The 57,671-nt window shown below is 40.9% G+C and carries 52 protein-coding genes, 2 tRNA genes and 1 other annotated feature (1 of these 55 running past the window's edge); of the genes, 34 read left to right on the forward strand and 20 right to left on the reverse strand.

Going from position 1 to position 57,671, the window contains the following annotated elements:
• The first annotated feature begins 349 nt into the window (after nucleotides 1–349).
• From IEW93_RS10460 to IEW93_RS10470, 3 genes are all read left to right on the forward strand, one after another.
• Nucleotides 350–1,441, forward strand: coding sequence for a 3-deoxy-7-phosphoheptulonate synthase (locus IEW93_RS10460; RefSeq protein WP_283104399.1), 1,092 nt, complete (start codon nucleotides 350–352; stop codon nucleotides 1,439–1,441).
• An 11-nt stretch (nucleotides 1,442–1,452) separates the two neighbouring features.
• On the forward strand, nucleotides 1,453–2,592 hold the full coding sequence (tyrA, locus tag IEW93_RS10465) for a bifunctional chorismate mutase/prephenate dehydrogenase (RefSeq protein WP_188739282.1): 1,140 nt from the start codon (nucleotides 1,453–1,455) through the stop codon (nucleotides 2,590–2,592).
• Nucleotides 2,593–2,719: 127 nt separating this feature from the next.
• Nucleotides 2,720–3,064, forward strand: coding sequence for a hypothetical protein (locus tag IEW93_RS10470; RefSeq protein WP_188739283.1), 345 nt, complete (start codon nucleotides 2,720–2,722; stop codon nucleotides 3,062–3,064).
• A gap of 77 nt (nucleotides 3,065–3,141) precedes the next feature.
• On the opposite strand, the gene IEW93_RS10475 is transcribed toward IEW93_RS10470, so the two are convergent.
• Both IEW93_RS10475 and hpf read right to left on the reverse strand, forming a co-directional pair.
• Nucleotides 3,142–5,094, reverse strand: a complete 1,953-nt coding sequence (locus IEW93_RS10475; protein ID WP_188739284.1) for a chorismate mutase — start codon at nucleotides 5,092–5,094, stop codon at nucleotides 3,142–3,144.
• 57 nt (nucleotides 5,095–5,151) lie between these two features.
• Nucleotides 5,152–5,273 (reverse strand) — a sequence feature (Phe leader region).
• A 115-nt stretch (nucleotides 5,274–5,388) separates the two neighbouring features.
• Nucleotides 5,389–5,742, reverse strand: a complete 354-nt coding sequence (gene hpf / locus IEW93_RS10480; protein WP_188739285.1) for a ribosome hibernation-promoting factor, HPF/YfiA family — start codon at nucleotides 5,740–5,742, stop codon at nucleotides 5,389–5,391.
• Between the two features lie 494 nt (nucleotides 5,743–6,236).
• Between hpf and IEW93_RS10485 the strand changes: the two genes are divergently transcribed.
• The gene (locus IEW93_RS10485; RefSeq protein ID WP_188739286.1) at nucleotides 6,237–6,902 is read left to right on the forward strand and encodes a cytochrome b/b6 domain-containing protein; all 666 of its coding nucleotides are present in this window, start codon (nucleotides 6,237–6,239) and stop codon (nucleotides 6,900–6,902) included.
• A gap of 70 nt (nucleotides 6,903–6,972) precedes the next feature.
• Here IEW93_RS10485 and IEW93_RS10490 read toward each other — a convergent pair whose 3' ends face one another.
• Nucleotides 6,973–7,422 (reverse strand): c-type cytochrome, encoded by a 450-nt coding sequence (locus IEW93_RS10490; RefSeq protein WP_188739372.1) that lies wholly within the window; start codon nucleotides 7,420–7,422, stop codon nucleotides 6,973–6,975.
• A gap of 234 nt (nucleotides 7,423–7,656) precedes the next feature.
• Here IEW93_RS10490 and trpR point away from each other — a divergent pair, with 234 nt between their 5' ends.
• Nucleotides 7,657–7,935, forward strand: coding sequence for a trp operon repressor (trpR, locus tag IEW93_RS10495; protein WP_188739287.1), 279 nt, complete (start codon nucleotides 7,657–7,659; stop codon nucleotides 7,933–7,935).
• Between the two features lie 28 nt (nucleotides 7,936–7,963).
• Here the strand turns inward: trpR and IEW93_RS10500 are convergent, their stop codons facing one another.
• Nucleotides 7,964–8,341 carry a hypothetical protein gene (locus IEW93_RS10500; protein WP_188739288.1) on the reverse strand — a complete coding sequence of 126 codons (378 nt, stop codon included), beginning with the start codon at nucleotides 8,339–8,341 and terminating at the stop codon, nucleotides 7,964–7,966.
• 220 nt (nucleotides 8,342–8,561) lie between these two features.
• The gene (gene slyD / locus IEW93_RS10505; protein WP_188739289.1) at nucleotides 8,562–9,128 is read right to left on the reverse strand and encodes a peptidylprolyl isomerase; all 567 of its coding nucleotides are present in this window, start codon (nucleotides 9,126–9,128) and stop codon (nucleotides 8,562–8,564) included.
• 710 nt (nucleotides 9,129–9,838) lie between these two features.
• Here slyD and thrA point away from each other — a divergent pair.
• The 4 genes from thrA to IEW93_RS10525 all read left to right on the forward strand — a co-directional run bounded on the left by thrA (nucleotide 9,839) and on the right by IEW93_RS10525 (nucleotide 15,312).
• Nucleotides 9,839–12,307 carry a bifunctional aspartate kinase/homoserine dehydrogenase I gene (gene thrA, locus IEW93_RS10510; RefSeq protein ID WP_188739290.1) on the forward strand — a complete coding sequence of 823 codons (2,469 nt, stop codon included), beginning with the start codon at nucleotides 9,839–9,841 and terminating at the stop codon, nucleotides 12,305–12,307.
• The gene (gene thrB / locus IEW93_RS10515; RefSeq protein ID WP_188739291.1) at nucleotides 12,304–13,263 is read left to right on the forward strand and encodes a homoserine kinase; all 960 of its coding nucleotides are present in this window, start codon (nucleotides 12,304–12,306) and stop codon (nucleotides 13,261–13,263) included. The genes thrA and thrB overlap by 4 nt, the downstream gene beginning before the upstream one ends.
• Before the next feature lie 42 nt (nucleotides 13,264–13,305).
• Nucleotides 13,306–14,589, forward strand: coding sequence for a threonine synthase (thrC, locus tag IEW93_RS10520; RefSeq protein ID WP_188739292.1), 1,284 nt, complete (start codon nucleotides 13,306–13,308; stop codon nucleotides 14,587–14,589).
• A gap of 177 nt (nucleotides 14,590–14,766) precedes the next feature.
• Nucleotides 14,767–15,312 (forward strand): hemerythrin domain-containing protein, encoded by a 546-nt coding sequence (locus IEW93_RS10525; RefSeq protein WP_188739293.1) that lies wholly within the window; start codon nucleotides 14,767–14,769, stop codon nucleotides 15,310–15,312.
• A gap of 90 nt (nucleotides 15,313–15,402) precedes the next feature.
• Here IEW93_RS10525 and IEW93_RS10530 read toward each other — a convergent pair whose 3' ends face one another.
• The 5 genes from IEW93_RS10530 to IEW93_RS10550 all read right to left on the reverse strand — a co-directional run bounded on the left by IEW93_RS10530 (nucleotide 15,403) and on the right by IEW93_RS10550 (nucleotide 22,568).
• On the reverse strand, nucleotides 15,403–15,588 hold the full coding sequence (locus tag IEW93_RS10530; RefSeq protein ID WP_160053078.1) for a DUF3545 family protein: 186 nt from the start codon (nucleotides 15,586–15,588) through the stop codon (nucleotides 15,403–15,405).
• Nucleotides 15,589–15,785: 197 nt separating this feature from the next.
• A complete protein-coding gene (gene pgi, locus IEW93_RS10535; RefSeq protein WP_188739294.1) occupies nucleotides 15,786–17,423 on the reverse strand; it encodes a glucose-6-phosphate isomerase in 1,638 nt (545 codons plus the stop codon).
• A gap of 19 nt (nucleotides 17,424–17,442) precedes the next feature.
• Nucleotides 17,443–18,396 (reverse strand): transaldolase, encoded by a 954-nt coding sequence (gene tal, locus IEW93_RS10540; RefSeq protein ID WP_188739295.1) that lies wholly within the window; start codon nucleotides 18,394–18,396, stop codon nucleotides 17,443–17,445.
• A gap of 295 nt (nucleotides 18,397–18,691) precedes the next feature.
• Nucleotides 18,692–19,804 carry an OmpA family protein gene (locus tag IEW93_RS10545; RefSeq protein WP_188739296.1) on the reverse strand — a complete coding sequence of 371 codons (1,113 nt, stop codon included), beginning with the start codon at nucleotides 19,802–19,804 and terminating at the stop codon, nucleotides 18,692–18,694.
• 397 nt (nucleotides 19,805–20,201) lie between these two features.
• Entirely contained in the window at nucleotides 20,202–22,568 is a 2,367-nt protein-coding gene (locus IEW93_RS10550; RefSeq protein ID WP_188739297.1) for a phosphoketolase family protein, read from the reverse strand.
• A 515-nt stretch (nucleotides 22,569–23,083) separates the two neighbouring features.
• On the opposite strand from IEW93_RS10550, the gene IEW93_RS10555 reads away from it, so the two are divergent.
• Both IEW93_RS10555 and yaaA read left to right on the forward strand, forming a co-directional pair.
• Nucleotides 23,084–24,520: an alanine/glycine:cation symporter family protein gene (locus tag IEW93_RS10555; protein ID WP_188739373.1), complete on the forward strand. Its 1,437-nt coding sequence runs from the start codon at nucleotides 23,084–23,086 to the stop codon at nucleotides 24,518–24,520.
• A 101-nt stretch (nucleotides 24,521–24,621) separates the two neighbouring features.
• Nucleotides 24,622–25,398 carry a peroxide stress protein YaaA gene (yaaA, locus tag IEW93_RS10560; RefSeq protein WP_188739298.1) on the forward strand — a complete coding sequence of 259 codons (777 nt, stop codon included), beginning with the start codon at nucleotides 24,622–24,624 and terminating at the stop codon, nucleotides 25,396–25,398.
• Nucleotides 25,399–25,478: 80 nt separating this feature from the next.
• Here yaaA and IEW93_RS10565 read toward each other — a convergent pair whose 3' ends face one another.
• Complete coding sequence (locus IEW93_RS10565) at nucleotides 25,479–26,924, reverse strand: M20/M25/M40 family metallo-hydrolase (protein WP_188739299.1); 1,446 nt, start codon at nucleotides 26,922–26,924, stop codon at nucleotides 25,479–25,481.
• Nucleotides 26,925–27,057: 133 nt separating this feature from the next.
• Here IEW93_RS10565 and IEW93_RS10570 point away from each other — a divergent pair, with 133 nt between their 5' ends.
• On the forward strand, nucleotides 27,058–27,354 hold the full coding sequence (locus IEW93_RS10570; protein WP_188739374.1) for an ArsR/SmtB family transcription factor: 297 nt from the start codon (nucleotides 27,058–27,060) through the stop codon (nucleotides 27,352–27,354).
• 458 nt (nucleotides 27,355–27,812) lie between these two features.
• Here IEW93_RS10570 and rpsT read toward each other — a convergent pair whose 3' ends face one another.
• Complete coding sequence (gene rpsT, locus IEW93_RS10575; protein ID WP_160053085.1) at nucleotides 27,813–28,079, reverse strand: 30S ribosomal protein S20; 267 nt, start codon at nucleotides 28,077–28,079, stop codon at nucleotides 27,813–27,815.
• Between the two features lie 259 nt (nucleotides 28,080–28,338).
• Here rpsT and murJ point away from each other — a divergent pair, with 259 nt between their 5' ends.
• The 12 genes from murJ (at nucleotide 28,339) to IEW93_RS10635 (ending at nucleotide 42,270) form a co-directional block, all read left to right on the forward strand.
• Complete coding sequence (murJ, locus tag IEW93_RS10580; RefSeq protein WP_188739300.1) at nucleotides 28,339–29,898, forward strand: murein biosynthesis integral membrane protein MurJ; 1,560 nt, start codon at nucleotides 28,339–28,341, stop codon at nucleotides 29,896–29,898.
• A 148-nt stretch (nucleotides 29,899–30,046) separates the two neighbouring features.
• Nucleotides 30,047–30,982 carry a bifunctional riboflavin kinase/FAD synthetase gene (ribF, locus tag IEW93_RS10585; protein WP_188739301.1) on the forward strand — a complete coding sequence of 312 codons (936 nt, stop codon included), beginning with the start codon at nucleotides 30,047–30,049 and terminating at the stop codon, nucleotides 30,980–30,982.
• Nucleotides 30,983–31,014: 32 nt separating this feature from the next.
• Nucleotides 31,015–33,837, forward strand: coding sequence for an isoleucine--tRNA ligase (ileS, locus tag IEW93_RS10590; protein ID WP_188739302.1), 2,823 nt, complete (start codon nucleotides 31,015–31,017; stop codon nucleotides 33,835–33,837).
• A gap of 19 nt (nucleotides 33,838–33,856) precedes the next feature.
• The gene (gene lspA / locus IEW93_RS10595; protein WP_188739375.1) at nucleotides 33,857–34,369 is read left to right on the forward strand and encodes a signal peptidase II; all 513 of its coding nucleotides are present in this window, start codon (nucleotides 33,857–33,859) and stop codon (nucleotides 34,367–34,369) included.
• On the forward strand, nucleotides 34,332–34,805 hold the full coding sequence (fkpB, locus tag IEW93_RS10600) for an FKBP-type peptidyl-prolyl cis-trans isomerase (RefSeq protein ID WP_188739303.1): 474 nt from the start codon (nucleotides 34,332–34,334) through the stop codon (nucleotides 34,803–34,805). The genes lspA and fkpB overlap by 38 nt, the downstream gene beginning before the upstream one ends.
• A gap of 9 nt (nucleotides 34,806–34,814) precedes the next feature.
• Nucleotides 34,815–35,774, forward strand: a complete 960-nt coding sequence (gene ispH, locus IEW93_RS10605; protein ID WP_188739304.1) for a 4-hydroxy-3-methylbut-2-enyl diphosphate reductase — start codon at nucleotides 34,815–34,817, stop codon at nucleotides 35,772–35,774.
• A 249-nt stretch (nucleotides 35,775–36,023) separates the two neighbouring features.
• The gene (pilV, locus tag IEW93_RS10610; protein ID WP_188739305.1) at nucleotides 36,024–36,578 is read left to right on the forward strand and encodes a type IV pilus modification protein PilV; all 555 of its coding nucleotides are present in this window, start codon (nucleotides 36,024–36,026) and stop codon (nucleotides 36,576–36,578) included.
• Nucleotides 36,575–37,543 (forward strand): PilW family protein, encoded by a 969-nt coding sequence (locus IEW93_RS10615; protein WP_373284913.1) that lies wholly within the window; start codon nucleotides 36,575–36,577, stop codon nucleotides 37,541–37,543. Before pilV ends, IEW93_RS10615 begins: the two co-directional genes overlap by 4 nt.
• A 60-nt stretch (nucleotides 37,544–37,603) precedes the next feature.
• A complete protein-coding gene (locus tag IEW93_RS10620; RefSeq protein WP_188739306.1) occupies nucleotides 37,604–38,047 on the forward strand; it encodes a pilus assembly PilX family protein in 444 nt (147 codons plus the stop codon).
• Nucleotides 38,048–38,049: 2 nt separating this feature from the next.
• The gene (locus tag IEW93_RS10625) at nucleotides 38,050–41,556 is read left to right on the forward strand and encodes a pilus assembly protein (RefSeq protein ID WP_188739307.1); all 3,507 of its coding nucleotides are present in this window, start codon (nucleotides 38,050–38,052) and stop codon (nucleotides 41,554–41,556) included.
• A gap of 16 nt (nucleotides 41,557–41,572) precedes the next feature.
• Nucleotides 41,573–41,968 (forward strand): type IV pilin protein, encoded by a 396-nt coding sequence (locus IEW93_RS10630; RefSeq protein WP_223418583.1) that lies wholly within the window; start codon nucleotides 41,573–41,575, stop codon nucleotides 41,966–41,968.
• A gap of 2 nt (nucleotides 41,969–41,970) precedes the next feature.
• Nucleotides 41,971–42,270 (forward strand): TapY2 family type IVa secretion system protein, encoded by a 300-nt coding sequence (locus tag IEW93_RS10635; protein WP_229706669.1) that lies wholly within the window; start codon nucleotides 41,971–41,973, stop codon nucleotides 42,268–42,270.
• A gap of 51 nt (nucleotides 42,271–42,321) precedes the next feature.
• Here IEW93_RS10635 and IEW93_RS10640 read toward each other — a convergent pair whose 3' ends face one another.
• On the reverse strand, nucleotides 42,322–42,846 hold the full coding sequence (locus IEW93_RS10640; protein WP_188739310.1) for a GspH/FimT family pseudopilin: 525 nt from the start codon (nucleotides 42,844–42,846) through the stop codon (nucleotides 42,322–42,324).
• Between the two features lie 123 nt (nucleotides 42,847–42,969).
• Nucleotides 42,970–43,494: a GspH/FimT family pseudopilin gene (locus tag IEW93_RS10645; protein ID WP_188739311.1), complete on the reverse strand. Its 525-nt coding sequence runs from the start codon at nucleotides 43,492–43,494 to the stop codon at nucleotides 42,970–42,972.
• A 218-nt stretch (nucleotides 43,495–43,712) separates the two neighbouring features.
• Between IEW93_RS10645 and glnB the strand changes: the two genes are divergently transcribed.
• The 3 genes from glnB to IEW93_RS10660 all read left to right on the forward strand — a co-directional run bounded on the left by glnB (nucleotide 43,713) and on the right by IEW93_RS10660 (nucleotide 46,327).
• The gene (gene glnB, locus IEW93_RS10650) at nucleotides 43,713–44,051 is read left to right on the forward strand and encodes a nitrogen regulatory protein P-II (RefSeq protein WP_124017158.1); all 339 of its coding nucleotides are present in this window, start codon (nucleotides 43,713–43,715) and stop codon (nucleotides 44,049–44,051) included.
• A 70-nt stretch (nucleotides 44,052–44,121) separates the two neighbouring features.
• Nucleotides 44,122–45,411, forward strand: coding sequence for an NAD(P)/FAD-dependent oxidoreductase (locus IEW93_RS10655; protein ID WP_188739377.1), 1,290 nt, complete (start codon nucleotides 44,122–44,124; stop codon nucleotides 45,409–45,411).
• Between the two features lie 214 nt (nucleotides 45,412–45,625).
• Entirely contained in the window at nucleotides 45,626–46,327 is a 702-nt protein-coding gene (locus tag IEW93_RS10660; RefSeq protein ID WP_188739312.1) for a SapC family protein, read from the forward strand.
• Between the two features lie 400 nt (nucleotides 46,328–46,727).
• Here the strand turns inward: IEW93_RS10660 and IEW93_RS10665 are convergent.
• Together IEW93_RS10665 and IEW93_RS10670 are read right to left on the reverse strand one after the other, a co-directional pair.
• Nucleotides 46,728–46,803: transfer RNA gene (locus tag IEW93_RS10665), tRNA-Thr, on the reverse strand.
• A 7-nt stretch (nucleotides 46,804–46,810) separates the two neighbouring features.
• A tRNA-Phe gene (locus IEW93_RS10670) sits at nucleotides 46,811–46,886 on the reverse strand.
• A 559-nt stretch (nucleotides 46,887–47,445) separates the two neighbouring features.
• Between IEW93_RS10670 and IEW93_RS10675 the strand changes: the two genes are divergently transcribed.
• Nucleotides 47,446–47,997 carry a cytochrome b gene (locus IEW93_RS10675; protein WP_188739313.1) on the forward strand — a complete coding sequence of 184 codons (552 nt, stop codon included), beginning with the start codon at nucleotides 47,446–47,448 and terminating at the stop codon, nucleotides 47,995–47,997.
• 54 nt (nucleotides 47,998–48,051) lie between these two features.
• Nucleotides 48,052–48,627: a YceI family protein gene (locus IEW93_RS10680; protein ID WP_188739314.1), complete on the forward strand. Its 576-nt coding sequence runs from the start codon at nucleotides 48,052–48,054 to the stop codon at nucleotides 48,625–48,627.
• A 68-nt stretch (nucleotides 48,628–48,695) separates the two neighbouring features.
• Here the strand turns inward: IEW93_RS10680 and IEW93_RS10685 are convergent, their stop codons facing one another.
• Together IEW93_RS10685 and mutY are read right to left on the reverse strand one after the other, a co-directional pair.
• Nucleotides 48,696–48,974, reverse strand: a complete 279-nt coding sequence (locus IEW93_RS10685; protein ID WP_188739315.1) for an oxidative damage protection protein — start codon at nucleotides 48,972–48,974, stop codon at nucleotides 48,696–48,698.
• 33 nt (nucleotides 48,975–49,007) lie between these two features.
• Nucleotides 49,008–50,081 carry an A/G-specific adenine glycosylase gene (mutY, locus tag IEW93_RS10690; protein WP_188739316.1) on the reverse strand — a complete coding sequence of 358 codons (1,074 nt, stop codon included), beginning with the start codon at nucleotides 50,079–50,081 and terminating at the stop codon, nucleotides 49,008–49,010.
• 215 nt (nucleotides 50,082–50,296) lie between these two features.
• Here mutY and trmB point away from each other — a divergent pair, with 215 nt between their 5' ends.
• The 5 genes from trmB to IEW93_RS10715 all read left to right on the forward strand — a co-directional run bounded on the left by trmB (nucleotide 50,297) and on the right by IEW93_RS10715 (nucleotide 54,662).
• Nucleotides 50,297–51,013, forward strand: coding sequence for a tRNA (guanosine(46)-N7)-methyltransferase TrmB (trmB, locus tag IEW93_RS10695; protein WP_188739317.1), 717 nt, complete (start codon nucleotides 50,297–50,299; stop codon nucleotides 51,011–51,013).
• A gap of 23 nt (nucleotides 51,014–51,036) precedes the next feature.
• Nucleotides 51,037–51,363, forward strand: coding sequence for a YggL family protein (locus tag IEW93_RS10700; protein ID WP_188739318.1), 327 nt, complete (start codon nucleotides 51,037–51,039; stop codon nucleotides 51,361–51,363).
• A 6-nt stretch (nucleotides 51,364–51,369) separates the two neighbouring features.
• Nucleotides 51,370–52,284, forward strand: coding sequence for a glutaminase B (gene glsB, locus IEW93_RS10705; protein WP_188739319.1), 915 nt, complete (start codon nucleotides 51,370–51,372; stop codon nucleotides 52,282–52,284).
• 283 nt (nucleotides 52,285–52,567) lie between these two features.
• A complete protein-coding gene (locus IEW93_RS10710) occupies nucleotides 52,568–53,380 on the forward strand; it encodes a YggN family protein (RefSeq protein ID WP_188739320.1) in 813 nt (270 codons plus the stop codon).
• 340 nt (nucleotides 53,381–53,720) lie between these two features.
• Nucleotides 53,721–54,662, forward strand: a complete 942-nt coding sequence (locus tag IEW93_RS10715; protein WP_188739321.1) for a LysR family transcriptional regulator — start codon at nucleotides 53,721–53,723, stop codon at nucleotides 54,660–54,662.
• 743 nt (nucleotides 54,663–55,405) lie between these two features.
• On the opposite strand, the gene IEW93_RS10720 is transcribed toward IEW93_RS10715, so the two are convergent.
• Complete coding sequence (locus tag IEW93_RS10720) at nucleotides 55,406–57,250, reverse strand: DUF885 domain-containing protein (protein ID WP_188739322.1); 1,845 nt, start codon at nucleotides 57,248–57,250, stop codon at nucleotides 55,406–55,408.
• Between the two features lie 171 nt (nucleotides 57,251–57,421).
• A protein-coding gene (gene hemW / locus IEW93_RS10725; protein WP_188739323.1) for a radical SAM family heme chaperone HemW crosses the window boundary here: on the reverse strand, nucleotides 57,422–57,671 show its end. Its footprint extends 890 nt past the window's final position; 250 of the gene's 1,140 nt are visible here — the last part of the coding sequence; its start codon lies off the right edge, out of view; its stop codon occupies nucleotides 57,422–57,424.

The raw sequence follows: 57,671 nt of genomic DNA on the forward strand, positions 1-57,671 counted from the left end.
TTTCTGTGCCTTCTATGCTGCTTAATAGTATTTTGACGTAGAGCAACTATGCCTACAATCCTATTACTTGCCTAGAAGGCACAGAATTCCCGCTGAATGACCAGATAATTAGTGGAATTGGTATTACTCTTGCTTACAACCAAAATGAGGCATATCTCATTCACTTCTATTTAACATTATCTGCATTTTAATTAATTTTAATCATTTACTTAAATAAGCCTTGATCTCTGATGTGAGCGCAGGCATAGTTGCTTAAAAGGTGTAATGGTGTAGCGTTACAAAAATACATCAATAACAAAATAACAGTTTACGTGTGGTCTAGGCCAGCAGTCATAAGAGAGTAATGAGTATGCAACAAGATACGATTAACAATGTGCACATTAGTTCAGAACAAGTATTAGTAACGCCAGCAGAATTAAAGCAAGAATTACCCTTATCGAGTCATGCTTATCAGTATATTCTCAATGCGCGTAAACAAGTGGCAGATATTGTTCATAAACGTGATAACCGAGTGTTAGTCGTTACCGGTCCGTGCTCTATTCATGACATTGATGCCGCGAAAGAATATGCATTAAAGCTAAAAAAACTTCATGATGAACTCAGTGATGATTTCTATATTTTAATGCGTGTTTATTTTGAAAAGCCACGCACAACAGTTGGCTGGAAAGGCTTGATTAATGACCCAGATATGGACGAGTCATTTGATGTTGAAAAGGGTTTAAGGATGGCGCGCGAGCTGATGATTTGGTTAGCTGAACTTGAGCTTCCAATTGCTACAGAAGCATTAGATCCTATTAGCCCGCAGTATCTTTCAGAGCTCGTGACCTGGTCTGCTATCGGCGCGCGTACAACTGAGTCGCAAACCCACCGTGAAATGGCCTCAGGTTTATCGATGCCTGTAGGTTTTAAAAATGGCACGGATGGTAAATTAGATGTAGCAATTAATGCATTAAAGTCAGCTGCGAGCAGCCATCGTTTTATGGGAATAAACCAAGAAGGCCAAGTGTCATTATTGCAAACTGCAGGTAATCCAGATGGTCATATTATTTTACGTGGTGGCTCTGTACCCAATTATGACGCAGCTAGCGTGGCAGAATGTGAAGCACAAATTCACAAGGCCAAACTTAATGCTCGTTTAGTCGTTGATTGCAGTCACGGTAATTCCTCTAAAGACCATTTACGTCAAAAAAATGTTTGTGAAGATGTATTTAACCAAATTGAAGCAGGCAATAAATCGATCATTGGTGTTATGCTTGAGAGCAATATCAATGAAGGCAATCAAAGTTCAGATAAGCCATTATCAGAGCTTAAATACGGTGTTTCTGTAACCGATGCCTGTATTGATTGGGAAACAACTGAAACGATTTTACGACAAGGCGCTAACCAGTTGTCTGCAGTTTTACCGACGCGATTCGATATGCTACAGGTCGCCAATGGTTAATGGATAAGAATATGAACGAAAAGACTACTGCTGATCTTGAGAATTTACGTGATCTAATAGACGGTGTAGATCAGCAATTGTTACATTTACTTCGAAAACGTTTAGATTTAGTGGCTCAAGTTGGAGCCGTTAAGCACTCAGCTGGTGTGCCAATTTATGCTCCACAACGTGAAGCATCTATGCTAGCTAAGCGTCGCGCCGAAGCTGAAAACATGAATGTTTCGCCGCAATTAATTGAAGATATTTTGCGTCGATTAATGCGTGAATCGTATCTTAATGAAAAGGATGTCGGCTTTAAGCAAATTAAGCAAGATTTAGGGCATGTTGTGATTGTGGGCGGTGAAGGCAAGTTAGGACAACTTTTTAGCCAGATGCTGAAGTTATCTGGCTATAAGGTTAAAAGCCTGGACAAAAATGATTGGCAACATGCTGATGCAATTTTTGATGGTGCTGGCCTAGTCATTGTTACTGTACCGATTAATGTCACCTGTGAAGTTATCCGCGAAAAGTTAACCCATTTGCCTGAACAGTGTATTTTAGCGGATTTAACCTCCATAAAAGAGAAACCACTGGCTGCCATGCTTGACGCTCATAAAGGGCCGGTAGTGGGGTTACACCCAATGTTTGGCCCAGATGTAGGCAGCCTAGCTAAACAAGTTGTGGTGGTGTGCCATGGGCGTCAATCAGATGCCTATCAATGGCTATTACAGCAAATTGAAATCTGGGGGGCGCGTATTGTTGAAGCACAAGCCGAACGTCATGATAATGCAATGCAACTTGTTCAAGCAATGCGCCATTTTTCGACATTTGTTTATGGTTTAAACCTCTGTAAAGAGGAAGCCGATATTGATAATTTGTTGCAGTTTAGTTCTCCTATTTATCGCTTAGAGCTTGCTATGGTTGGCCGACTATTTGCTCAAGATCCTGAACTTTATGCCGATATTATTTTTGCCCAAGAAGGTAGTTTGCACGCAATTAGTGATTATTTAGATAACTATCGTGATGCGCTTGCCATGCTAAAGTCGGGTAACAGACAAGAGTTTGTAGAGCAATTTCAACGTGTTGCAAAATGGTTTGGCGATTTCGCACCGCAGTTTCAACATGAAAGCCGTGCCATGTTACAGTCTGTTAATGATATGAAAGCAGGTTAATGATTTTTAATCGTTCAAATTATTGCTAAACCGTGACACAAGGCTTATGTTTAGCTAATAAGATATACTGAACTTGTTGGTTTATTTATTTTAGCTTGCATCAAAAATTTGCCTTTGGAGGAGAACCATGTCGATGACGCCATCGAATATGTTGCCTATACAACAGGTTGAAGATAATTCCCTTGGGCATTTTCTTTACGGCTTAATGAGTGCTTTCCCATTATTTTTTGTGCCTGTTTTATTGAGCCTATGGGTTAATTTAATTCAAAAAAATGTTAATCCAGACTCAGTGCTAGCCAGCCATTTACGTTGGCAACGTATAAGTATAATTGGTTTATGCCCATTTTTTATTGCGGGTTATTGGACCAGCCCATTGTGGTTAAGCGTACCTATGTATTTGCTTGGCGTTAGCTGGTTTAGTTACCGAATATTTAAAGGCTGGATAAGCCTTAATGATGGAATAGCTGTTTAAATTTTTTAATCCCCAAATAAAAAAGCCGAAAGTCATTTCGGCTTTTTTTATGGCGTTTTACTTTATGTTCAAGTGGGTTAAGTACTCAGATTATGATACAAGGCATGAATAATGTCTGCTTGAGAACTCTCATCATGATGCAGTAGCACAATACCATCAGCTTTGAGTTGTTTAATGGCATTGGCATGATTAGGTAATAATGCTTCGTTGATACAAAAACTGGTATTCACAATCACGGGCAAATGACTGCGCGATTTCACTTCAACAATACCCGCTAGGTCCAGGTTGAGCTGTTCAGGATGAGTGAAACTTCTAACCCCCGACTCGCACAATCCAAGTTGTTGATTGCCGTGGCTAAGAACCGTATCAGCGGCGCTTAACCAATCATCAATACTCGCCATTGTATTTCGCTCTAATATTACCGGCAAATTCACCGAACCAATTAACGCTAGCATGTCCGGATTATACATTTGTTTACCCGCCAGTATTAACATGTCAGCTAATGGACTCGCTAAAACGAACTCTTGCTCTTGCTCAATTTGCATTACGCAAAGAAGACCGGCTTGTTCAATGACTTGAACGTGTTGCTTTAGCTGTTGCTCATTTAATTGATTTTTTAAGTCATTAAGCAGTATTGCTTGAAAACCCGATTCTTTAATCAGTTTTGCCTGGGTTGCCAGTACGGTATTGTCTATTGGTAAATTAATTTGTTGCAGTGCACTAAATTGACCAGCACCTAGTTGAAAATGCTGACAAATTAACTGTGTATCCTGGGCTTTATAAGCTCTAGCATGTTTTGCTTGATTGTTAGGTTGAGTTTTTACGGGCTCTTGTTTAGAACTGTCTGGCTCTATCAGCAATTGTGCTTGAGATAATTGAGTGGGTTTAACCGTTTCACAAGGGTAACATCCTAACACCTTAATAAAGCGTGTTAATCGCTCAAGCTCTTTAATTGCCTGCTGTACTTCGCGAGTAGCTAAGTTGCCATCAATGTCCAAATAAAACATCTCTTCCCATGGAGTACCTGGAATAGGGCGAGATTCCAGTTTGCTCATGTTTAAGTTATGTGCCTTTAATACCAATAGCGCTTCAACGAGCGCACCTGGCTTTTGACCTGTTGCCATAATCAATGTAGTTTTTGCCGGCAGCTGCGATGGAACAGCAGATGCTTTTCTGGCAACCACGATAAAACGGCTTTGATTTATTTTTTGATTAGCCAATCCTTTTTCTAACGCTACTAATTGATAAAGTGCTCCACCTTCAGCACTACCAATGGCGGCCACAGTGTTATTATCAGCTTCAATTACTTTTGTCATCGCTTCTGCACTACTGGAGCAATACTCAAGTTTAATATGAGGGTACTGACTTAAATAACGACTACATTGGCTAATAGGCTGCGGATGAGCGTAAATGGTTTTGATATCACTTATCTTGCTATCAGGTTTTGTCAGTAAACAGTGGCCAACTTCGATGGTGGTTTCACCCACAATGGATAATGTGGTGTGTTGAAGTACGTCATACACTTCATTGATTGAACCTGACGAGGTATTTTCTATGGGTAAAAAACCGTAATCAGCATGGCCTGATTCTACTGCGTTGACGATGTCATCAAAACTTTGGCAACCAAAGTCAATCATGTCTACTTGACGGCGTGAACAATAGCGAGTGGCTGCTAAATAGGAGTAAGAACCTCGCGCGCCTAAATAGGCAACGGTATATTGTTGTTTTTGAGTATCAGGATTAGCCCGGCCATGCAGGTAGGTTTGTTGAAATAAAACTGAATCTTCAATGATATTTTGATATAGAGACAGAACAAAGTGTGCGTCAAGCCCTTGCTCCCGCCCCTGCTGCACTAAGCGTTCTAGGAGTTCTTTTTCTCTTTGGGTGTCTCGTATTGGTCTGACATCGATTTCTTTACTGCGCGCCACATTTAAGCTCAATTGACGACGTTTAGACAGCAACTCTAATAACGATTTATCTAAGGCTGTTATTTGTTCACGAGTTTGACTTAACTCTGGTGGTTTTTGCATATTAACCTCAATGTGACGCAACAGACTGATGTAGGTTGGATACAACAGTATTTATAATACAAAAAAGCCTCCCAATTGGGAGGCTTTGGAATTTTCATTTTCGTTTTTACACAGAAAATCCGCCTCCATGGGTGGGCTGAGTAAAAAAGAAAATAAAAAGGCTGAATATTTTTGTGTTCATGGATTAAAACTAAAGCTACTGGGTTAACCTGTCAATGTAATTTTACTCAACAAGGATGAATTGCTGACAAAATAAAGCGCACCCGAAGGTGCGCTGGTTAATAGTAAATAACATCAAGCTGCGTTTTCCTCCTTATAGACATACTCAAACTCGTCATCTGTGTCATTGGGTAATGACACATGTCGTTGAGCATGGGGTTTGTGAGTCAGGCGGTTTAGCTGTTTTTCCAGCTTTTGTCCCATTGCAGTAATCGCTGCGTATAGGTTTTCACTTTTCGCCTGGGCAAATAAATCTCCACTAGGTAATCCAACCGAAGCCTCAATTTTAAACAGTTGCTTTTCTTGTGTGATAATAACGTGCGGATTAATTAATTGAATATCGTGTCGAGATAGTTTTTCTAATCTTCCTTCAATGCGTTCGCGGATAAGGGCAGTGACTTCAAGTTGTTTGCTAGTGATTTTCAGCATATTTAGAACCTTCTTGTTGTTTGCTTGACTTCAGGTTACCAAGGTTGAACATAAAAATCGTGATCTAAATCACATTTTTGCCTGTGTTTATTTTTGACTGCTGCATATTTGATCTCTTAGGCATTTTTAACTAAAAAATGGCAAAATGTGCTTGTATTACGCAGCAGAACAGCTCATATTTGAATGAATAAGTTGATACTCTATTAACTTTTTTGTGTATTTATTGCACTATTTACAACGTCGGGTAAGCTACTAAAATCTGCATTGTTACTGCGTTTGTTTTACTCCTCTTGTTACTCCACTCTTATAAAACATAGTTAGCTTATAAAACAGAGTTAGCTTATAAAACAGAGTTAGCTGTTCGTTTATCCACCATTGTGTGAGCACGATAAATCAGCGCTTGACACTGCCTGAGTCTTTTTTCCTAAAGCAGCAAAATCTGACACAGATTTGGATTATAATCTCCGTAAGCAAATGGTTATAGGCAGTTATCAATGAGTATAGAACAGCAAAAAATAAAGGTGTGGGATTTTCCAATTCGATTATTCCATTGGTCTATGGTTGGCTTACTGGCTGGCTTGTGGTGGACCGCCGAAATTGGTGAAATGCAATGGCATCAAGTATTGGCCTATGTGTTAATGACGCTGATTTTATTTAGGCTGGTTTGGGGATTTATAGGCAGTGAAACGGCTAAGTTTAGCCATTTTTTTGTTGGGCCTAAAAAAGTCATTCAATATGCACTGACCAAGCCTAAACCCCGTTCTTTAGGGCATAACCCTTTGGGTGCCTATATGGTATTTGCCTTACTTGGATTGATAATGTTGCAATTAACAACGGGCTTATTTGCCACAGATGAGATTTTTACAGAAGGCCCGTTAATTCATCTAGTGTCTTCTGATACTGCCAATTGGCTAACTTGGTTGCATAAAACAAATTTTAATGTGATTTTAGGTTTAGTTGTATTGCACGTGGCTGCTGTGATTGTGCACGTGGTTAAAGGCGAAAATCTAGTTAAGGCGATGTTTAGTGGTTATAAATATGTGAGTGGTCAAGTAACTGCGCCTGCATTACGCTCACCTTGGTTAGCATTGGTGATAGTGGCGTTGTTGTTTGCTGGTATTTGGTTGCTACTGTTAGGGCCTGTGGTGAGCTTTTTGTAGATCAGCATTTTTGCGATGATAAAAATAAAGCCCATAACGGGCTTTATTTTTTAGATTGTTCTAGTACTTATTAATCTTTTTTGTAAACGTCATGACAACCTTTACAGCTTTTACCCGTGTTAGCAAAAGCTTGTTTGATTTGGTTTTGGTCACTTGATTTAGCGGCAACGGCCAATGCTGCAGCGTTATCTTTAAATGCTGTCATTTTGCTATCGAAGTCTGCTTTGTCTTGCCAAATTTTAGCTAACGCTTCAGTGTCACCTGTATCGGTTCCATCAATAAAGCCTTCATGAGGGAGCTTAGAAAGTGCTGCTACATTGTCTGCACGAGCACTAAATACACCTGCGTCAAATGGCTTTTTGCCTTTGAGCATGGCGCCCATATCACCAAAGTTGTATGCAATTAGGCTAAACGCAGATTGACGATATTCAATGGCATCAGTCGGCTTTTCAAAGTTGTTAGCGATTGCAGCAGGGATGATTATTGCAGTTGCTACAATGGCAAGTAATGTCTTTTTCATCATATTCCTTCTCATCTTTCTAGTAATAGTAAGGGTTCCATAAGCACTTGGTTTCGTCTGATCTACATATCGTTATTAGTATAAATGTGCAATCAGTCACGGTTTATTCTACACAATTTTTATATCTAGATGCGATAAGTTTTCTTACTACTTATCAACGGAGTACTTTTGCAAAGTACTGAGAATAATTGATACACTTGTACTGTTTCGGCATTACTACAAAGAGAAAAAATTATGCGTGCCAACTGGAATTTAGTTGTAGATAAAATATTGACCCATACAAACGAAGAAGACTTGTCAGTGTTATTTCAATTATTATTAACAGAAGAAGAGCGCAGTGCGGTGTCAGGGCGATTACAGGTATTTCAAACATTGTTAGCAGGTGAAATGAGCCAGCGACAAATTGCATCAGAACATCAAGTGAGTATCGCAACCATTACTCGATGTTCAAACTATTTAAAAAATATGTCTGCAAGCCAACGAGCTAAGGTCAGAAAGTTAATTCTTGACTAGAGCCTGTTGGCTTAATTGTTATGCTCGTTTATTGCCGTATCCCTTTAGGGTATTTATGGTGTCGGTAGCTTGACCGTCGCATAAACAAGTAAGCGCCATAGGTGGCTAAACACAAAGCAAATAGCGTGCTCGAATCTTTGGGGTAAAAACGATAAAGACTGAGCGCCGAAAATACATAGATAAAAGGCATTAAACCGTACAAGGTCTCAGGTAATGCTCCTGCTTTACGTTTGCGCTTGGGATCCGTGCGACGATTTTTAGAGCGTAAGTTATAGATGTGAGCACCGTATAAATACACCACTATTGAAGCCGCAAGGGCGTAACTTGGTTCTAGCAAAAATATGCTAGCTGTGCCAACAATCATGTAGCTGTATGGCAATAGTTCGTATATTGGTTTGATTAACATAAGCACTCCGTCGCTATGTATTAATTTTTATATGAGTAGGCAATTAGTAAAGGATCATCATGGTTTTGTTGTCCATTTCCACCATGGGGATAAGTCTAACTAATTGTTGTTTTCTGATTAAAGTATAACGTAAATAGAAAGGCACTGCCTAGAACTTAGACAATGCCTTGTTGTTTTTTCAATCTTTCTGATGACGCAGAGTGAGTTTTACTCAGCGTTATTAGTGACAGCCACAGCCACCATTACCATCACACCCTGGTTTTTCTGAGCCACACGAACCGTGTTCATGGTCATGATCGTGTCCGTGACTCCCACAACCACCTTGCGCATGAATATGGCCATGTGCAAGCTCTTCTGCACTCGCTTCACGTACAGCAATCACTTCAACGCTAAAGTTTAATGACTGGCCAGCTAGAGGATGATTACCATCAACTACAATGACGTCATCTTTTACTTCAGTAACCTGAACAGGGCGTTGACCTAATTCTGTTTCGGCAATAAAACGCATGCCAGGAATAATATCTTCGATGTCACCAAAAGCACTGATAGGGACTTCTTGCTTTAGGCCAGGGTGGTACTCACCATAACCTTGAGCTGCGGGGATATTGGCTTCTACTTTTTCGCCAGCGGATTTGCCTTCTAAGACTGATTCGAGACCAGGGATTAAGTTTTCTGTCCCATGTAAGTAAACCATTGGTTCACCTTCAAAAGAACTTTCGATCAATTCACCTTGCTCATCAGATAAGCGGTAATGAATCGTGACCGCTGCATGTTTTGTAATTTTCATATCGCCTCCAATTCGTGATTTGCGCATCATACCGTATTTTACGAGTCGCCTGCGACGATAAACATCAGTTTTTGCTTATTCAATCACAGCTTTTTTTATTTTGTAGCCAGTTAAATGTCAAAATTGAGGTTATGTTGAAAATAAATCACTTTATGCGGCACATTGTCACTATGCTGTTTCAGTTTGTGTTTATCTCGCGTTCCTCTTTGTGATAATTGTTAGATACGTATTTTTGAATATTTTAAAAAATCATTATAAACAGATGTTTAAATTTTATAGCGCCGTGTTAAGTGTGATTTTTAGCCGATTTAGGGAGAAAAAAACTGACCGAATGTCGTTATTGCTAAACTGTGAAGTTTGAAAATAATATAAATCAACTTATTTTTAAAAATAACTAACAAATAAACTGTAAGCAGGGGTTGACAAGTCTAGGTAAAAAAAGCAATTCTGTTACCCAATGTGTATCAGCTGATTTAGCGGCAACTCTGTATTTGCCGCTAAAATAAAAATGAGATTGTTAATGTTGACCATCATGCTCGTTGTAATTACTACCATTACAACCACCACTATCACCATAGTGGGGGCGGGCTGATTACACCCTAAAAGATTTGTACAACAAGCCCGCTTCCCACAATAGAAGCGGGCTTTTTTGTTTTTAATTCAATAATATTAAATTATGGTCACCATGCTTTGGTGGCAGGGAGAAGTAAATGAAAGTAATGAAATTTGGCGGAACTTCGCTGGCAAATTGGTCTCGTTTTTCAATGGCAGCAGATATTATTGCAGACTCTTCAGTTACAGAATCTGTTGCTACGGTACTTTCTGCCCCTGCTACAGTGACTAACGCATTGCTTGAAATGGTCGATTTGGCCGTTAGCCAACAAGATTATCAAGCTGTTTTAGACCACATCAACCAAGTATTTAGCAGTTTGTTTACCGAAGCATCTGTTTCACTTCTTAATGCGCAACAATTTGAACAATTATCAGCAAAACTTGCGGCGCAAATGTTGGTTTGGCAAGACAAACTCCATGGTATTAAGTTGCTTGGTGAATGTCCTGACAGCGTACGAGCGCAAATTGTGGTGACGGGTGAGCGCTTATCCGCAGCATTAATGGAACAGGTTATGCTGGCTAAAGGGCTGTCGTCTTCACAATTAGACCCCGTTGCTATGTTTTTAGGTCAAGGCCAACCATTAGAGTCTGTGGTTGATATCAGCGTGAGTAAACCTCGATTTGCAAACCTGCCTTTAGATAAATATCGTGTTTGGGTGATGCCTGGTTTTACCGCTGCCGATGCCCACGGAAATGTGGTGACGTTAGGGCGTAATGGTTCTGATTATTCAGCAGCTGTATTAGCAGCATGTTTAGATGCATCAAGCTGTGAGATTTGGACAGACGTAGACGGCGTGTACAACACTGATCCTCGTGTTGTAGCGGATGCTAAACTTTTGTCGCAATTAAGTTATCAGGAGGCGATGGAGCTGTCTTATTTCGGTGCAAAGGTATTGCATCCTAAAACAATTGCGCCTATTGCTCAGTATCACATTCCTTGCTACATCAAAAATAGCTTCAATCCTTCGGCTCCCGGTACTTTAGTGTCCAATGAGGCAGATAAAACAGGGTTGCAAGTTAAGGCGATTTCTAATTTAGATAACCAAACCATGTTTAACGTTTCAGGTCCAGGAATGAAAGGCATGGTGGGGATGGCAAGTCGTACTTTAGCGGCCATTTCTCGCAGTGGTATTTCTGTGTCGCTTATTACACAGAGCTCATCTGAGTATAGCATCAGTTTTTGTGTGGCGACTCATGAGGCAAACAAAGCCAAATCTGCGTTAGAACAAGAGTTTGAGCTTGAAATAAAAAATGAGTTGTTAGAGCCAATTGAGCAGCGTCAAGACCTGTCGATAGTGTCATTGATTGGCGATGGAATGAAAACCCACAAAGGCGTAGCCGCTAAGTTTTTTAGTGCATTAGCTAAAGCGAGTGTGAACATTGTTGCTATTGCTCAAGGATCATCAGAACGCTCGATTTCAACCGTTATTCAGCAAAAAAAGACAAAGCACGCTATAGGTGCCTGTCATCAAGCCTTTTTTGATGTGCAGCAATATGTTGATGTCTTTTTAGTGGGCAGCGGCAATGTAGGGGCTGGATTGTTGGATCAAATTAAGCAACAAACAGCCATGTTAAAAGAACAACATATCAGTATTCGCGTATGTGGTATCGCCAATTCTCGCCAAATGCTGCTCAATAGCCAGGGGATAGATCTTAATGAATGGCAATCATTATTAGCAGAAAAGGGCCAAGATTACGATTTAACTAAGTTACTCGAATGGGGTCAAGAACAGCAATTGTTAAACCCAGTTCTCGTTGATTGTACCTCTAGCGAACTGGTTTCTGATTGTTATATTGAAGTCATGAATGCAGGCTTCCATGTGGTGACTCCTAATAAAAAGTCGAACACTCGTGATTATGCTTATTATCAAGCACTACGCCAAACGGCATTGGCCCAGCGTCGACAGTTTTTATATGAAACCACTGTCGGGGCAGGTTTGCCTGTTATTGATAACTTGAAAAAACTGCTTTATGCCGGCGATAAGTTGCACAAGTTTAACGGCATTCTTTCTGGTTCGTTGTCGTATATTTTTGGCATGTTAGATGAGGGCATGAGTTTGTCTCAAGCAACTGCTATTGCGCGCGAAAAGTGCTTTACAGAGCCAGATCCTCGTGATGATTTAAGCGGTATGGATGTTGCCCGTAAAGTACTTATTCTTGCTCGTGAAGTAGGGTTGCCGCTTGAGCTCTCAGATATTAATGTTGAGTCAGTTCTGCCTGCATCATTTGATGATTCAGGTGATGTTGAGCAGTTTATGGCTAACCTAGCATCTCTTGATGTGGCGATTTCAGAAAGAGTCGCCGCGGCTAAAGCCCAAGGTAAAGTGCTACGTTATGTTGGCCAAATCGATGAGGGGCAATGCCATGTAAGAATCGTTGAGGTTGATGCCACAAATCCATTATACAGCGTTAAAGGTGGTGAGAATGCGCTTGCGTTTTACAGCCGTTATTATCAACCTATTCCTTTTGTGCTTAGAGGTTATGGTGCCGGTACTGATGTTACCGCAGCAGGTGCTTTTGCTGACGTGTTAAGAACCCTAAACTGGACTCGTGAGGTTGGGCTATGAATCAAGCGGTAAAGGTAAGCCAAGAGATGCTTACTGTGTATGCGCCAGCGTCAATGGGCAATGTAGGTGTAGGTTTTGATTTACTGGGCGCAGCGCTAGCGCCCATCGATGGCTCATTACTTGGCGATAGAGTGATGATCAGTGCGGCTAGCAGTGGGGTTCATTTTAGCCAAGTAGGCCAGTGGGCTCATAAATTACCCGCTGAAGGTAAAGACAATATTGTTTACCAATGTGCTGAATTTTTTTTACAGAAGCTGGAACGCCAAGATGGCGTTAAGATTAGTTTAGAAAAAAATCTTCCGGTTGGGAGTGGTTTAGGATCGAGTGCGAGCTCGGTCGTTGCTGCGCTTTATGCGTTAAATGAGCATTTTGGTAAACCGTTTGATGAGCAAGCTTTGCTAGGGCTAATGGGTGAGTTTGAAGGTAAGATTTCAGGCAGTGTGCATTATGACAATGTTGCGCCATGTTATTTAGGTGGCATGCAATTAATGCTTAATGCAAGCAATAAAGCTTGTGCCGCTATTCCCAGTTTTGATAACTGGTACTGGGTAGTAGCCTATCCTGGTATTTCATTGTCTACGGCAAAAATGCGTGAATTACTGCCAGCACAATATGACAAATCAGTCGCCATTGATTTTGGTCGTTACTTAAGTGCTTTTGTTCATGCCAGTTACCAACAAGATGCCCCATTGGCCATTGAGATGCTTAAAGATGTATTAGCTGAGCCATATCGTGCCGCAGCGATCCCAGGTTATACCGATGCACGAGCTGCATTAGCTGAGCTGGGTATGTTAACCACGGGGATTTCAGGCAGCGGCCCGACATTATTTAGTGTTACCGATGATCTCGCCACCGCAGAAAAAGCAAAAGCCTGGTTGATTGAGCATTATATTTCTGAATCTGGTGGGTTTGCACATGTGTGTAAACTTGATGAGTTAGGCACTCGCTGCGTTTAACTCGACATTATTTATTTTTTGAATTTAAAAAAGGCAGTCGTAATGGAATTATACAATTTAAAACATCCATCACAGGTAGTTAATTTCAGTCAAGCGGTACAGCTGGGATTAGGCAAAGACAGAGGGTTGTTTTTTCCAAAATCGATCCCTGTGTTAACTGATATTGATGCATTGTTGGCATTACCTTTTGCTGAGCGAAGCAAAAAGGTTTTAGGGGCTTGGTTGGCCGATGAGCTTGGTCAAGATAGTGTTGATAAGCTTGTTGATAATGCTTTTACCTTTGATGTGCCTCTAGTCAACGTTGATGAAAAGCGCGCTTGTTTAGAGTTGTTTCACGGGCCTACATTAGCCTTTAAAGACTTTGGCGCCCGCTTTATGGCTCAGTGCGTTAACTTACTTGCAGGTGATAAAAAGCTGACTATTTTAACTGCAACCTCAGGCGATACGGGGGCTGCGGTAGCTGATGCATTTTATGGCTTAGATAAAGTGAATGTGATGGTGCTGTATCCCAAGGGGAAAATCAGCGAGCTACAAGAAAAGATGTTTACTACGTTAGGTAAAAATATCCATACCGTCGCTGTGACTTCAGATTTTGATGCTTGTCAGCACCTTGTTAAGCAAGCATTTGACGACAGTGATGTGCGTGATGGTTTAGCATTAAACTCTGCTAACTCAATTAATATCAGCCGATTGTTAGCCCAAATTTGTTATTACTTTGAGGCAGTTGCTCAGTCGAAAAAAGCGGGTAATGATGACATTGTTGTTTCAGTGCCAAGCGGTAACTTTGGTAATTTAACCGCGGGATTGTTTGCAAAAGCAATGGGTTTACCTATTAAACGTTTTATTGCTGCAACTAATAGCAATGATACTGTACCGCGTTATTTGCACGATGGCGCTTGGCAGCCACATAAAACAGTGGCGACTATGTCTAATGCAATGGATGTTTCTGAGCCAAGTAACTGGCCAAGAGTTGAAGCCATTTGTGAGCAAATGGGCTGGCCTTTATCGTTAGTGACAGGCGTTGCTTTGTCCGAATCAGAAACGGCTTTGGCATTAGCCGAGCTTTATCAATTGGGCTATCAGTCTGAGCCACATGCTGCTATTGCGGCTCAAGCATTAACGTTGGGGTTAACAGGGAGTGAAAGAGGGATTTTCCTTGGCACCGCTCACCCTGCTAAATTTAAAGATGTGGTCGATCAACAATTATCGACGGATTTGCCTTTACCTCCTGAATTAGCCGCAGTTGCACAAAAGCCCATATTATCTGCAGAATTAGACGCCGATTTTGAGCAGCTAAAAGCTCATATGTTTTCTGTATTAAAGTAACGTCTTGGTTTTGCTCTAACACCTAACACGCAACAGGGTTGTGGTTAGGTGTTTTTTTATATTCCAATATTATGATCTTGGTCATACCTCATTTTGCATATCATGGTGTAGATTAGAAAAAGCACCAATATTGGCTATTATTTATACATGGCTGTTACGAAATGACGGGAGAAGGTTATGTTGCAACGTTTAATGCGCGATCATAAGCATATTGCCATTTTGTTGAATATACTTTCCAATAAATTGGCTCGATTAGCTGAGGGGCATGGGGTTAACTTTAATCTTGTCAGGGATATTGTTGAGTATATGCAAGGTTATGCCGAGCATAGCCATCACCCATTGGAAGATATTATTTACGATTACTATAGTAATAAGGCCGGTTTGGCAAACTGTGGCCAGTTATATAACGAACATCATAAGTTAGCAGAAGCGTCAGGCTCATTGATTTATAGTCTAAATATGATTTTATCTGATGTGGTTATTTCTCGTGAGAAATTAATCAAAGATCTAGGAGATTATATACAATTACAGCAATTACATATGGAGTACGAAGAAAGAGAGGTATTTCCGCTTTTTGTCAGCACGTTAAATGAGAATGATTGGGATAGGGTATCGGTTCTTTGTCAACAACGTCTTGTGGATGACCCTTTATTTAATGACAATGATAAATCCATGTTTGAAGAGTTACGTGCTTACATAGAGAAAGCTGAAAACCCAATCTAGCGTCTTGTTGAATCATGCCTAACAAAAAGAGCGCTAAATGCGCTCTTTTTAGTGATGTTAGCGACAATCAAAGATTGTGCGTTGGGGTCATTAGAGTACTAATGTACTAACATCGAAATCGAATGAATCATCGATATCTTGCAATTCCTTGAGTAAACGTTGTTTATCTTTAATGGCTTCAATTTCACGCCATTTACGTTTCTTTGACGAGCTTTTTGAGCGGCTTGGTCTTTCAACAACTTCGTCTAGCGCACCACCATAGTCTAATCGATCCATGGTAACCTCCCTTGTTATTATGATGTCTCTCAATGAATAAGTATCATATTTCAACTATAGGGTGCAACACTTGTGTTGCATTTTAGTTACTAAAAAATCACAGTTTAGTGAATTTGCTAGAAAACAATAATGCCGTTCAAACAAGTTGAACGGCATTATTAATTAACCACGCTTTATCGGTTCACACTAGTGGGCTTTTATAATTTACCTTGACGATATAGGTTGATTAAAGCATTACTTGAACTGTCTAGTTCTGTTGCATCTTGGTCTGCACCAATGCGCTCTAGTACATCATTGCCTAACTGCTTACCAAGCTCGACACCCCATTGATCAAATGAGTTAATTTGCCATATTGCACCTTGCACAAATGTGCGGTGTTCATATAGCGCAATTAATGCGCCTAAGGTGGTTGGGGTTAGTTTATCCATTAATAAGGTATTGCTTGGTTTGTTACCCGACATCACCTTATGTTTGGCAATAAGTGCTTTTTGCTGCTCATCAAGTTTACTGTTACTGAGCTCTGCTAATGCTTCTTCAAACGTACGACCTTGCATCAATGCTTGAGTTTGTCCAAAGCAGTTTGATGCTAGCTGATCATGATGTTCACCCAAAGGATTATGACTTTGTAGTGGCATGATAAAGTCAGCAGGAATTAACGCAGTACCTTGATGCAGTAATTGGTGATAAGCGTGTTGGCCATTTGTGCCTTCGCCTCCCCAAATTACCGGGCCAGTACTGTAATCTACATCAGTGCCATTAAGGGTGACTGACTTGCCGTTACTTTCCATATCAAGCTGTTGGAAGTATGCAGGTAAGCCACGTAAATAATGATCGTAGGTCAAAATTACATGAGACTGTGCACCATGGAAATTACCATATAACACAGACAGCATAGCCATAATCACCGGCATATTTTGCGCTAAAGGGGCTGACACAAAATGCTCATCCATTTGGTGAGCACCATCAAGTAAGGCTTTAAAGTTATCCATCCCAACTAATAGCGCAATAGGTAAACCAATTGCTGACCACAAAGAATAGCGTCCACCAACCCAGTCCCACATTGGGAAAATGTTGTTGGCATCCATTCCAAATTCAGTTGCTTTAGTGACATTGGATGTTACGGCGACAAAATGCTTTGCAATATCTTGCTGTGTCGCGCCTTGGGCTAAGAACCAGTCTTTAGCACTTAACGTATTTGTGAGCGTCTCTTGAGTGCCAAATGACTTTGATGACATGACAAATAAAGTTGTCTCAGCATTAAGGCCTTTAAGCTTTTCACAAATCGATGTTGCATCAACGTTGGCGACAAAGTGGCAATTAAGCCCTGCATGCCAATAAGGTCTTAACGCTTGAGAGACAATCTTAGGCCCAAGAAATGAGCCGCCAATACCAATACTGACTACATCTGTAATGGCTTTACCTGTGTAGCCTTTCCATTGTCCTGATTGAACTGACTCAACAAATTCGGCCATTTTGGCTAGGGTTTGTTGTACTTCTGGTACGATATTAGCGCCTTCAGCGATAATCACTTGATCGGCTTTGCTTCTAAGGGCGGTATGCAATACAGAGCGCTGTTCTGTATTGTTTATCACATCACCTTTGAACATGGCGCTAATTTTTTCACTTAAATTGGCTTCATTCGCCAGTGAGAAGAGCAGTTCAAGTGTGTCACTGTTGATGCGGTTTTTAGAATAATCTAAAAACAGCCCACAAGCCTTAACACTCATTTGTTCAAAACGTTGTGGGTTTTGATCAAACAGTGTGCGCATATGAGGTATTTGACTTGTGTGAGCTTGCAGTGCTTTCCACGTAGCGCTTTGAGTGAGTGTAGTCACGAGTAAAGCCTCCTACTGTTTAGCTTAATTTGCTTTTTAGCATAACTTCAAGTTTGCCCTGATCGATGGCAAAGTTACGAATACCTTCTGCTAACTTGTCAACAGCCATTGGGTCTTCATTAAAGTCCCAACGGAATTGCTCTTCAGTCAATGCCGCAGGTGCCTGAACAGTTGATGTAGCAGCAACTAGCTTGCGGCTAATTGTGACATCGCTGTTCGCGAGTTCCTCAAGTAATGCAGGGCCAATAGTTAGGCGATCACAGCCAGCTAATTCGATTATCTCACCGATGTTTCTGAAGCTTGCACCCATCACAACAGTGCTATAGCCGTGTTGCTTGTAGTAGTTGTAAATTTCAGTTACTGAAACCACACCAGGGTCAGTTTCTGCGGTGTAATCTTGACCTGTGTCTTTTTTATACCAATCTAAAATACGGCCTACAAAAGGCGAGATAAGGTATACGCCAGCTTCAGCACAAGCTCTAGCTTGAGCAAAACTAAACAGTAAGGTTAAGTTGCAGTTGATACCTTGCTGTTCTAATTCTTTGGCTGCGCAAATGCCTTCCCAGGTGGAAGCTAATTTAATTAAGATACGAGATTTGTCGATACCTGCTGCTTGATAAAGCTTAATCAGTTTATGTGCTTTATCAATTGAGCGTTGTTTATCAAACGATAGACGAGCATCAACTTCTGTAGAGATACGGCCTGGCACTAATTTTAAAATTTCAACACCGATGTTCACAGCCAATTTATCGCCTGCATCTTCGATTTGTTGTTCAATATTGTTGCTTTGTGTTTTTGCCCATGCAATTGCATCATCAATAAGCGGCGCATATTCTGGAATTTGAGATGCTTTTAAGATTAATGATGGGTTGGTGGTCGCATCTTCAGGCTGATAACGCTTAATTGCCTCTATATCGCCAGTGTCAGCAACGATGGTAGTGAATGATTTGAGTTGCGCGAGTGTGTTGGCCATGAAAATTTCCTCTCGATAAGCAATAAATATAGAACTATATCGTTATTAGAAGCGATTTTGCGGATTATTCCAACTTAAATTGTAAAAAAATTACGAAATAATCCATTATTTACGCCCTGTTTAGGTGGATATTGTTGCTAAATAGACAGAATTGGTTAACCAAGTTGAAAGGTGCTTGCCACTCTATCACTGCAACGTCAGTACTAATCACTGTTGTACTAAGTTTAGGTTGTTCTGAAAACAAAAAAGCCGCTGCAAGCAGCGACTTTTAAAGTGTAGCGTATTATTGTGACAATTAACGCATTACTGGACGTTTTTCAGTACCAGTAACAATTGCTTCGATACGACGGTTAACACGGTTAGCTTCAGCTGAGTTGCCTTGCATAACAGGTTTAGTCACGCCATAACCAATTGAGCTAATACGTGTAGTTTTGATACCGTATTTGTTATTCAATGCATTTGCAACTGCAACTGCACGACGCTCAGAAAGCTTCATGTTGTATTCTGCTTTACCTACATTAGACGCGTGGCCTTCAATAGATACAGTGTGTTGTGGGTACTTAGTTAAGTGGTCTGCTAGTTTTTCTAAATCAGCAAATGAACCCGCGCGGATTTCAGCTGAATCGTTAGCAAATAAAATGCCACCTAAATCATACTTGGTTGTTACGTTTTCATAAACAGTACAACCAGTCGCATCAACTTTGTGTGTCATTGGAGTATCTGGACACTTATCGATGTTATTTGTTACGCCATCTTTGTCATCATCGCCAGCTGCAACAACAACTGGTGCAACAACTGGAGCTGCAGCAACTGGAGCGGCAGCAGCAGTACCGAAGCGATAGCTTAATGCTAATCCCCAGTAGTTGCTTTCCATTTTTAAGTTATTTAATACATCGGCGTCCATGTTTTCATAACGACGGTATTTTGCTTGAAGCTTAAGATTGTCAGTAAAGTTATAACCAACACCGGCACCAAGGAATAGAGCTACACCTGAGTCACTTAGGTTAACGCCGTTAAATTTTTGGTCGTTTTCTAGTAGGTAGCTGTAGGTACCAACTTCAGAAGAAAGACTCCATTTGTCAGCTAAAGGGTAAAAACCGACAACACCAACGCTAACACCTGAAGCGGCAACGTCATATTTGCGGTTATCATTACCAGTCCAATCAGCGTTACCTAAATCGCGGTAACCTAATTCAATACCGATATATTCGTTAAATAAGTAACCACCAAACACATCCCAAGCATATGGGTCATCGTCACCACATGTTAATGCGTTATCGCAGTTCTGTTCATAATCATTAATACCTAAACCACCACCAACATACCAAGGCGACAAGCCTTCTGCTGCAGACGCTGCGAAAGGTAACATTGAGGTGAGTAATACTACTTTTAATGTGTTCTTCATCATAATTTTTAGTCCATTGTTATTTTACTCCACCATATATGCATGTAACGGAGTTGTTAGGGTCATGCATTACTGACACTTAGCGTGGTGATTCTTTGTGTTTTAGTCAGCGGCGCAATTATGGGCTGTAATTAGATGTTTTTCCATAGTAAAAAGGATTAATTTTTTGTAATGGTCAATTATAAGACACCGTTATTTATTTGACTCTCAATTAAAAAGGTGTGTAAAAACAGATGTTAAGGCTTATTGTTTTGTCTTGAGGAGGATTTTAAATGAGTGTTAAATATCGTCTTTATTTTTAATGAGTTAATCAAATACGCCTGAGCTTATTGAATTTTGGGCATAGTTAAAACAGAAATACGCCTTAACGGCGTATTTCTGAGAGCTATTGTCACTTAAATTAGCGTGTCCATACCCAGTTTTCTATTTCTTCAGGATCCACACCGTTAGCTTTGATGTAGTTCTTGTGGTCGACCAAGCGCTGAAGCATGTCTGTTGTAATGGCCACATGTTGTGTTTCATCAATTACACCTTGTTGGAACAACTTATAAGCCATATCGATAACTAAGTGGTATCGAGAAGTACCGTTACGCACGCCCATGTCGAATGGTGTGGTTGTTGAACCTTCTTCCTCATAACCTTTGATACGGAAGCGACGGTTGCCTTTATAGTCAAACACTAATTTTTTGATGGTGTTTGGATAACCGTGATAGTTAAAGACAACCCCTTTATCTGCGGTGAATACTTCATCCATCATCCAAGGCTTGCTTTGGAATTTAAGGCTACCCAAACCGCTACTGTGTAATTCAGATACGCTGACAAAGCGAATGCGAACTCTTGGTAAGATTTCACGAATTAATACCAGTGATGCCATACATTCTTGAGTGGCGTAATCACCACAACCTGCAAGTACCACATCTGGGTTTTCATCAGAGGCGAAATCCCACACCATCACGCCATCTTTAGCCTGTTTACGCGCTTCTTCTAGTGATAACCATTGTGGTAGCGATTTTTTACCCGCAACAATAATGTTTAACTTGTCTCTGTCTGCATAAGCGCGCTCGGTATAAACCAAGGTGCTGTTAGCATCTGCTGGTAAATAAGCAGAGATAATGTCTGGGTGTTTTTCAAGCATCGCGCCAAGGAACGATGGATTCTGGTGAGAATAACCGTTGTGATCTTGACGCTCTAGAAGCGATGAAAGTACTACGTTACATGCAGGAATTGGCTTACGGAAATGTATGCCTTGGCTTGCATGCACATATTTACAGTATTGGTCAGCCATTGAAGATACAACTTGTGAGAATGCTTCATAAGTTGGGAACATGCCGTGACGACCTGTTACTGTATAACCATGCAGCATACCGAAAAGCAAGTTTTCTGATAGCAGCTCGATAACACGACCATCGCGAGACATGTCTTCATCCCAGCTTTCAATTGGCCACTGCCAAGCGCGATCTGTCTCTTCAAATACAGCTTGAAGCTGGTTTGAATAAGTTTCATCTGGGCTGAAGATGCGTAAGTTACGTTGATCTCGATTCAGTTTGAATGCATCGCGCATCCACTGACCCATTTTAAGCATAGAGTAACCACGTTGACCTCGAGGCGTCTCTGCGCCATAGCTGAGCTTGGTTAAATCTGGGTTTGCTAATGCACGTACCACTTCACCACCGTAGCTTAAACGTTGACGTCCACAACAAAGCTCTTTTGGTGGCATTAACGACATAATGTCTTTATCAAAAACTAGCTCACCTGTTTCAGTTGTTTGTACTAGTTCGTCAAATTTATAGCTGGCTAACCAAGCGTCAAGTGCTGCAAGGTGGCCTTTGTCTGTAGCGCAATTATTGACAATAACTTGGTGAGATTCGCAGTTTCCCTCTAATTTTTTACCATTATATTCAGTGGTACCTGTCCAACCTTTTGCTGTGCGCATTAAAATAACTGGCCAACGTGGTTTAACCACATCCTCACCAGAACGAGCTCGACGCTGAATGTCATTTATCATCTCATATGATAAGTCCATTGCTACTGTCATTTGTTCAAAAATGTCAGTATCTAGTTGGTCATCAACAATAATCGGATGGTAACCAAGGCCACGGAATTCTAAATCTAATTCCTCATGGCTCATACGGCCCATACGTGTTGGGCCTGAAATCTTATAGCCATTAATATGAACGATGGGTAATACAGCACCGTTATTAGCTGGAGATACCAAGCGGTTAGCATACCAAGATGCAGCTAAAGGGCCGGTTTCAGCTTCGCCATCACCGATTAAGCAGGCGGCAATTAGATTAGGATTGTCGAGTACAGAGCCCCATGCTACAGAAAGTGAATAGCCTAATTCGCCACCTTCTAGAATTTGGCCTGGCGCTTCAGGGTTTGCATGTGATGGGTAGCCGTATGCGGCTGAGAATTTTTTACAGATATCTTCAATACCCGTTTCGGTATAAGGGATCGTTTCAGGGTAGAAATGGCTTAATGAACCTTCAACAAATAAGTTAGCTTGTACCGCAGGGAAACCATGACCAGGACCAACAAGGTAAATGAATTCACGCTTATGTTTTACAATCAAACGGTTTACATTGGCGTAAACAAAGTTGATCCCCGGACAAGTACCCCAGTGACCTAATAAACGTGGTTTGATATCTGTGTGCTGTAAAGGACGTTTGAATAGCACATTTTGCTTTAGATAAATTTGTGAAGTCGCAAGGAAGTTGGTTGCTCTTACATATTTTTTTAGCGCGATGATTTCATTTGAGTTAGTCATAGTGACCTCGGTTAAAAGTGAAAATATTAAATTAACTTTCTTTGAGAACACTGTATTCGTAATTTAGTTACAATAATGTGGCCTTTATCTAACTTTTAGCGATTGTTTGTATGTCTGAATCTCACTTTTCGTCAATTGCAGCTTAATTGCTTGAAATTTAATAACGATTATCCAGCGGTTTATGAATAGAGCATTCACGTTGGAAGTGATAAAGTGTGATGGAGGTCACTTGTGGTTTTTGTTTTATTTTTGTTGCATTGCAGTGCTATTTACTTAAATCAAGTATCCGGTAAGTAACAAGCTCTTAGCATTATAAAGCCGAAACAAACAATACCTATTAATCTACAAGTTTTAGCTTTTATAATGTTAGCTTCACTTTGATGATTTAGTGGTCTGCATTAGTGCATAACAGTTTGCACAGTGACGTGCTCTGACTGTTTTGTGATGATTTACATCGGGGTTACACCTGAAACAAAAAAAATAACCTTATAACGGGAAGAAAAAACAATATGGCGATGTTAGAAACGATTGTTAATTTCATGAACAGTTTGCTTTGGGGTAAATTGTTAGTGTATGGCTTGGTTGGTGCTGGGTTATATTTTACCGTCCGTCTGGGCTTTATACAGATAACTCACTTTGTTCATGGTATTAAAGTGTTGGCTATCAGTCGTCGTCCTGGTAAGCACGGGTTGTCGTCATTCCAGGTCTTTTGTACCAGTATGGCAGCAAGAGTCGGTGCTGGTAATATGGCTGGTGTGGCTGTTGCAATTGGTACCGCAGGCCCAGGCGCCGTTTTCTGGATGTGGGCTATTGCTGTATTAGGTATGGCTACAGCGATGATAGAGTCGACTCTGGCGCAAGTTTATAAAGTTAAGGATGGTGATGGGCAATATCGCGGCGGTCCTGCTTATTATATGGAAAAAGGCTTAGGCCAGCGTTGGATGGGTGTGCTGTTTTCATTCTTTTTAATCTTAGCGTTTGGTTTAGTCTTTAATGCCGTCCAAGCTAATACCATTACTGGTGCGATGACCCAAGTATTTGGTTTTGAACCAATCTATGTTGGTATCGGTATTGTTATTTGTAGTGCATTTGTGATTGTGGGTGGATTAAAGAAAGTGGCAAAAGCCTCAGAGTTAATCGTACCTATTATGGCAATAGCCTATATTGCAATTTCATTTGTTGTGGTTGCAATGAATATTGAGAAGTTACCTGATGTATTTATGCTAGTGATCAATAGTGCATTTGGATGGCAAGAAGTCGCCGCTGGTGGTATTGCCTATAGTGTTGCTCAAGCTATGCAGGCCGGTATTGCCCGTGGTTTATTTTCAAACGAAGCCGGTATGGGGAGTGCTGCTAATGTAGCAGCAAGTGCTTCACCTAATCCTAACCATCCAGCCTCACAAGGTTTTGTGCAAATGATGGGGGTGTTTGTGGACACTATTGTGATTTGTACAGCTACCGCCGCGATTATTTTGCTCTCAGGTGATGCTGCAGAAGGCTCCGATGGTATTGCAAAAACAATTAGTGCATTAACAAGTCATGTTGGTGATTGGGGTGGTGCTTTCATTGCTTTTGCTATTTTGCTTTTCTGTTTTACGTCAATTATTGCTAACTATTCATATGCAGAAACTAATGTGATGTTTTTATCTGGTAACAGCAAAAAAGCGCTACCACTGTTTCGTTTAGTTGTTTTGGCTATGGTGATGTTTGGCTCGCTGGCTAAAATCAGTTTAGTGTGGGATCTTGCAGATGTATCAATGGGATTGATGGCGATTGTTAACTTGGTCGCGTTAGTCTTGTTGTCTGGTCTAGCGGTAAGAGTAATCAATGATTATCGTGAGCAGATTGATGCAGGGATCGATCCTAAGTTTGATACCAGTAAATTTCCTGAGCTTGAAGATCAGCTAGAAGAAAAAATTTGGCCAAACTCTACCGAACCTGCCAAAAAATAATATTTGTAGGTTAAGGTAATCGAAAAAACCATGTCATTGCGGCATGGTTTTTTTATGTCAGTCCAGTATCATAACGCTATGATTTTATTTGGAGCGAACATATGCTGGTTTTGATTTCACCTGCAAAAACATTGGATTTTGAAAATCCTCCAATCACGAATGATTTTACTCAAGCGCCATTATTAGCACAAAGCCAAGACTTGATAGACGTTTGCCGTGAACTCACTCCAATGGACATCGCCAGCTTAATGAAGGTGAGTGATAACATTGCCGGATTAAATGCTGCACGTTTTTCACAATGGCAGCCGCCTTTTACATTAGATAATGCAAAACAAGCAATTTTTGCTTTTAGAGGCGATGTGTATACCGGTTTTGATGCTGATAACTTATCGGGTGAGCAAATTAAGGCAAGCCAAAAGCACCTGCGGATTTTGTCTGGTTTGTATGGCTTACTTAAGCCGCTTGATTTAATTCAACCATACCGTTTAGAAATGGGCACCAAACTCGCTAATCCTAAAGGCAGTAACCTGTATGCATTTTGGGGCGACAGCATTACCGAGGAAGTGAATAAGGCAGTAAAAGAGCAGGGCGATGATATTATTGTTAACTTAGCATCGAACGAATATTTTAAGTCGGTCAAGGTCAAGCAACTTGCAGGAACGCTTATTACGCCAGTGTTTAAAGACTGTAAAAATGGTCAATTTAAAGTGATTAGCTTTTATGCCAAAAAAGCGCGCGGTCTGATGGCGCGTTATATTGTAGACAATCAGCCTAAGAGTATCGAACAACTAACCCAGTTTGATCTCGAAGGCTATTATTACAGCCCAGAGCAATCAACTCCGTCAGCACCTGTTTTTTTACGTGCAGAACAAGGCTGATAGTTAAATGAACAGACAAAAAAGCCCCTAGATTATTTCACTAGGGGCTTTTTTGATGAGTTCAGCAAGTCGTTTCGGTATTATTTCTGAGGATCTTTGGGTTTTATTGGTCTTAAATCGATTTCAGACTGCGCCATCATATACGCAAATTGAGCATAAGCGGCTGCACTTTGAGCGAGCTTTTTAGGGGCAATTTTATCTAAGGTATCATTGGGTGTGTGGTGATAATCAAAATAGTCAGTACCATCTTGATGCAATGACGCTACAGGCACTCCTAAGCCTGGCATGATTGATACATCAGGACCGCCAGAGGCTTCATTGTTGCCAAGTTCTACGCCAAATAATGTCATGGCTGAATGCTCTTGCTTAACCTGTTCAAAAGTCTCTGGATTGACATTAAAATCAATTTTATACACAGGCCCAGCACCAAAATCAGACTCAGCTGCAATATAGTGCTTATCTAATTCATCTGCATGTTGTTCTGCATACGCTTTCGCGCCAACAATACCGACTTCTTCTGCAGCAAATAATACCACTCTAATTGTACGGGCTGGTTTTTGAGGTAAGTCTAAAATCAATTTAGCTGCGGTTGTCACTATGGCGACACCTGCGCCATCGTCAATGGCTCCAGTGCCTTCATCCCAGGAGTCTAAATGCGCACCAATTAATACAATCTCATCTGGTTTACTGCTCCCTGTTACTTCAGCAATCACATTATATGACGTTGCAATCCCCTGGTTTTCTGAAGTCATATTTAATGACAGCACAATATTAGGATCACGTTTTAACATGGCATTAATTAAGTCTGCATCTGGGTTAGACATTGCTGCAGCAGGAATTTTAGGGATCCCTTCTTCGTAACGCATCATTCCTGTGTGTGCCATACGATCATGGTCGGTGCCAATTGAGCGGATTACAATAGCTACGGCGCCTTTTTCTGCCGCTGCAATTGCACCTCGAGAGCGGCCTCCAACGCTTTCGCCGTAACCCTTACCAGAAATATGGCGCTCGGTCTTATGGTCTATAAACACGATCTTTCCTTCAATACGCCCAGGGGAGGCGGCCTGAAGTTCTTCTAAGCTTTCAAATCTAACGATAGGAGCTTGTATACCGTTTAGCGGAGTACCAATGCTGCCTCCCAGAGCCGTTATCACCAAGGGTTGCTCATAAGGTGAAACAATACTGGCATGTGCAGTTCCACGAGACCATGCAGGCACTTGCACAGACTCTTTATAGACTTTATCAAATCCCATCAACCACAGTTTTTCCATTGCCCAATCGACTGCAACAATGTCTTTATCGGTTCCGGCTAATCGAGGACCGACTTCAACGGTAAGCGATTCAACAATGTCGTAGCTTAATCGTGATGATAATGCTTGCTTAGCAAGTTGTTGACTGATTTGCGCATCATCAGAATCATTAATTATTAATTTAGGTGTGGTTGTTTTGATTGGTGATACGGTTTGGCAACCAATTAGCGCAACAAAAATAGCGCCAACCAGGCTGGCTTTTTGAAAGTGTTTCATGAGTTTCCTTCGAATATTTTAGCTAAGTCTCATTTTTTACAACAATCTACCAAAAAGTGTGCTTTATGTCCCGACTCTATTTGTAAGGGAACGCTATATTAGTGCGGGGTTAGATTAGGAGAACATACTCGTGATGAATATTGAAAAAATGCAGCAGCAAGCAGATCATGCAGTAGTGTTGCTAAAAGCATTAGCAAATGAACGTAGATTGTTTATTTTGTGCCATCTTCTTAATGAAGGTGAAATGTGTGTCGGAGAAATGAATAAAAAGTTGGGATTGAGCCAGTCGGCGTTGTCTCAGCATTTAGCATGGCTTCGAAAAGATAATTTAGTGTGCACCAGAAAAGAAGCGCAGACTGTTTTTTATTCATTAAAGAGTGATGAGGTAAAAGAGCTGATCCAAGTGCTAAATAATATGTATTGCCATTAATTAATACCGCCTCACGAACGTCTTAATGAAAGCTCATTAAGACGTTTTTATTTACCTTCACACCACATATTACTCAATGGGGTTCACAGACATAACATAGTGGCCTGCCATTGTGCTTGACCTGTGCTAATACCTACCAGCACAAGAGTGTGATCATTTTTACTGGTTAATATCGCTCAGAAATGTTGAAGGTAGAGCAACTAGGTCGCTGCTATTTCTGCCGTATTCTATACGGCTATTCTTACGCAATCTTTGATCACTTATTTATCCTGATTTGTATAACACACTGGAATTAGTTGTACTGGGGGGAGTGAACGGTTTGGCAAATGAAAGCAAAAATGAAACGCAGAAAAATCGTTTGGTAATGTTACTTTTTAACGTTTACCAGCAACAGTCCCTAAAGTGCAGATATAAAAAAACCGGCCTAAGCCGGTTTTTTAAATCTTAAATCACAAGAATTAAGCAACTAGTGCTTTGATTCTTGCGTTTAAGCGTGCCTTTTGACGAGCAGCTTTATTCTTGTGAATAAGGCCTTTAGTCGCCATACGGTCAACAATTGGTTGTGCAGTAGCGAATGCTTCTGTAGCCGCTTTATGGTCACCGCTTTTGATAGCAGCGATAACTTTTTTAACGTATGTACGTAACATTGAGCGACGGCTAGCGTTATGCTGACGACGCTTTTCAGACTGAAGCGCGCGCTTCTTTGCAGACTTGCTATTAGCCAAGGTGCAACTCCTAAAAACTGGATTTGATACTTTTAAAGGCCGAGGAATATGCCTGCTTTTTGTCGTCTTGTCAACGTCTACGATTGAATATTCATCATAAAGATAAATTAATCCAACCTAGCATGCCTATCTTCAACCCAACTCGTGTAATATGTGGCGCAATTCTACCAGCTCTTGGGTCTGTGTGACAGAGCTAGAACCGAATATTTGTATAATTCCCATTAATTTTATTTGAAGTGACCGTGTGTCTGGGGGCTGTTTGAGCAAAAAATTATTTAAATCAGGTCTTATAGTTAGTGTTATGACGCTGATTTCGCGAGTATTAGGTTTAGTTCGCGATGTGGTAATTGCCAATTTAATGGGGGCTGGCAGTAGCGCCGATGTATTTTTCTTTGCTAATAAAATTCCAAACTTTTTAAGGCGACTCTTTGCAGAAGGAGCTTTTGCTCAAGCTTTTGTGCCTGTGTTAACCGAGTATCAAGAAAAACAAACGCCTGAAGAAACCCGTGAGTTAATTGGTAAGGTTGCTGGTACATTGGGCGTGCTTGTATCAGTTGTCACTTTGTTTGGTGTTATTTGTTCGCCAGTATTAGCAGCATTATTTGGTGGTGGCTGGTTTTTAGATTGGCTTAATGATGGCCCCAATGCAGAGAAGTTTGAGTTAGCATCATTAATGCTAAAAATAACGTTTCCTTATCTTTGGTTTATCACGTTTACGGCACTTGCTGGCTCTATTTTAAATACACGAGGACGCTTTGCTGTGTCGGCCTTTACACCTGTATTTTTAAATGTCGCCATTATTGCCGTTGCTATGTGGTACGCCCACACCCTCGAGAACCCTGAAATTGGTTTAGCATGGGGTGTCTTTGCTGGTGGCTTAATTCAGTTTTTGTTCCAAATTCCATTTTTACTTCGCGAAAAAGCGTTAGTTAAACCTTCGTGGGGGTGGACTCACCCTGGCGTTGTAAAAATTAGAACCTTGATGATCCCGGCATTATTTGGTGTATCAGTTTCACAAATCAATTTACTGTTTGATACCTTTATCGCCAGCTTTTTAATGACAGGCTCAATAAGCTGGTTGTACTACGCAGACAGATTACTCGAGTTTCCATTAGGGCTATTTGGTATTGCTATTGCAACTGTCATTCTCCCAGCGTTATCTAAAAAACACGTCAATGCCGAAGGTAGCGGATTTAGCCTGACAATGGATTGGGGGGTGAAAGCTATTTTATTACTTGGCGCCCCTGCAATGTTGGGGTTAATTATTTTAGCCAAACCTATGTTAATGGTGTTGTTTATGCGCGGCGCATTTACTATTAATGACGTTGAAATGGCCTCTTACAGTTTAGTCGCTTATGGCTGCGGCCTATTAAGTTTTATGATGATTAAAGTGTTGGCGCCTGGGTATTATTCACGTCAAGATACTAAGACACCAGTAAAATTTGGCATCATTGCCATGGTGAGTAATATGGTGTTTAACCTTATTTTAGCCATTCCATTTGGTTATGTCGGTCTAGCAATGGCAACCTCTATGTCAGCTTTATTAAATGCTGTTTTGCTTTATCGCGGCTTACATCTTGCTGGTGTGTATAGAGTGTCTCGTCAAACACTTATTTTTTCAGGTAAAGTCATAATTGCCACTGCCCTTATGGCTTTTGCAATCATATACGTTATGCCACAAATAAGCGTGTGGTTGGAGTGGCCTACGTTACAACGTATGGTGATGTTAATAGAGCTTATTATCGGTGGTGCCCTTGTTTATTTAGCCAGTTTATTGCTACTTGGCGTTCGTCCATGGAAGATTAAACGTCAGGCATAGTTAGCATAAATTACTCGCTTGGGTAATTTAAAAATCCAACAAGGGATTAAGTAAGCAAACTTCCGTAATAAACTGAGGTTGAAACTCGCATCTGACATTGATTTGGGTATATAATCTGCCGATTTATAATTGGCAGTAATTGGGCGCAATGGAATTAATCCGCGGTATACACAATATTTTACCTTCTCATCATGGTTGCGTATTAACCATTGGGAATTTTGACGGTGTCCATCGTGGTCATGCGCAGGTGATAAGCAATTTAGTCAATAAAGCGCATCACTTTCAACTACCTGCAACTTTAATGACATTTGAGCCTCAGCCCCAAGAACGCTTTAGGGGGGCAGATGCGCCAGCCCGTTTAAGCTTGTTACGCGACAAGATTAGATTACTCGATGAACTTAACGTCGACAGATTGCTGTGTATCAATTTTACTGTCGCCTTTGCAAACCAACCCGCTGAAGTCTTTATTGAAGATTTATTGGTTAAAAAACTAGGGATTAAGTACCTGGTTGTGGGAGATGATTTTTGCTTTGGTAAGGGGCGAACGGGTAATTTTAGTATGCTAGTTGAGGCGGGTAAAAAGTTTGGCTTTACCGTCGTGAGTACTCAAAGTTTTATGGTGGGGTCGTTAAGGGTTAGCTCTACTGCTGTTCGAGAGCAACTTGCACTTGGGCACTTAGAGCAAGCAAGACGTTTGCTTGGGCATCCTTTTATACTCAGTGGTCGTGTTGCTCATGGGCAAAAAATTGGCCGCACGATTGGATTTCCTACAGCTAATATTGCTTTGAAGCGAAATGTGGTTCCAGTACGCGGTGTGTTTGCTGTACGTGTATATTGGGATGACAGTGATATATATGAAGGTGTTGCCAATGTGGGTTTTAGGCCCACAGTTGATGGGCAAACTTGCAGATTAGAAGTTCACTTGTTTGATTTTTCCGGTGACTTATACGGTAAGCGAGTGGAAGTAGAATTAGTAGCAAAAATCCGTGATGAACAACCTTTTGAATCATTGGACGCGCTAAAAAAACAAATTTTAAATGATGCAAATGAAGCACGCGCTTTGTTTAGCAACGATGCTAGCTGAAAAGAATCAGCTTTAATAACGGTATGGGATCAATGAGCGACTATAAATTTACTTTGAATTTGCCGGAAACTGAGTTTCCGATGCGCGGTAATTTGGCAAATCGCGAGCCAGAAATGTTAAACCGTTGGACGGAAGACGGGCTGTATCAGCAGATCCGCGACAGCCGTACAGGTCGTAAACCTTTCATCTTGCATGACGGCCCTCCATACGCCAATGGCAGCATTCATATTGGTCACTCTGTAAATAAAATTCTTAAAGACATTATTATTAAGTCTAAAACCATGTCTGGTTTTGACGCTCCATATATTCCAGGTTGGGATTGCCATGGTCTACCGATAGAATTAAAAGTAGAGCAAAAAGTCGGTAAGCCTGGTATCAAGATTTCTGCGGCGGAATTTCGTGAAGAATGCCGTAAATATGCTGCAACTCAGGTTGAAGGTCAACGTGACGACTTTATCCGTTTAGGCGTGCTCGGCGATTGGCAAAATCCGTATTTAACCATGGATTTTTCAACTGAAGCCAATATCGTTCGTTCATTGGCAAAAGTGATTGACAGCGGCCATTTGCATAAAGGCGTTAAGCCTGTGCACTGGTGTACCGATTGCGGTTCTGCATTAGCAGAAGCAGAAGTTGAGTACGAAGATAAAACCTCACCTGCAATCGATGTGGCCTTTGTTGCTGTAGACAGCGCAGCCGTGGCGGCTAAATTTGGTGTTGCAAATTATGCTAACTCAGTTTCAATGGCAATTTGGACTACAACGCCGTGGACATTGCCAGCTAACCGCGCATTATCTTTAAGCCCTGATTTAGATTACAGCTTAGTCGAATTTACAAAAGACGGCGAAACCAAAACCATCATCCTCGCCCAAGTTTTAGTTGAGTCTTGTCTTGATCGTTATGGTGCTCAGTCACACACTATTTTAGGTGAAGTAAAAGGTGCTGAGCTTGAATTAATGCGCTTTAATCATCCATTTTACGCATTCGATGTCCCTGCTATTTTAGGCGACCACGTCACCACCGATGCTGGTACTGGTATTGTGCATACCGCTCCTGGGCATGGTCAAGACGACTTTGTGGTTGGCCAAAAATATGGCCTAGAAGTGGCAAACCCTGTTGGCGATAATGGCGTTTACAAGCCAGATACTGAATTTTTTGCAGGTCAGCATGTATTTAAAGCCAATGCTAGTGTGGTTGAATTACTTGAAGAAAAGGGTGCGTTACTGCTTCATGTACCTTATCGCCATAGCTATCCGCATTGTTGGCGCCATAAAACACCGATCATTTTCCGTGCAACGCCACAATGGTTTATCTCTATGGATAACCATGGTTTACGTTCGCAAGCATTACAAGAAATTGAACAAACGCAATGGATCCCTGATTGGGGTCAAAGCCGTATTGAAAAAATGGTAGAAAACCGCCCAGACTGGTGTATTTCACGTCAGCGCACATGGGGTGTTCCCATTACTTTGTTTGTACATCGCGAAACAGAAGAGTTACACCCAGACAGCGTGTCATTAATGGAGCGAGTCGCACATCGTATTGAACAGCAAGGTATTCAAGCTTGGTGGGATCTTGATGCAAGCGAATTACTTGGTGATGAAGCTGAACAATATCGTAAAGTCACAGACACATTAGACGTATGGTATGACTCTGGTTCAACCTTCTCATCTGTGGTTGCTGCGCGCCCTGAATTTCAAGGGCATGGCGTTGATTTATACCTAGAAGGTAGCGATCAGCACCGTGGTTGGTTTATGTCGTCGCTGATGATTTCAACCGCGATGAACGGTAAAGCACCCTACAAACAAGTGCTAACTCATGGTTTTACCGTTGATGGTAAAGGCCGCAAGATGTCAAAGTCTGTAGGTAACGTGATTGCGCCACTACAGGTCACCAACAAGCTAGGTGCTGACATTTTACGTTTATGGGTTGCTGCAACTGATTACAGCGGAGAAATGACTGTATCTGACGAGATTTTAAACCGCAGTGCAGATGCATACCGCCGTATTCGTAATACCGCGCGTTTCTTGTTAGCAAACCTAAGTGGTTTTAATCCAGAAACTGACATGATTGCGTCTGAAGACATGGTTGCACTTGACCGTTGGGTTGTGCGCCGTGCAGCAGCTTTGCAAAAAGAAATCATCGAAGCATACGATCAATATAATTTCCACCAGGTGACTCAAAAGCTGATGCAGTTCTGTTCAGTTGAGTTAGGCAGTTTTTATCTTGATATTATTAAAGATCGCCAATACACAGCTAAACAAGAAGGGCATGCCCGTCGCAGTTGTCAGTCTGCATTATTCCATATTGCAGAGGCCATGGTACGTTGGATGACGCCTATTTTAAGTTTCACTGCTGACGAAGTATGGCAATTACTGCCAGGCAAGCGTGAAAAGTATGTGTTTACCCAGGAGTGGTACCAAGGTTTAGAAGCTGTCACATTAGACAGTGATTTAAGCGATGACTACTGGGCTAAATTGTTAGATGTTCGTAACGAAGTGAACAAAGTACTTGAACAAGCACGCCGTGATAAGCGTATTGGTGGTTCATTAGAGGCTGAAGTGACCTTATTTGCAGATGCTGATTTAGCGGCGCAATTGGCTAAAGTCGGTGATGAATTGCGTTTTGTGTTACTGACCTCAAAAGCCGCTGTTGCAGACATGTCGCAAGCAGGTAACGATGCCATCGATACCGAATTAAGTTCGCTTAAATTAGTCGTTAATAAAAGCGAAGCTGAAAAGTGCGAGCGCTGTTGGCACTACCGTGAAGAAGTTGGCACCATCGAGGCTCACCCAACATTATGTCAACGTTGTGTGACTAATATTGAAGGTGAAGGCGAGCAACGCGAATTCGCTTAAGGGAATAATAATGAGTTCTGTGCCATTAACGTGGAAAGACAGTGGCTTGCGTTGGTATTGGGTGGCTGCATTGGTGTTTTTAGCCGATCAGCTATCTAAGCAATGGGTCTTGGCTAATTTTGAACTGTACGAGTCGGTAAAACTACTGCCATTTTTCAATTTCACTTATGTGAGAAATTATGGCGCAGCATTTAGTTTTTTAAGTGATGCCGGTGGTTGGCAGCGTTGGTTGTTTACCATTGTTGCTATTGGGTTTAGTACCTTATTGACCATTTGGTTGCGTAAACAATCGCACACCATGTGGCGCAGTAATTTGGCTTTTACTCTCGTCATAGGTGGGGCGTTAGGTAACTTAGTTGATCGCTTAATGCACGGTTTTGTTGTGGATTTTATCGATTTTTACTGGAATACCAGCCATTACCCAGCGTTTAATATCGCAGATGCTGGCATCTTTGTTGGTGCCATATTGATTATTTGGGAATCGTTCAAACCTGATGTTAAAGCATCAGAGGAGCAATCAAGCCGTGACTGATTTATCTAAACAAGATAACCATGCATTATTGTGCCACATGAATATCGTGCTTGAAGACGGCTCAACAGCTGATAGCACTAAAGCATCAGGAAAACCTGCAAGGCTGAATATTGGTGACAATAGCCTTAGCCCTGCATTTGAGGCCCAACTTAAAGGGCTAAAAGCAGGAGATAAACACAAGTTTACTCTAGCGCCACAAGATGCTTTTGGTGAGTCGAATCCTGACGCAATCCATTATATGGACCGCAGCCGTTTTCCTGCAGACATGAAACTGGAAGCCGGTGTCATTGTCAGTTTTGCAGGTCCTGGTGGCAGTGAAATACCTGGTATTGTGCGTGATACAGCTGGGGATTCAATTACTGTAGATTTAAACCATCCACTTGCAGGGCATACCGTTACGTTTGAACTTGATGTCGTCAGTGTTATTACCGAATAAAGGCAAAACATGTTGAAAGTAGATCCTACATCGCCAGAGTTAAGCATTTTACTCGCTAATCCTCGTGGTTTTTGTGCAGGGGTAGATCGTGCCATTAGCATTGTGGAGCGAGCCTTAGAGTTATTTGAACCGCCTATCTATGTGCGTCATGAAGTGGTGCATAATCGTTATGTGGTTGAAAACCTAAAGCAGCGTGGCGCTATTTTTGTTGATGAACTCGAGCAAGTACCAAATAACAGCATCGTTATATTTAGTGCTCATGGTGTATCGCAAGCCGTTAGGAAAGAAGCGAAAACCCGTGGGTTAAAAGTATTTGACGCAACTTGTCCGTTGGTGACTAAAGTGCATCTACAAGTGACTCGTGCGAGTCGTAAAGGCATAGAATGCATTCTAATTGGGCATCAAGGTCACCCAGAAGTTGAAGGTACGATGGGCCAGTACGACAACCCTAAAGGCGGGGTTTATCTGATTGAGTCACCAGAAGATGTAAATAATCTACAGGTGAGCAACCCTGATAACTTATGCTTTGTTACTCAAACAACGCTTTCTGTTGATGACACATTAGATATCATTGCTGCTCTACAAAAACGTTTCCCATCCATCGAAGGGCCACGTAAAGATGATATTTGCTATGCAACGCAAAATCGTCAAGATGCAGTAAGAAGTTTGTCAGCAGAAGTCGACTTGCTTATCGTTGTGGGGTCAAAAAATAGCTCTAATTCTAATCGACTACGTGAGTTAGCTGAAAAAACAGGTACCCAATCTTATCTAGTTGATACCGCTGCAGATGTTGAAGCTGCCTGGTTTAGTCATGTTAAAAAGGTTGCTGTCACTGCTGGGGCTTCGGCACCAGAGGTTTTGGTACAACAGGTTGTTAACGCCATCGCTACATTAGCCCCGAGTGTTATCACTGAGGTAGAAGGCAGAAAAGAAGACACGGTTTTTGCGGTCCCTGCTGAATTACGCTAATAAATTCAATTGACTACAAATATAAACCCGCAACTTAAATTAGGTTGCGGGTTTTTTGTACTTGTGCGTTAAACCGAGTATAATACTGAATAAATGTTAACTTTATAAATCAATGTAAATATATATTCATGCTACTTACTGATTACATTTAACTCAGCTATGATTATAAATTGGTTAATGTAATTATCAGTAGATTAGGTTTAAGGCAAACCAAAGTTTTTATTGCCTTTTCATGGAGGTTTGGCTCTGATGTCATCAAAAAGGAATGGATTTTCCTTAATCGAAGTAATGGTTTCACTAGTTATTCTGGTGATAGGCCTTATTGGCATTTTTAATCTGCATCTCGTTGCCAAAAAAGGCAGTTTTGAGTCTTTTCAACAAACCCAAGCCTCGTATTATGCTAATGATATTATCAATCGCATGCGTATTAATAGTAGTGAACTTGCAAATTACGCAGGCACTTACTCAGGCACTTCAATCACATCTGCTAAAGCCTGCGATGTAGCCGTTGGTGTGAATGCCGTTTGCACTAATACCGAAACAAGAACTTGGGATTTATATCAGTGGGAACGCGCATTTGCTGGTGAAAATGAAAAATCATCAGATAATAATAATGTTGGTGGGCTCGATTCTGCTACGGCGTGTATTAGTGTAACTGGCACGGATGTCACTGTTGTGATGACATGGAAAGGTGTACGTGCAACCTCAGATGGCACCGAAGGTCAGTCAACCTTTATAAAAGGCTGTGGTAGCAGCAGCGATAAACGACGCGCGTTAGCAGTTAATACGGCGATTATAAGATGATGAAAGCAATAAAAAAACAACAGGGTATGTCACTTGTTGAATTAATGGTTGCAATGCTGATCAGTTTGTTTTTAACAGCTGGTCTTTTTACCATGTTCAGTATGTCATCGAGTAACGTCACCACAACAAGTCAGTTTAATCAATTGCAAGAAAACGGCCGTATTGCGTTGGCTATTATGGAGCGAGACTTAAGCCAATTAGGTTTTATGGGGGATATTACTGGTACTGATTTTATTATAGGTACTAATACCACTATGTCATCTACAGCGGTGACGGCAGATTGTGTGGGTGCAGGGTTAAACAATGCCAGCTTTCCTAATGCCCAACCAGCTCATTTTCGTCGACTTTGGGGCTACGAGCAAGGTGTCAGCGCTGACTCATTGGCTTGTGTTTCACCTAATAGTGGTACTGATGTTATCCAAATAAAACGTTTGATTGGTCCACCAGCCACAGCTCCGTTGACATCTTCACGTTACTACGCTTCAACTACGTCTAATGAAATTATCTTTTTTGATGGTAGCGCAACTCCGCCTACTCTTCTAAACAGTCGTGTGTGGGAGTTTCAGCATCATGTTTATTTTATTCGCGATGACGGCTCAACTCCTGTGCTGAGAAGGCGCACCCTATCAATCAATAATGGCATGAATAACGAAGAGCAACTCGTAGAAGGCATAGAAAATATGCGTATTATGTACGGCTTCGATAATGATGGTGACGGTACTGCGGACAGCTATATGCCAGCGCAAAATGTCACCACATTGATGTGGGATAATGAGCTGTTTCAACGATTAGTTGCGCTTAGAGTGTTTTTGTTAGTTCGTGCAAGTGAAGAAGACAATAGTTATAAAAATGATAATAAGTACTCGTTGGGTGATAAAACGATAGGGCCGCTTAATGACAAATATCGTCGCAAGGTTGTGTCTAGTACTATTATTTTAGAAAACCCCATTTTAATTAATCTTTAGTTTTATGAGTACACCATAATGCTGGTGTATTGCTTGGTTTACTTTTAGAAGGTGTTAACAATGATTACATCGCAAAAAAAGCAACAAGGTATCGTGTTGTTTTTTTCATTGATAGTGCTCGTGCTGATGACCATTATCGGTGTTGCATTGGCTGTTAATTCTACTCAGTCATTACGTATGGCTGGTGCGGGTTCTGAGCGAATTGAAGCAATGGCATCAGCAAAAGGCGCGCAAGATAAAGTCATTTCAGCTAATGCTGGTAGCACAATGGCAACAATGACGGTAGAAACTACCTCTTTAGATGGTGCTTTAGGTGTTTCTAATACTATAACGCCTATGAATGCTGGTGATGTCAGTTGTCAGCGAAGTGCTACAGCGAGTTCAGGAAATTTAATCAGTTGTCGTAGAGTGGAAGTTTCGAGTGCCGCGACATTCGGCCGCAGCGATATGGGGTTAGTAACCGTTGTTGCTGGTATTGAACAAGAAGTGTTAACAGGGAGTTAGTCATGTTTTTAAAACAATTATTATCTACATTGCTATTTGCAATTTTGGCTTACTCGTCCATCAGCTTGGCCGATGATACCGAATTGTATGTACTTGAATCCACCGCTCGTACGGGGTCTAAACCACAAGTGCTCATTATTTTTGATACGTCTGGTAGTATGAGTTCTACTTTTAAAACAGACGAGCCTTATGAACGAGGCAATGAAAACACTTCAAAGGGTACCTTAAAGGGTGACACTAAGTTGTATTTTACTCGCAGTAGTTCAAATATTCCTGAAGTGAGCAGTAGTCAGTTTTTCTTGCACAGTGTAAACGGCTGTGATGTGGGTGAAAAATACCTTGAAGATTACGGTATGTTCACCGGTTATATTCGTGAGCACAAGTATGTAGGTGAAAATGGTGTTTGGTCTGAATTACCACTGACAGACGGTAGTTCAATCAAACAAGTTGATTGTTACGAAGATATTGCCGAGCGAAACTATTATAATAATGGCACTAATTTTTGGGGGTTTCCTGTTGATGGCCTAGGTAGCAGTGCAGATCCTATCCGTTATGTGGCCGCTAATAACTCATCATCCACAGCCGAAATTGATGCAGCAATTGAAAAAGCTAAGTTAACAAATTTTGGTATCGGGCAACCCATTACACTTTATACAGAAAAATATGTGAGCTGGTATCACAGCACTAAAAGCCAAAAAAATTATTCAAGATTATCTGTTGCTCAACGTGTAATTGAAGACACCATTGTTACCACTCCTGGTGTTGATTTTGGCCTGTCTGTGTTTAACACAAACTCAGGCAGCTCAAACAGTGGTGGGCGAATCGTGTATGGTATAACCACTAATAATGAAGCCAATAAATCTAACTTGCTATCTACAATTGGTTCATTTAATGCCGATGGATGGACTCCTTTGTGTGAAAATCTTTATGAAGCCTATCTTTATTTTTCTGGTCAAGGGGTTCGTTATGGTGATGATGAGCCAACTAGAACTCCTTACAGGGATACAAGCGTAGAAGTCAGTAGTGTATACAAATCGCCTTTTGTTGGTAAGCAGTGCCAAGACAAGGCCTATGTCATTTATATCACTGATGGATTACCCACAAACGACAATAATGCTAATAATGAGATAAAAAATCTTCCAGGTATTACAAGTGCATATTCAGGTAACTATTTACCGGCGCTTGCTGGTTGGTTAAATAACAACGATGTTAATACTAGCCTTGATGGCACTCAGACTGTATCGACTTACACTATCGGTTTTGGTTCTGATGCCGCGTCAGTTGCCGGTATTTTGAAAGAAACTGCTTCACGTGGTGGTGGAGCGACATACACTGCATCTGACGCTCAAAAATTACAGGAAGCATTGCAGTCAATTTTCTCAAATATTTTAGAAACTAACTCTAGTTTTACCTCTCCTTCTATTGCTAGTAATAACTTTGACAGAACCCAAACTTTAGATTCTGTTTATTATGCGATGTTTTTACCTAATGAAGGCCCTCGTTGGGTCGGTAACTTGAAAAAGTTCAAAGTGACTGGTTCAGGGGACATTGTCGATAAAAATGGTAATGATGCCATTGGCGATGATGGTAATTTAGCCTCGTCGGCTTGTTCTTATTGGACTGATGATTCAGTCTGTAGCGCAACGAGTGGTGGGGGTGATGGTAATAACGTTCAAATTGGAGGTGCATTAACTAAGTTGCAATCGACTTCTAGTAGAACCTTATATGGTAATTTTGGTACAGGCGGTGCACTTAAAGCATTTAACAAGTCAAATGCTGCGACTAGTTTAGGGAGTGAAGCTGCGTTAGCGACGTTTATGGGCGTTGATAAAACAGAGCTAACTAAATTATTTGATTGGACGATTGGTATCGATGTCGATGATGAAGATGACGACGGCTCAACAACCGATAAGCGTGCCGATATTATGGGCGATCCATTGCATTCTAAACCATTAGCTATTAACTATGGTACTGAGGGGTCTCCAGATGTTCGCATTTTGCTTGGCACTAACGCTGGTTTTCTACACATGTTTAAAGATAGCGGTGCTAATGTAGAAGAGTCGTGGGCATTTATGCCGCAAGAGTTATTGCCTAACCTTCGTGAATTAAGGGCAAACGTGCCAACAGGGGTTCATTCTGTTTATGGTATGGATAGCCCGCCAGTGGCATATGTAAAAAGAAATGCTTCAGGTACTATTGATAAGGCTTGGTTATTTGTTGGTATGCGTCGTGGTGGTAAGTCGTACTACGCACTCGACATTACTAATCCTGATTCACCACAGTTTAAATGGAAAGTAGACCCTAGCTCCACAGGCATGAGTGACATGGGCCAATCATGGTCTGAACCTGTAGTTACCTTGATCCCTGGCGTTCCAGCCGGTAATACATCAGCAGATAGTGCATCTCCTGTGGTGATTATTGGTGGTGGCTATAATCCTTCAACAAAAGATGGATCAGGGGTCGGTACCGATGACACAACTGGTCGCAGTGTTTACATCTTAAATGCTGATACAGGAGCGCTTGTTTATCGATTTGGCACAGGTGCTAGTGGTACGCAATTACCTGGCATTGTTGACAGTATCCCCAATAGCGTTGCTATATTAGACAGTAATAATGACAACTTAACCGACAGATTGTATGCAACTGATACTGGCGCTAATATTTGGCGTATGGATTTACCCAGTGCATCTCCTACTAGTTCAACTAGCCCGTGGACAGCATTTAAATTTGCAAGTTTAGGTGGTTCAACACAAGCAACAGATAGACGCTTTTTTGCCGAAGCCGCAGTGGCCCAAACAGTGTTTACAAATATATCTCAAGTGACAGTGACAGATGCATCAAAAAATACGACAACAAGTTTGACCTATCAAAACATCCCTTACGATGCTGTGACTGTCGGGACAGGTCATCGACCACATCCATTAGATACAACTCGTTCAGATATGTTCTTTATGTTGCAAGATCGAAATGTTGTTACCAAATCATTTACTGGTGCGACAGGTAAAGAAATACCAGCCGCACTTGAATTAACTGATTTGTATGATGTCACTTCAGTCGCGCCAACAACAGAAGCACAGAATATTGCATTTGGCAGTAAGCGTGGGTGGTATTATAGCTTTGCATCTAAAGGCGAAAAAAGCTTATCTGCTTCTACAATCATTCAAGGAAAGGTGTACTTTACCTCTTATGTTCCAGGGGACAATACCTCTGCAAACCAATGTTTAGCGGTTGGTCAAGGCCGGTTATACGGTTTTGATTTGCACAAGGGCACTCGTACCTATACTCAAGAATATTTAGAGATGGGTGCCAGGGTTCCAGACACTCCACAGTTAGTCATACCGCCAAATGGTACATCAGAAAGTTATATGTACTTAATTGGTATTGGCTCCGCGGGCGATGACATGGAAAAAGTAGACGATGATGAAAGTGATGGCTGTGCCGCTGGTGATGATAAATGTATCGGTGGTGGTTTAGGCGTAAATAAAATTTATTATCATATAGATGAATAGCAATGAGCAAAAAATAATGATTACCAATGCAAGAGGATTTACTTTAATTGAAGTCATGATTACCGTTGTAATTGTGGGGATTTTGGCTTCAATCGCTTATCCAAGTTATACCCAGTTTGTTGCCAAAGGGGCAAGAGGTGATGGATTGGCTGGTGTAATGCACGTGGCTAATTTGCAAGAGCAGTATTATCTTGATCACCGTGCATTTACTAACGATATGACTAAAATCGGCTTGTCAGCAGATCCTTGGATTGTAGAAAATACCTACTATAAAGTGGACACCACATTAAGCGGGGATGATTATACTGTCACTGCAACAGCTGTTGGGGTTCAGGCTACTCGAGATACGGCTTGTGCTACAATATCGCTAACTTCAACAGGTACCAAGTCCCCTACGGAGTGTTGGAAATGAACATGATTAAACCGATTGTTACAGTGTTAACCTTGTTATTATCAATGAATGTAATAGCGGATGAAACAACGACATTAACACCTTATAAGTGTCATATAGAGACTCCTAATGGCTCAAATATTGCGTTGTTTACGTGGGATGCAGCACAGGTTGTGCAAGAGCAAAGCGCGTTACTTGCCGATTATGTGCCTACCATTACTAATGAACGATTGATAGTGAAAAGAGTCATTGAGTGCATTACCGAAGATAAAGTATTTAAAGATGTCTTAGTCAGAGAACAGGATGCTCAGCGTACACATTAATTATTGATTCAAGTTTAAAATGAAAAAGGCTTACATTTGTAAGCCTTTTTACTAACTGCAAGTCACTGTTGTAGTAACTTTAGACATTCTACCTGATGAATTAATGCTGACGGCCTCAGAAGAGCTGCTGTCAGCAGCACCAGGGCAGTATCTGAAAGTGCCACTTAGCCCATTAGTCGCCATGCCATCTGGGTTAAAACTATATCGAGATAAGTCAGATTTAATAATGTCGTTACTGTGAAATGCATCAACTTTACGTAATACAGTATCAGTAATACCGTTAGTAGTATCTATTGCACCAATAGTCCCGTTATCAATAAATACGCTAAAACCTTGTGTCCAGTCAGTACCACAGGATGTCGATGTCATGGGGCAAACAGATACTCTACTGCCATAACTAACAGCTTGGCTTCTAGCAAACACGAGTGAAGATTCAATAGTGCTAATTGCGCTTCTTGCTCTTATTCCTTCATAGAGAGAATTCAATGAAGGCACTGCAACAGTAATAAGAATTGCGGCTATAACAACCGTAACCATCACCTCGACTAAGGTAAAACCTGGCTGTAAATTTTTCATGTGTGTATCCTCAGCTATATAAGAAGAGTATAACTAAGCACAGCGTGAATTACAGCGTTTAATTGGTTATTTATTGTCTTGAGGTTCGGTCATTTCACAATATCTATCTCACTATTTACTAAGTTAATTTGACTTACATATGATGTTCTTCTTTTTCGACATTCTTGCTCGGCCAGCTTGATTGACAATCACAGCTTTTGAGTATTCGCTATCAACCGTCCCAGGGCAATACGTTAGTGTGCCATTAGTGCCAGATGCTAATCCATCAGGTTGAAAGCGAACAGCTGCGCGGTTATAGCTAACATAATCATTTTCATTAAATGCAGATGTTTGCTGTAGTATTTGATCATTAGCATCTAATTGATTCTTTTTGCCTTGATCAATAAATACGCTTAAACCAATACTCCAATCAGCAGAACATTTGTTATCAACAATAGGGCATACCGTCACCCTTGTTCCATAAGTAATGGCCATATTACGACCAAATTGAATTGTTTGTTGTATTACTTTAATACTGCTTTGCGCTCTAATCTGTTCATTAACGGCACTAAAAGAGGGGATAGCAATGAGTGAGAGCAACATAATTAGCAAACTTGTTACAATGACTTCAATAAGGCTAAAGCCCTTAGTGAGATAAATAGCGGTCATGTTAGTTCATCCTTAATCTAGTGGAGCATCCAGCCATGAGCTCAATAGTATAGAAAATGACCAATGTGTTTGCTGTGAAATATCTTTTTCTAAATACGCAAAATAGCAGCGACAATTTGCTGTAGATTCAAGTAAGATATTTGCAATAAATTTGGTTACCATAAACGTCAACTACGACAAACGCTTAACCAAGAATTAGCCGATGACAGGAGTATGTAATGAAAAAAGTCGAAGCCATTATTAAACCATTTAAACTTGATGATGTGCGTGAGTCACTCGCTGAGATTGGCATTACGGGTATGACAGTGTCAGAAGTAAAAGGGTTTGGACGCCAAAAAGGCCATACTGAGCTTTATCGCGGTGCAGAATACATGGTTGATTTTTTACCTAAGGTTAAAATTGAGCTCGTGATCCAAGATGAGCTACTAGAGAGAGCCATCGATGTGATTGTTGATACCGCCAGAACAGGTAAAATTGGTGATGGTAAAATTTTCGTGACTGATGTCGAGCGCGTTATTCGTATCCGTACCGGTGAAGAAAACGAAGAAGCAGTATAAGGCCCATTAGGGCCTTTTTAATGTCAGTTGATTTTGTTAGTCGTATTGTTTTATAGGGTTTCAGAGGTAAATTATGCAACAAAGAATTGTTATCGTGGGTGGCGGGGCTGCTGGTTTAGCTTTAGCCTCAAAATTGGGGCGTAAATTCGGTAACAATCCTTTAGTCGATATCAGCTTGATTGATAAGAACACCGTTCATATTTGGAAGCCCAAATTACATGAAGTTGCTGTGGGAGTTATAGATCAATCAATTGAAGGGGTGCAATACCGAGATCATGGCTTAAAAAATGGCTATCGCTATGTTCGAGGTGAAATTGCGCAGTGTGATCCTCAAACTAAGTCTATTCAGCTCGCTCCTGTCAGTAACGATGAAGGAGAGGAGATCATTGCTGCACGTCATATTGAATATGACACCCTGGTATTAGCTTTAGGCGGGGTTTCAAACAGCTTTAATACACCCGGTGCCGAAAAGCACTGTATATTTCTAGACAGTCTCGATAGTGCAAATTTATTTCACCACAAATTGATGGATGCCTTATTACAACTCAATGAAACCCAGGATCAACTAGGCATTGGTATTGTAGGCGCAGGGGCTACAGGTGTTGAATTAGCGGCTGAACTACATCATGTGATTGAATCTGTTAAAGAGTACGGTTATCAAAATATCAGTAAAGATCATCTAGACATTAATCTTATTGAAGCCTCAAATAAAATTTTACCGCAGCTGCCTGAACAAGTCAGCGCTAGAGCACAAACCGTTTTATCAAAACTCGGAGTAAAATTACATTTAGGTGTGCAGGTAAAAGAAGTCACCAAAGAAGGATTTGTAACGGCTACAGGTGATGTGATAAAAGCCAATATTAAGGTGTGGGCAGCAGGTGTAAAAGGCCCAAAAGTGTTTGAAAATTTCACTCAACTGCCTGTGACTCCTCGTAATCAAATCGATGTTGATGAGTGTATGAGAGTTAAAGGCATCGCTGATATATATGCTTTAGGTGATTGCGCACAGCTTATATTACCGTCAGGAAAGCCTGTGCCTCCCCGTGCTCAAGCTGCAGCGCAAATGGCAGATCGACTTTATGCTAATTTATGTTTAAAAATGAAATCACAGCCCGAAAAGCCCTTTGAGTACAAAGATTATGGTTCGCTGGTTTCATTAAGCCGTTTTTCAGCGGTAGGTAATTTAATGGGCAATTTACGCTCTGGTGATTTTTTCGTTGAGGGCCATGTCGCACGATTAATGTATATCTCATTATACCAACGTCATTTAGCCAGTTTGTATGGTTGGTTTTCGGCATCTGTGTATCGTGTTGCTCAAAAACTACTGCGCTGGCAACGCCCCAAGCTTAAATTACATTAAGCTCTTTTTGACCGAACAAGGGCTTTTTACTGTTAGAGCCCTTTTTGTTGCACAATAAAGCAGCTTTTAATGTGAATAAGCACAATTTAATCTAAATGTACTTGAATTTAAGATTGATATTGGTAGTTTCTGTTATTAACGAGTTGTTAACTCTCGTATCGTAATTACGCTATACGTACATCAAACAAGATAATCTGTGCCTCAGGGAGCCAAGATGCAAAACCAAATTACACTATTAGAACAAACAAAACACGGTGATTTAAAGCTTATCCCAAGTGACTATTCACACGTAGCAGAGCAACATATCGTGCCTGTAACGCTTCATGAAGTGAGTAGAGCTGCAACAGAATACCCAATCGTATTTGTTAAAAATAGTGATACTAATGAGTTTCAGTCAGTTGCAATGCTAGGCTTAAAGCCTGGGCAAAATTTAAGTGTAAAAGACGGAAAATGGCATGGTTTGTACATTCCTGCTGTGGTTCGTGATTACCCAATGGGGTTAGTGCTAAATCCTGATGTAAAAGACAAAGTCTGGATTGGGATCCGTGAAGAAGCAAAAGAAGTGAGTAAAACTGAAGGCCAAGCCTTATTTGAAGACGGTAAAGAAACGCCATTTTTAGACGCGCGTAAGAAAGCGTTAATTAGTCATTATGAACAAGACCAAGCTACTCGTGGCATTCTCGGTTTTTTAAATGAAAAAGGCTTATTAATCAATCAAACATTAACGGTTGATGTGGCTGGCGAAAAACGCAATATTAATGGTCTATATGTTATTGACGAGCAAAAACTTAACGCCTTAAGTGACGACGAGTTTTTAGATTTGAAAAAACGCGGATTACTCGGTCCAATCTATGGACATTTAGGTTCGTTAAACCAAGTTAATCGCCTTGCAAGAGTTGAAATGCAAGGGCGATAGCCACTTTTTGACACAGTTAAAAAGACACTCAGTAGGGTGTCTTTTTTTTACAGCACAAGAATGATCACTTATACCAATTCCACTAATTATCTGGTCATTCAGCGGGAATTCTGTGTCTTCTAGGCAAGTAATAGGATTGTAGGCATAGTTGCTCTACGTCAAAATACTATTAAGCAGCATAGAAGGCACAGAAACCCGCCTTGCAGGAGACGCTCAGACAGTCCATTTCTTTGTTGCATTGCCTTAGAAGGGAATAGCCATTATTTCAACAATGCGCCTCAAACTGAACAGTCTGAGCGACTCTGATTGGTCACATAATTAATGGAAATGGTATTATTCATCTTGATTGGTATAAACAGATACAAAAAAGCCACTCAATGAGTGGCTTTTTTGTTTTTTATGGTGCCGGCACCAAGAGTCGAACTCGGGACCTACTGATTACAAGTCAGTTGCTCTACCAACTGAGCTATGCCGGCTAAATTGTGGTGCCCGAACCCGGAATCGAACCAGGGACACGAGGATTTTCAATCCTCTGCTCTACCGACTGAGCTATTCGGGCAACTAAACTAAGCGTTAGTTTACTACTTCAAACTAGGTACTAACTTGGTAATCAGTGCCTGTCTCGTCTGGAGTGCGCACATAATATAGTGATGGATTTTATCGTGCAAGTGCTTTTTAAATCTTTTTACTCGTTCGGCTAGTTAATGTGCAAACTGCTGCAATTTTATCTGTTTTCGTTGGTTTTTAGCGCAAAGTGGCTATTTGACTATAAAAAATGAAGGGCAAAACTGAGTAAAGACTGTGTTTATCAATATTAATAACTGCTAAATTTCAATAAATCGCGAAAAAAAACCTAGGTTTTATATTTTTGACGTGAAAGCTATGTGATCCAGTGTGCTAAAGCACTCATGTTCTAAACCAGTAATGTAGTAAATCACTAATATAGCAAACCACTAATGCTATAAACCACTACAGGAACTAATTATGCGAACGTTATTCGATTAAAAAGATGTTCTCGCGTAAACCGTTCTATTTTTTAGAATGCAATAGGCTAATTTAACTGATTTTCTTTTTTAAAATTAGTATTAAACTGGGGTGAGTTATTTAAGGACTATTGAATGTTTAACAATACATCATCAGGTTATGGTTTAACGGCGATTTTATTGCATTGGTTATCAGTAATCGCTGTGTTTGGGTTGTTTGGCCTTGGCTTTTGGATGGTCGATCTAACTTATTACAGTAGCTGGTATCAAACTGCGCCACATATTCATAAAAGTATAGGGCTACTCTTTTTGGGGGTAACCTTACTAAGATTGCTTTGGAAAGCCGTGTCAACAACGCCTAACGCACTTGAACACAGCTCATGGGAAAAGCAATTAGCAAAGTGGACCCACAGAGCATTATATGTATTGCTGTTATTGATCATGGTGTCTGGCATTTTGATTTCAACGGCAGATGGTCGTGATATATGGGTTTTTGATTGGTTTGCTGTGCCATTTCCGAATGCATTTATGGATGACCAGGCAGACATCGCTGGCGTGGTACACCAATATCTTGCATACACTTTAATCGTCTTAGTTGTATTGCATGCTTTAGGTGCCATAAAGCATCACCTCTTTGACAAAGATAATACCTTAACGAGGATGCTCAAACCTGCTCGCAGAAAGTAACGCTACAGGTTTGGACATAATTAATTTTATAGATACACATTAAAGGACAACATAATGAAAAAACATCTACTTGCGGCAATGATTGGCTCATCTTTATTTTTATCGGTATCTGCTAATGCTGCCGATTATGTTATTGATACACAAGGGGCACATGCCTCAATTCAATTTAGTGTTAGTCATTTGGGCTACAGTTTTGTTGTTGGGCGCTTTAATGATTTTTCCGGTAACTTTAGTTTTGATCAAGCTAAAATTGCCGACGCTAAAGTCAATGTAAAAATCAATACTACCAGTGTTGACTCTAACCATGCTGAGCGTGACAAGCATCTACGCAGTGCAGACTTTTTAAATACTGACAAATTCCCTGAAGCCAGTTTTGTGTCTACCTCTATAGTTGATAATGGTAATAATCAATTTGTGATAAATGGTGATTTTACCTTTAATGGTGTGACCAAGCCATTAAGCATAGATGCAAAGGCCATCGGTGAAGGTAAAGATCCATGGGGCGGTTATCGTGCAGGTTTTACCGGTAAAACCACATTTGCAATGAAAGACTACGGCGTAAAAATGGATCTAGGCCCTGCATCAGCAAATGTAGTACTTGATCTTGTCGTTGAAGGGGTTAAGCAATAATTGTACTGAAAAACATAAAGCCGCTAAAAAGCGGCTTTATGTATATTTTTATGTTGAGTTTAGGTCAGTTATTCGTCTTCACTCGGCGGCACATAACCTTCGATTTCAACGTCTTTACCTTCAAATAAAAAACTCAACATTTGAGTTTCTAAAAATTTCCTGTCATCTATGTTCATCATGTTAAGTTTTTTCTCATTGATGAGCATAGTTTGCTTTTTCTGCCATAAGCCCCAGGCTTCTTTACTGATATTGTCATAAATACGCTTGCCGATTTCTCCAGGGTAAAGCTGAAAATCTAATCCGTCGGCAGATTTATTAAGATGAAGACACTGAACTGTGCGAGCCATGATGATTCCTTACTAACGTAAATACAAATAAAACTAATGTGTCGCGAAAAGGACGGCTAAATTAGACAAAATACGCTCTGTGGCTGCCGCTAACCCAACTTTCGCAGGTTGTTGTATGTTATACCAGAGCGCAGCGTTTTGTTCCATGATACTGGTTGCCGACTCAGGTGTTATCTCAACCAGTACAGGTTGTATGTCGAGATGAAAATGGCTAAAAGTGTGCCTAAACCCAGCAAGACCTTGCTCAGAGGCAACCAGATTATGCATGTGCAAATAATCGGATAATTCTGCCTGAGTTTCAAACTGCGGAAAACACCATAGCCCACCCCAAATGCCCGCCGGAGGACGTTGAACCAAGTGTACTTTGGTTATGTTTTGGCTGTTATCTACCATTACCAGCATAAAGGCGGATCTTTCGGGCGTTACTTTTTTAGGTTTTTTACCTGGATATAAGCTTTGGTTGCCTTGTAATTGAGCCTTGCAATCTAGTGCCACAGGGCATAATTCGCACCGTGGTTTGCTTCTAGTGCACACACTAGAGCCAATATCCATCATGGCTTGATTAAATTTTTCAATTCCAGCCTTTGGAGTCAATTTTTCGGTTAATTGCCACAATTGCTGTTCAACGGTTTTAATGCCAGGCCAACCTTCAATTGCACTGTGTCTTGCCAATACGCGCTTTACATTCCCGTCTAAAATAGGGTGATGCTGACCTAACGATAACGACAGAACGGCTCCCGCGGTTGATTTACCAATGCCAGACAAGGCAACAACATCATCAAAATGAGTCGGGAACTCACCATTAAAGTGGTCTCTAATGTGTTGAGCCGCTTTGTGTAAATTTCGCGCTCTGGCGTAATACCCTAAGCCTGTCCAAAGATGCAGTACTTCATCTTGAGGTGCATTAGCCAATGCGACAACAGTAGGAAACCTCGCCATAAACTTTTCATAATAAGGGATAACTGTCGCAACTTGAGTTTGTTGAAGCATAATCTCAGACACCCAAACTCGGTAAGGTGTTTTATTGATTTGCCAAGGCAATGTTTTTCGACCGTTTAGGCCATACCAAGCGATTATACGCTCAGCAAATGAGGTGACTTTTTTCATGGGCGCAGTGTATCCATAGCCATTTTATTACACAAGAGTTGGTTTTTATCGCAAGATGAAAATCTCGATGCTAATTTAGCGTAAACATGTGCGGCGACTTTAGGTATAATACGCCATTAATACAGATAACAATGACGTAATGTTGATGTAAATAGTGATAGGCAAACTTCACTAGGCATAAACCTTATGTAACGTATGTAAGCAATGAGGCAATAATGAGCGACGTTACCACAGCTGAATTTAACGAAGACGGTAAGTATATTCGTAAAATCAGAAGTTTTGTTTTACGTGAAGGCCGTTTAACAAAAGGGCAATCCCAGGCGATTGAGGCACATTGGCCAGCAATGGGGCTAGACTATTCGCCGCAACCACTTGATTTAACAAAAGTGTTTGGCCGCGAAGCTGATACCGTTCTTGAGATTGGTTTTGGTATGGGGGCGTCATTAGTGCAAATGGCCAGCGAAGCGCCTGAGCAAAACTTTATTGGTATTGAAGTTCATAAGCCCGGCATTGGAGCTTGTTTAGCCGATGCGGGTGAAGCAAAAGTAACAAACTTACGTGTATATCATCATGATGCAATGGAAGTGTTAGAGCATAGTATTGCCGATGGTTCATTAGCGCGTTTGCAATTGTTTTTCCCCGATCCTTGGCACAAAAAACGTCACCATAAGCGTCGTATTGTACAACCTGAGTTTGTTCAATTAGTACGCCGAAAGTTAAAAATTGGCGGCGTATTTCATATGGCAACAGACTGGGAAAACTACAGTGAGCATATGTTAGAAGTAATGAATGCTGCACAGGGATATAAAAATCAATCCTCAACAGGTACCGTGGTTGAGCGTCCAGATCATCGTCCGTTAACAAAGTTTGAAGCGCGCGGACACCGTTTAGGGCATGGCGTTTGGGACATCATGTTTGAGCGCACCGCTTAATTTTAGCAACAGGAGAGTACATCATGGCGCAAAATCGTAGCCGTCGTTTACGTAAAAAATTACGAGTTGATGAATTTCAAGAGTTAGGTTTTGACATCAACTGGGTATTTGATGAATCGGTGTCTGAGGCTGATATAGATGCCTTAGTTGATCAATTTATTGATGAAGTCATTGAGCCTCGCAAACTGGGTTTTCACGGTGGTGGACACAAAGAATGGGAAGGCATTATTGCCACTCAAGCTATTGGCAAATGCACTGACGAAGACGTTGCCGCCGTTAAAGCATTTTGGCAAGGTAAGCCTGTATCAGGACTCGAAGTAAGCAGTTTGTACGACATCTGGTGGGGATAAGCCAAATTGCCAGAGCAATTACTCCTTCAAGAAGCGGTAGACAAAGTCAGGCCGCTATTGGGCAAAGGCAAAGTGGCAGGGTATATTCCTGCCCTTGCCGATGTTGATCCCAACAAAATAGGGATCGCCATAACGACTATCGATGGTACCACTATTGGTGCTGGCGATTACCTTGAACCCTTTTCTATCCAAAGTATTTCCAAGGTGTTTAGTTTAACTTTAGCGTTAAACTTATATACAGAAGATGAAATTTGGCATCGTGTAGGCAAAGAACCTTCAGGGCATTCATTTAACTCACTTGTTCAAGTTGAGCTAGAGCGTGGCAAGCCTCGTAACCCCTTTATTAATGCTGGTGCATTAATTATTGCTGATTTACTGCAGGCTCGTTTGGGCGCGCCAAAGCATCGTATGTTAGAAGTGGTGAGGCAGTTAAGCCAAAATCCTAGTGTAACTTACGACAAAGTGGTGGCCGACTCTGAATATCAATTTAGTGCTCGTAATGCTTCTATTGCCTATTTAATGAAGTCGTTTGGTAATTTTAATGGCGATGTAGACACTGTGCTTAAAAGTTACTTTCATTATTGCTCACTAAAAATGAATTGTGCTGATTTATCCAGAGCCATGTTTTATTTAGCCAATCGCGGCAAAACATTAGACGGTGATAGCCTAGTAACGCCAGTACAAAATAGACAGCTTAATGCATTGCTAGCAACATCAGGGTTATATGATGGTGCAGGTGAGTTTGCCTATCGCGTTGGTATGCCGGGTAAAAGTGGTGTTGGTGGTGGGATTATTGCCGTTATTCCTGGTGATATGTCTATTTGTGTTTGGTCTCCAGAGCTTGATACCAACGGTAACTCGCTTGCGGGTACCGCTATGCTTGAGCACATAAGCCAGCAATTAGGCCGTTCAATTTTTTAATATTAGGGCGTGTTTATCTTTATCGATTATTTAATCTTAATCACGAAAGATAAACACCCCAAATCTCGCAAAATTAATTATTATTGGTATTTGTAAAATAGACTACATTTTGGTTTATTTTGCTAATACACTGCCGCTACAGATTGTTCATCTTATTTTATTATCATACCTAGATTTCTCATTTTTATATAAATCAGTGCTTTACGATTGTGGCATGACTTGTGCTAAGTATTCGGTATAGTTAATCAATTAATAATATTCACAACAAAGAAAGGTTTTGATTATGACCAAACAAAAGTTGATTTGTGGTTTAGCGTTAAGCAGCGTGCTATTTACTGCTGGGGCATGGACACCGGCCATGGCCAAAATGTCATTAAATGATGAAAAGTGTAATGTCACGTTAAATTATGATGTCACTGTTGAGCCAACAAATTTACAAGTAAGTGACAATGGCACTGAAAAGTATCGTGTTGAGCTAGGGCAATTATACGTAGATGGTAAAAAAATAACCCTAGACGATAAACAGCAAAAATTACTGACCCAATACTCAGAAGAGTTATCTCGTCAAGTACCCGATGTTATTGATCTTGTAGGTGATGTTGTTGCGATTGCCACTCAAGCTGTGAATATGGCGTTAACGCCAATTTTGGGCGATGCAGCTGGTACACATATTGATAAATTAATGAATGGTATTCAGCAACGCGTTGACACTATGGCCTATCAGCAGGGTGACAAGTTTTACCTTGGTTCAACCGAGGCATCTATCGAAAAAACCTTTAACGAAGAGTTTGAACAAGAGATAGAGCAAATGGTCACCAATTCAATGGGGGCACTTATGATGACACTCGGTGGCCAAATCATGTCGTCAGAAGGCGGCACCTTTGAAGAAAAAATGAATGCTTTTTCTCAAAAAATGGAAAATGTTGGCAGCGATATCGAAAAGCAACTCGAATCACAATCTCAAAGTCTTGAGGCTAGAGCAACAAAAGTATGTGACGACTTTGCAGGGCTGTTAGTTCTTGAAAACCAGGCTAGACAAGCAATCCCTGAACTTGCACCATTTACCCTCGCTAAATTAGGCGAAACCACCCAGTAATTTGAGTCTCTATCTCCTTGACCTCCCCTGTCGTCTTTTTCAAGACACAGGGGCTTTTTTTATATCGCAAAAGTCCCCATCTGCCTGCCATAGCTTGTTTTCTTTGTTCTGATAAAAAAATTGTCAATTATAAATATAGAGCAAGAGAGTGTTTTTTTGTTATACTCTCTCAAAATATAAGAAAATACCCTCTACTTTAGATGCAGTTATGTTTAGCAATAATAAATATGACTGAGTTGATGTGATTGCTTACCTCGCCAATAGTAATGAGCCTGTTCATATTAGCGAGCTACACAACACCTGATTTTATTAATGTCGTAACCAGCTTAAGGCGACTTTCATGTTAGAACTGTTAGAACCTATCGCAATTTTTACTCATGTTGCACGAGCAGGAAGTTTTAGTGCTGCAGCCAGACGTCTTGGTATTTCTAAATCTAAAGTCAGTACACAAGTTGCTGATCTTGAGCACAAACTCGGTGTACAGCTTATTCAGCGAACCACTCGTAGTTTGAGCCTGACAGAAGCAGGTAATTTGTTGTACCTACAGGGTGAAGAATTGCTGCGCGACGCAGAGCAAGCTGTCGCCAGTGTGCATAATTTAAATGACGCCACTCGCGGCGTACTTAAAGTGGGTATTTCACAGTCATTTGGTACTATGCATATTATCCCAGCTTTGCCTGATTTTATGGCGCGCCATCCTGAGCTTGAATTGCAGGTAAGCCTACTTGACCATAAAGTGGATGTTGTTAGCGAAGGGTTAGATTTACTGTTAACCATGTCAGAACAACTACCATTAGGTATGGTTGCAAGACCACTAATGAAGTGCCAGTTTTTACTCGTTGCATCGCCTGGTTATATTGCAAAGCACGGTAATATCAGTCGCCCTGAACAATTGGTTGAACATAATTGTCTTGTTTATCAAGGTGAGTGGCACGAACACAGTATGTGGCAGTTTAAAAAAGGCGAAGATTACTGCGAAATCGGCGTCTCAGGTAATTTTCGTGTAGACAATGCCCCAGCGTTAAAATCAGCTGCCGTCAGTGGTTTAGGGATTGTTTATCTGGCCAGTTATTTAATGGAAGACGAAATTGCCCAGGGCACATTAGTGCCATTATTACCCGACTGGCAGTTAACGCATAACTTGCCATTACAGGCCGTTTACCCACGCCGTAAGCATTTAGCGCCTAAGGTGAGTGCATTTATCGACTTTATTAAAACGCATATTGGCAGCCCACCATATTGGGACGCTAAATTTGATCATTTATACAAACTTCGTAAGTAACCTCAGCGGTGGGTAATAAATGTATTTCAAACAGCTCTTTGCACCGATAACGTAGTTATCAGCGCAAATTTCAAGTTTGAATGTATCTTATGGCGTTATTGTTAGAATCAACGTCATTTATTCATCTCTTACCCAGAGTTGAGGCTAAGTAAAAAAGTGGAAACATTGTTTGTATAATAAAACAAAGCCGAATAGCCTTATGCGGCTTTGTTTTTTGTTGATGTTTATCAATAATTTAAGCTATTTGTTAATTAGTGTTTTACTGAATTACTAATCAATGACTTACTCAATATGAAAATGTTTGCTGTTGCAGTCTGTTCTCAATTTAATACAATAGTAGCTAGTTGATTCAGAATGATTTGAACCTGTATTTTCTGAGAAATGACCCCTTTTCAGTTAATGCCCAAATCAGCAACTTAGCGAATTTTGAATCAGTGCTGACAACCGTTTTTCAAACTAAAACAATGTCGGCTTTGAAACCATCATCCTAGTTATTTGGTTTACCCCAGGCATCGAACTGGGGTTATTTTTTTGTATTTTCGCCAAATAATACCAATCAGGATAAATAAGTGATCAGAGATTGCGTAGGAAAAATCGCTCATAATAAGGCAGAAATTGCAGCAAGCTAGTTGTTATACCTTCAAAATTTTATAAGCGATGTTCAGAATGATCACATCATTGTGCTGATTGGTAAAAAAATGCAGCACAATAAGTGCTGCATCTTAGTGTATCTTACAAGTCGGTTATCTGTGTTCAAGCCATTTATTCACTTGCTCTGCAAGAACATCTAATGGCAATGGGCCATTTCTTAGCACAACATTATGAAATTCTCGAATATCAAATTTATCCCCTAGTTGCTTTTTGGCCTGTTCTCGCAAGGCTAAAATTTTCATCATTCCCACTTTATATGCTGTAGCTTGAGATGGCATAACGATGTGGCGCTCTACCATTTTTATTGCATCAGACTTAGCATTTGGTGTGTTTTCGACGTAATAAGCAATGGCTTGTTCACGTGTCCACTTTTTAGTATGGATGCCAGTATCAACAACTAAACGGCATGCGCGCCACAGTTCCATTGATAAACGGCCAAAGTCTGAATAAGGATCTACATACAAGCCCATTTCTTTTGGAAAATACTCAGAATATAAGCCCCAGCCTTCAACATAAGCGGTGTAACTGCCAAATTTTCTAAACTTTGGGAGTCCTTGTAATTCTTGAGCCTTAGCGATTTGCATATGATGCCCAGGGCTTCCTTCGTGGTATGCAAGTGCTTCCATTTGGTATTTAGGCATCGCAGCCATTTTGTACAAGTTAGCGTAGTAAATACCTGGTCGCGAGCCATCAGGCGCAGGCTGATCATAGAAGGCTTTGCCAGCCGATTTTTCACGAAATGCTTCAACTTGTTTAACCAGTAGTGCAGCCTTTGGCTTAACTTTAAACACTTCGTCTAAACGTGATTCCATGTTGTCGATATAGGCTTTTGCTTGCGTTAAATAGGCTTGTTGGCCTTCTTTTGTGTCTGGGTAGTAAAATTGCTTGTCATTACGCATGTAAGTAAAAAACTCGGCTAGGGTTCCGGTGTAGTTTACTTTTTTCATAATAAGTCGCATTTCATCATGAATACGGCTCACTTCAGCGAGTCCAATTTGATGGATTTCATCTGCGGTTAAATCAGTAGTTGTGGTCCGCGCTAGCGCATTATTAAAGAATGCTTCACCGTCGGGTAATTTCCATACCCCATCGCGGTTGTCGGCGCGGGCTTCTAAGGTTTTGGTATAACTAATTAACTGCTCATAGGCTGGTTTAACCTTAGTGAGCAATGCTTGCTTAACTTCAGTTAACAAAGCTTGTTTTTTATCGTCACTTATTTCGAGTTTATTGATTTTTCGGTTGGCGTCTGCCCAAAGCGGATTATCTTTACCTGAGTCGCTAAAAGGAAATCCTGAAATAATATTTTTACTGTCGGCAATCACATAAGCAAACACAAATTTTGGCGCGATAATGTGTTTTTGAGCCCTTAGCTCCAATGCGGATTCTAATTGTGCTAATAGCGTTTCAGTGCCGTTTAGGCGGCTAATGTATGCCTTTGCGTCACTTTCATCGGTAATTTGGTGTTGGTTAATTAAGATTGAGGCCACTAGAGAATGCACACCGTACATCTGGTTAACCGGATAAGTGTGGTAGCGCCATTTGTCGTCGGCAATAGTCTGCTCTATGCGAGCCTGTAAAAGTGTAAAACTAAGGGCGGTTTGCTCATCGAGTTGGGTAACATCTATTGCATTAAGTTGTGCCAGCTGTTTTTTTGCGCGAGCAAGGTCGGCATCCGCTGCCGCCTCTGATAAGTCATTCCATTTGCCGTAATCTTTTTTTATGCCCAGAAAGGTTTGATTAACCGGATTAGACAAGACATTTTCCATAAAGATGGTTTCAAATAGCGCATTGGCTTTTTCTGACTCGCTATTTGTCGCCACGGCCTGACTTTCTTGTTGGCTAAATACGGCAGAAGAATGTGTGTGAGCAATCGCGCTTGTGCTTAATAAGCTTGATAGCGCCACCGCAATAATGGTGGTTTTGGTGTTGATGGGCATCGATATCTTCCTAAAGTACACAATTTATAGGATGACATCCTAATCAAGCTTGCGCTAAATGTGTTAATTCAAATGTTAGAAAGTGTGTATTTTATGATAAAAAAGCGGCTCATAATTTGTGTCAGTGAGCCGCCAGATAAATTTAAATGTAGTTGGGCGATATTCGTTGCATTATATAAATTGCGACAATAAATCGTTTACAAACATGTGGCCCTTTGGTGTGAGCTGCCAATGGGTGTTTGTTTCAGTGAGTAAGCCTCTTTCAATCGATTTTTGCATACCGAGTTTAACCACATCAGCCGATTGTCCTGTGCGCTGTTCAAACTCTGTTTTTGCAATGGGTGTCATTAACCTTAAGCGGTTCATTAAATATTCTAATGGGCGATCTTCTTCAATAACATCTGTTGTTTCAAAGGTGTAA

Source organism: Shewanella inventionis (genome assembly GCF_014641855.1).
Lineage (GTDB): Bacteria > Pseudomonadota > Gammaproteobacteria > Enterobacterales > Shewanellaceae > Shewanella > Shewanella inventionis.

What these genes read in the sequence shown, in the direction of transcription:
- IEW93_RS10630 (WP_223418583.1), top strand. Translation starts at nt 41,573, where the DNA reads ATGATTACCAATGCAAGAGGATTTACTTTAATTGAAGTCATGATTACC.
- IEW93_RS10710 (WP_188739320.1), top strand. Translation starts at nt 52,568, where the DNA reads ATGACCAAACAAAAGTTGATTTGTGGTTTAGCGTTAAGCAGCGTGCTA.
- IEW93_RS10525 (WP_188739293.1), top strand. Translation starts at nt 14,767, where the DNA reads ATGTTGCAACGTTTAATGCGCGATCATAAGCATATTGCCATTTTGTTG.
- yaaA (WP_188739298.1), top strand. Translation starts at nt 24,622, where the DNA reads ATGCTGGTTTTGATTTCACCTGCAAAAACATTGGATTTTGAAAATCCT.
- tyrA (WP_188739282.1), top strand. Translation starts at nt 1,453, where the DNA reads ATGAACGAAAAGACTACTGCTGATCTTGAGAATTTACGTGATCTAATA.
- slyD (WP_188739289.1), bottom strand. Translation starts at nt 9,128, where the DNA reads ATGAAAATTACAAAACATGCAGCGGTCACGATTCATTACCGCTTATCT.
- fkpB (WP_188739303.1), top strand. Translation starts at nt 34,332, where the DNA reads ATGTTAAAGCATCAGAGGAGCAATCAAGCCGTGACTGATTTATCTAAA.
- IEW93_RS10645 (WP_188739311.1), bottom strand. Translation starts at nt 43,494, where the DNA reads ATGACCGCTATTTATCTCACTAAGGGCTTTAGCCTTATTGAAGTCATT.
- IEW93_RS10565 (WP_188739299.1), bottom strand. Translation starts at nt 26,924, where the DNA reads ATGAAACACTTTCAAAAAGCCAGCCTGGTTGGCGCTATTTTTGTTGCG.
- mutY (WP_188739316.1), bottom strand. Translation starts at nt 50,081, where the DNA reads ATGAAAAAAGTCACCTCATTTGCTGAGCGTATAATCGCTTGGTATGGC.
- IEW93_RS10685 (WP_188739315.1), bottom strand. Translation starts at nt 48,974, where the DNA reads ATGGCTCGCACAGTTCAGTGTCTTCATCTTAATAAATCTGCCGACGGA.
- tal (WP_188739295.1), bottom strand. Translation starts at nt 18,396, where the DNA reads ATGGCCAACACACTCGCGCAACTCAAATCATTCACTACCATCGTTGCT.
- IEW93_RS10460 (WP_283104399.1), top strand. Translation starts at nt 350, where the DNA reads ATGCAACAAGATACGATTAACAATGTGCACATTAGTTCAGAACAAGTA.
- trpR (WP_188739287.1), top strand. Translation starts at nt 7,657, where the DNA reads ATGCGTGCCAACTGGAATTTAGTTGTAGATAAAATATTGACCCATACA.
- IEW93_RS10530 (WP_160053078.1), bottom strand. Translation starts at nt 15,588, where the DNA reads ATGGATCGATTAGACTATGGTGGTGCGCTAGACGAAGTTGTTGAAAGA.
- thrC (WP_188739292.1), top strand. Translation starts at nt 13,306, where the DNA reads ATGGAATTATACAATTTAAAACATCCATCACAGGTAGTTAATTTCAGT.
- IEW93_RS10545 (WP_188739296.1), bottom strand. Translation starts at nt 19,804, where the DNA reads ATGATGAAGAACACATTAAAAGTAGTATTACTCACCTCAATGTTACCT.
- IEW93_RS10715 (WP_188739321.1), top strand. Translation starts at nt 53,721, where the DNA reads ATGTTAGAACTGTTAGAACCTATCGCAATTTTTACTCATGTTGCACGA.
- IEW93_RS10550 (WP_188739297.1), bottom strand. Translation starts at nt 22,568, where the DNA reads ATGACTAACTCAAATGAAATCATCGCGCTAAAAAAATATGTAAGAGCA.
- thrA (WP_188739290.1), top strand. Translation starts at nt 9,839, where the DNA reads ATGAAAGTAATGAAATTTGGCGGAACTTCGCTGGCAAATTGGTCTCGT.
- ribF (WP_188739301.1), top strand. Translation starts at nt 30,047, where the DNA reads ATGGAATTAATCCGCGGTATACACAATATTTTACCTTCTCATCATGGT.
- IEW93_RS10555 (WP_188739373.1), top strand. Translation starts at nt 23,084, where the DNA reads ATGTTAGAAACGATTGTTAATTTCATGAACAGTTTGCTTTGGGGTAAA.
- IEW93_RS10470 (WP_188739283.1), top strand. Translation starts at nt 2,720, where the DNA reads ATGTCGATGACGCCATCGAATATGTTGCCTATACAACAGGTTGAAGAT.
- IEW93_RS10620 (WP_188739306.1), top strand. Translation starts at nt 37,604, where the DNA reads ATGATTACATCGCAAAAAAAGCAACAAGGTATCGTGTTGTTTTTTTCA.
- IEW93_RS10700 (WP_188739318.1), top strand. Translation starts at nt 51,037, where the DNA reads ATGGCGCAAAATCGTAGCCGTCGTTTACGTAAAAAATTACGAGTTGAT.
- IEW93_RS10490 (WP_188739372.1), bottom strand. Translation starts at nt 7,422, where the DNA reads ATGAAAAAGACATTACTTGCCATTGTAGCAACTGCAATAATCATCCCT.
- IEW93_RS10475 (WP_188739284.1), bottom strand. Translation starts at nt 5,094, where the DNA reads ATGCAAAAACCACCAGAGTTAAGTCAAACTCGTGAACAAATAACAGCC.
- hpf (WP_188739285.1), bottom strand. Translation starts at nt 5,742, where the DNA reads ATGCTGAAAATCACTAGCAAACAACTTGAAGTCACTGCCCTTATCCGC.
- pilV (WP_188739305.1), top strand. Translation starts at nt 36,024, where the DNA reads ATGTCATCAAAAAGGAATGGATTTTCCTTAATCGAAGTAATGGTTTCA.
- thrB (WP_188739291.1), top strand. Translation starts at nt 12,304, where the DNA reads ATGAATCAAGCGGTAAAGGTAAGCCAAGAGATGCTTACTGTGTATGCG.
- IEW93_RS10635 (WP_229706669.1), top strand. Translation starts at nt 41,971, where the DNA reads ATGATTAAACCGATTGTTACAGTGTTAACCTTGTTATTATCAATGAAT.
- IEW93_RS10640 (WP_188739310.1), bottom strand. Translation starts at nt 42,846, where the DNA reads ATGAAAAATTTACAGCCAGGTTTTACCTTAGTCGAGGTGATGGTTACG.
- IEW93_RS10675 (WP_188739313.1), top strand. Translation starts at nt 47,446, where the DNA reads ATGTTTAACAATACATCATCAGGTTATGGTTTAACGGCGATTTTATTG.
- IEW93_RS10680 (WP_188739314.1), top strand. Translation starts at nt 48,052, where the DNA reads ATGAAAAAACATCTACTTGCGGCAATGATTGGCTCATCTTTATTTTTA.
- IEW93_RS10720 (WP_188739322.1), bottom strand. Translation starts at nt 57,250, where the DNA reads ATGCCCATCAACACCAAAACCACCATTATTGCGGTGGCGCTATCAAGC.
- IEW93_RS10570 (WP_188739374.1), top strand. Translation starts at nt 27,058, where the DNA reads ATGAATATTGAAAAAATGCAGCAGCAAGCAGATCATGCAGTAGTGTTG.
- ispH (WP_188739304.1), top strand. Translation starts at nt 34,815, where the DNA reads ATGTTGAAAGTAGATCCTACATCGCCAGAGTTAAGCATTTTACTCGCT.
- trmB (WP_188739317.1), top strand. Translation starts at nt 50,297, where the DNA reads ATGAGCGACGTTACCACAGCTGAATTTAACGAAGACGGTAAGTATATT.
- IEW93_RS10485 (WP_188739286.1), top strand. Translation starts at nt 6,237, where the DNA reads ATGAGTATAGAACAGCAAAAAATAAAGGTGTGGGATTTTCCAATTCGA.
- ileS (WP_188739302.1), top strand. Translation starts at nt 31,015, where the DNA reads ATGAGCGACTATAAATTTACTTTGAATTTGCCGGAAACTGAGTTTCCG.
- IEW93_RS10500 (WP_188739288.1), bottom strand. Translation starts at nt 8,341, where the DNA reads ATGTTAATCAAACCAATATACGAACTATTGCCATACAGCTACATGATT.
- glnB (WP_124017158.1), top strand. Translation starts at nt 43,713, where the DNA reads ATGAAAAAAGTCGAAGCCATTATTAAACCATTTAAACTTGATGATGTG.
- IEW93_RS10615 (WP_373284913.1), top strand. Translation starts at nt 36,575, where the DNA reads ATGATGAAAGCAATAAAAAAACAACAGGGTATGTCACTTGTTGAATTA.
- IEW93_RS10625 (WP_188739307.1), top strand. Translation starts at nt 38,050, where the DNA reads ATGTTTTTAAAACAATTATTATCTACATTGCTATTTGCAATTTTGGCT.
- IEW93_RS10660 (WP_188739312.1), top strand. Translation starts at nt 45,626, where the DNA reads ATGCAAAACCAAATTACACTATTAGAACAAACAAAACACGGTGATTTA.